This is a genomic window from Paraburkholderia kururiensis (assembly GCF_034424375.1).
GTDB classification, from domain to species: domain Bacteria; phylum Pseudomonadota; class Gammaproteobacteria; order Burkholderiales; family Burkholderiaceae; genus Paraburkholderia; species Paraburkholderia kururiensis_A.
The window spans coordinates 6,531,256-6,587,766 of the sequence record NZ_CP139965.1 but is presented as its reverse complement, the minus strand read 5'-3'; the positions used below and the strand labels follow the sequence as shown (position 1 = coordinate 6,587,766).

48 protein-coding genes (2 of these 48 cut by a window edge) are annotated in these 56,511 nt (G+C 65.9%); 22 read left to right on the top strand and 26 right to left on the bottom strand.

What is annotated here, in order from left to right; genetic code table 11:
• The 3 genes in view from U0042_RS29360 to U0042_RS29350 are tightly spaced (at most 41 nt apart) and all read right to left on the bottom strand, a layout consistent with a single transcriptional unit that may run on beyond the window.
• A protein-coding gene (locus U0042_RS29360) for a 4Fe-4S dicluster domain-containing protein (RefSeq protein ID WP_114811411.1) crosses the window boundary here: on the bottom strand, positions 1-238 show its 5' portion. Its footprint begins 17 nt before the window's first position; the window shows 238 of its 255 coding nt (coding positions 1-238); the start codon lies at positions 236-238; the stop codon falls past the left edge of the window.
• 41 nt (positions 239-279) lie between these two features.
• The gene (locus tag U0042_RS29355) at positions 280-2,019 is read right to left on the bottom strand and encodes a fumarate reductase/succinate dehydrogenase flavoprotein subunit (RefSeq protein ID WP_114811282.1); all 1,740 of its coding nucleotides are present in this window, start codon (positions 2,017-2,019) and stop codon (positions 280-282) included.
• Between the two features lie 33 nt (positions 2,020-2,052).
• On the bottom strand, positions 2,053-2,814 hold the full coding sequence (locus U0042_RS29350; protein ID WP_114811283.1) for a GntR family transcriptional regulator: 762 nt from the start codon (positions 2,812-2,814) through the stop codon (positions 2,053-2,055).
• 255 nt (positions 2,815-3,069) lie between these two features.
• On the opposite strand from U0042_RS29350, the gene U0042_RS29345 reads away from it, so the two are divergent.
• Entirely contained in the window at positions 3,070-4,119 is a 1,050-nt protein-coding gene (locus tag U0042_RS29345; protein WP_114811284.1) for a sulfonate ABC transporter substrate-binding protein, read from the top strand.
• A gap of 69 nt (positions 4,120-4,188) precedes the next feature.
• On the opposite strand, the gene U0042_RS29340 is transcribed toward U0042_RS29345, so the two are convergent.
• On the bottom strand, positions 4,189-5,229 hold the full coding sequence (locus U0042_RS29340; protein WP_114811285.1) for a cation diffusion facilitator family transporter: 1,041 nt from the start codon (positions 5,227-5,229) through the stop codon (positions 4,189-4,191).
• A gap of 83 nt (positions 5,230-5,312) precedes the next feature.
• Here U0042_RS29340 and U0042_RS29335 point away from each other — a divergent pair, with 83 nt between their 5' ends.
• Together U0042_RS29335 and U0042_RS29330 are read left to right on the top strand one after the other, a co-directional pair.
• On the top strand, positions 5,313-5,648 hold the full coding sequence (locus tag U0042_RS29335; protein WP_114811286.1) for an ArsR/SmtB family transcription factor: 336 nt from the start codon (positions 5,313-5,315) through the stop codon (positions 5,646-5,648).
• A 90-nt stretch (positions 5,649-5,738) separates the two neighbouring features.
• Entirely contained in the window at positions 5,739-6,275 is a 537-nt protein-coding gene (locus U0042_RS29330; RefSeq protein WP_114811287.1) for a cytochrome b, read from the top strand.
• Positions 6,276-6,366: 91 nt separating this feature from the next.
• Here U0042_RS29330 and U0042_RS29325 read toward each other — a convergent pair whose 3' ends face one another.
• On the bottom strand, positions 6,367-6,819 hold the full coding sequence (locus U0042_RS29325) for a DUF1810 domain-containing protein (protein ID WP_114811412.1): 453 nt from the start codon (positions 6,817-6,819) through the stop codon (positions 6,367-6,369).
• Between the two features lie 249 nt (positions 6,820-7,068).
• On the opposite strand from U0042_RS29325, the gene U0042_RS29320 reads away from it, so the two are divergent.
• Entirely contained in the window at positions 7,069-7,377 is a 309-nt protein-coding gene (locus U0042_RS29320; RefSeq protein WP_017777403.1) for a hypothetical protein, read from the top strand.
• Positions 7,378-7,417: 40 nt separating this feature from the next.
• Here the strand turns inward: U0042_RS29320 and U0042_RS29315 are convergent, their stop codons facing one another.
• Positions 7,418-8,869 (bottom strand): cytochrome-c peroxidase, encoded by a 1,452-nt coding sequence (locus U0042_RS29315; RefSeq protein WP_114811413.1) that lies wholly within the window; start codon positions 8,867-8,869, stop codon positions 7,418-7,420.
• Positions 8,870-9,014: 145 nt separating this feature from the next.
• Entirely contained in the window at positions 9,015-10,706 is a 1,692-nt protein-coding gene (locus tag U0042_RS29310) for a phospholipase C (RefSeq protein ID WP_114811288.1), read from the bottom strand.
• A 360-nt stretch (positions 10,707-11,066) separates the two neighbouring features.
• On the opposite strand from U0042_RS29310, the gene U0042_RS29305 reads away from it, so the two are divergent.
• From U0042_RS29305 to U0042_RS29295, 3 genes are all read left to right on the top strand, one after another.
• The gene (locus tag U0042_RS29305; RefSeq protein WP_198665319.1) at positions 11,067-12,251 is read left to right on the top strand and encodes an HPP family protein; all 1,185 of its coding nucleotides are present in this window, start codon (positions 11,067-11,069) and stop codon (positions 12,249-12,251) included.
• A gap of 76 nt (positions 12,252-12,327) precedes the next feature.
• Entirely contained in the window at positions 12,328-12,741 is a 414-nt protein-coding gene (locus tag U0042_RS29300; protein WP_114811289.1) for a MarR family winged helix-turn-helix transcriptional regulator, read from the top strand.
• Between the two features lie 19 nt (positions 12,742-12,760).
• Positions 12,761-14,578: a chloride channel protein gene (locus U0042_RS29295; protein WP_114811290.1), complete on the top strand. Its 1,818-nt coding sequence runs from the start codon at positions 12,761-12,763 to the stop codon at positions 14,576-14,578.
• Positions 14,579-14,642: 64 nt separating this feature from the next.
• On the opposite strand, the gene U0042_RS29290 is transcribed toward U0042_RS29295, so the two are convergent.
• The 4 genes from U0042_RS29290 to U0042_RS29275 all read right to left on the bottom strand — a co-directional run bounded on the left by U0042_RS29290 (position 14,643) and on the right by U0042_RS29275 (position 19,626).
• Complete coding sequence (locus U0042_RS29290; protein WP_114811291.1) at positions 14,643-16,115, bottom strand: MFS transporter; 1,473 nt, start codon at positions 16,113-16,115, stop codon at positions 14,643-14,645.
• Positions 16,116-16,250: 135 nt separating this feature from the next.
• On the bottom strand, positions 16,251-17,486 hold the full coding sequence (locus tag U0042_RS29285; RefSeq protein ID WP_232833394.1) for a CaiB/BaiF CoA transferase family protein: 1,236 nt from the start codon (positions 17,484-17,486) through the stop codon (positions 16,251-16,253).
• The gene (locus U0042_RS29280; RefSeq protein WP_114811293.1) at positions 17,483-18,433 is read right to left on the bottom strand and encodes a hydroxymethylglutaryl-CoA lyase; all 951 of its coding nucleotides are present in this window, start codon (positions 18,431-18,433) and stop codon (positions 17,483-17,485) included. The genes U0042_RS29285 and U0042_RS29280 overlap by 4 nt, the downstream gene beginning before the upstream one ends.
• A 248-nt stretch (positions 18,434-18,681) precedes the next feature.
• On the bottom strand, positions 18,682-19,626 hold the full coding sequence (locus tag U0042_RS29275; protein WP_114811294.1) for a LysR family transcriptional regulator: 945 nt from the start codon (positions 19,624-19,626) through the stop codon (positions 18,682-18,684).
• Positions 19,627-19,882: 256 nt separating this feature from the next.
• On the opposite strand from U0042_RS29275, the gene uvrA reads away from it, so the two are divergent.
• Positions 19,883-25,786, top strand: a complete 5,904-nt coding sequence (gene uvrA / locus U0042_RS29270) for an excinuclease ABC subunit UvrA (protein ID WP_114811295.1) — start codon at positions 19,883-19,885, stop codon at positions 25,784-25,786.
• A gap of 37 nt (positions 25,787-25,823) precedes the next feature.
• Here uvrA and U0042_RS29265 read toward each other — a convergent pair whose 3' ends face one another.
• Positions 25,824-26,474, bottom strand: coding sequence for a hypothetical protein (locus U0042_RS29265; protein ID WP_157977832.1), 651 nt, complete (start codon positions 26,472-26,474; stop codon positions 25,824-25,826).
• A 44-nt stretch (positions 26,475-26,518) separates the two neighbouring features.
• Between U0042_RS29265 and U0042_RS29260 the strand changes: the two genes are divergently transcribed.
• The 3 genes from U0042_RS29260 to U0042_RS29250 all read left to right on the top strand — a co-directional run bounded on the left by U0042_RS29260 (position 26,519) and on the right by U0042_RS29250 (position 30,298).
• Positions 26,519-28,720, top strand: coding sequence for a TonB-dependent siderophore receptor (locus U0042_RS29260; protein ID WP_232833395.1), 2,202 nt, complete (start codon positions 26,519-26,521; stop codon positions 28,718-28,720).
• Positions 28,721-29,029: 309 nt separating this feature from the next.
• Positions 29,030-29,299 (top strand): H-NS family nucleoid-associated regulatory protein, encoded by a 270-nt coding sequence (locus U0042_RS29255; protein WP_114811298.1) that lies wholly within the window; start codon positions 29,030-29,032, stop codon positions 29,297-29,299.
• Positions 29,300-29,491: 192 nt separating this feature from the next.
• Entirely contained in the window at positions 29,492-30,298 is an 807-nt protein-coding gene (locus tag U0042_RS29250; RefSeq protein WP_114811299.1) for a class II aldolase/adducin family protein, read from the top strand.
• Positions 30,299-30,414: 116 nt separating this feature from the next.
• Here the strand turns inward: U0042_RS29250 and U0042_RS29245 are convergent, their stop codons facing one another.
• The 4 genes from U0042_RS29245 to U0042_RS29230 form a co-directional block, all read right to left on the bottom strand.
• On the bottom strand, positions 30,415-30,828 hold the full coding sequence (locus U0042_RS29245; protein ID WP_114811300.1) for a 2-oxoglutarate dehydrogenase: 414 nt from the start codon (positions 30,826-30,828) through the stop codon (positions 30,415-30,417).
• A 73-nt stretch (positions 30,829-30,901) separates the two neighbouring features.
• Positions 30,902-32,752 (bottom strand): S10 family serine carboxypeptidase-like protein, encoded by a 1,851-nt coding sequence (locus U0042_RS29240; RefSeq protein WP_114811301.1) that lies wholly within the window; start codon positions 32,750-32,752, stop codon positions 30,902-30,904.
• A gap of 416 nt (positions 32,753-33,168) precedes the next feature.
• A complete protein-coding gene (locus tag U0042_RS29235) occupies positions 33,169-33,753 on the bottom strand; it encodes a GNAT family N-acetyltransferase (RefSeq protein WP_114811302.1) in 585 nt (194 codons plus the stop codon).
• Between the two features lie 12 nt (positions 33,754-33,765).
• On the bottom strand, positions 33,766-34,152 hold the full coding sequence (locus U0042_RS29230) for a hypothetical protein (RefSeq protein ID WP_114811303.1): 387 nt from the start codon (positions 34,150-34,152) through the stop codon (positions 33,766-33,768).
• Positions 34,153-34,355: 203 nt separating this feature from the next.
• Here U0042_RS29230 and U0042_RS29225 point away from each other — a divergent pair, with 203 nt between their 5' ends.
• Positions 34,356-34,934 carry an NnrU family protein gene (locus tag U0042_RS29225; protein WP_114811415.1) on the top strand — a complete coding sequence of 193 codons (579 nt, stop codon included), beginning with the start codon at positions 34,356-34,358 and terminating at the stop codon, positions 34,932-34,934.
• A 156-nt stretch (positions 34,935-35,090) separates the two neighbouring features.
• Here U0042_RS29225 and pcaG read toward each other — a convergent pair whose 3' ends face one another.
• Positions 35,091-35,678, bottom strand: coding sequence for a protocatechuate 3,4-dioxygenase subunit alpha (pcaG, locus tag U0042_RS29220; RefSeq protein ID WP_114811304.1), 588 nt, complete (start codon positions 35,676-35,678; stop codon positions 35,091-35,093).
• 3 nt (positions 35,679-35,681) lie between these two features.
• Positions 35,682-36,386, bottom strand: a complete 705-nt coding sequence (gene pcaH, locus U0042_RS29215) for a protocatechuate 3,4-dioxygenase subunit beta (RefSeq protein ID WP_114811305.1) — start codon at positions 36,384-36,386, stop codon at positions 35,682-35,684.
• A gap of 121 nt (positions 36,387-36,507) precedes the next feature.
• On the opposite strand from pcaH, the gene pcaQ reads away from it, so the two are divergent.
• Positions 36,508-37,569: a pca operon transcription factor PcaQ gene (pcaQ, locus tag U0042_RS29210; RefSeq protein WP_114811306.1), complete on the top strand. Its 1,062-nt coding sequence runs from the start codon at positions 36,508-36,510 to the stop codon at positions 37,567-37,569.
• A gap of 207 nt (positions 37,570-37,776) precedes the next feature.
• A complete protein-coding gene (locus tag U0042_RS29205; RefSeq protein WP_114811307.1) occupies positions 37,777-38,892 on the top strand; it encodes a 4-hydroxyphenylpyruvate dioxygenase family protein in 1,116 nt (371 codons plus the stop codon).
• 112 nt (positions 38,893-39,004) lie between these two features.
• Here the strand turns inward: U0042_RS29205 and U0042_RS29200 are convergent, their stop codons facing one another.
• On the bottom strand, positions 39,005-39,643 hold the full coding sequence (locus U0042_RS29200; RefSeq protein ID WP_114811308.1) for a helix-turn-helix domain-containing protein: 639 nt from the start codon (positions 39,641-39,643) through the stop codon (positions 39,005-39,007).
• Between the two features lie 293 nt (positions 39,644-39,936).
• Between U0042_RS29200 and U0042_RS29195 the strand changes: the two genes are divergently transcribed.
• Together U0042_RS29195 and U0042_RS29190 are read left to right on the top strand one after the other, a co-directional pair.
• Complete coding sequence (locus U0042_RS29195) at positions 39,937-41,436, top strand: aldehyde dehydrogenase family protein (RefSeq protein WP_114811309.1); 1,500 nt, start codon at positions 39,937-39,939, stop codon at positions 41,434-41,436.
• A gap of 53 nt (positions 41,437-41,489) precedes the next feature.
• Positions 41,490-42,662: an NAD(P)/FAD-dependent oxidoreductase gene (locus U0042_RS29190; RefSeq protein WP_114811310.1), complete on the top strand. Its 1,173-nt coding sequence runs from the start codon at positions 41,490-41,492 to the stop codon at positions 42,660-42,662.
• A 213-nt stretch (positions 42,663-42,875) separates the two neighbouring features.
• Here the strand turns inward: U0042_RS29190 and U0042_RS29185 are convergent, their stop codons facing one another.
• The 3 genes from U0042_RS29185 to U0042_RS29175 form a co-directional block, all read right to left on the bottom strand.
• A complete protein-coding gene (locus U0042_RS29185; protein WP_114811311.1) occupies positions 42,876-43,232 on the bottom strand; it encodes a sugar ABC transporter ATPase in 357 nt (118 codons plus the stop codon).
• A 446-nt stretch (positions 43,233-43,678) separates the two neighbouring features.
• Positions 43,679-44,833 (bottom strand): porin, encoded by a 1,155-nt coding sequence (locus U0042_RS29180; protein ID WP_114811312.1) that lies wholly within the window; start codon positions 44,831-44,833, stop codon positions 43,679-43,681.
• A gap of 656 nt (positions 44,834-45,489) precedes the next feature.
• Positions 45,490-45,912: a hypothetical protein gene (locus U0042_RS29175; RefSeq protein WP_114811313.1), complete on the bottom strand. Its 423-nt coding sequence runs from the start codon at positions 45,910-45,912 to the stop codon at positions 45,490-45,492.
• A gap of 289 nt (positions 45,913-46,201) precedes the next feature.
• On the opposite strand from U0042_RS29175, the gene U0042_RS29170 reads away from it, so the two are divergent.
• A complete protein-coding gene (locus tag U0042_RS29170) occupies positions 46,202-47,617 on the top strand; it encodes an MFS transporter (protein ID WP_114811416.1) in 1,416 nt (471 codons plus the stop codon).
• A 40-nt stretch (positions 47,618-47,657) separates the two neighbouring features.
• Here U0042_RS29170 and ehuA read toward each other — a convergent pair whose 3' ends face one another.
• From ehuA to ehuB, 4 genes are all read right to left on the bottom strand, one after another.
• Positions 47,658-48,482: an ectoine/hydroxyectoine ABC transporter ATP-binding protein EhuA gene (gene ehuA, locus U0042_RS29165; RefSeq protein ID WP_114811314.1), complete on the bottom strand. Its 825-nt coding sequence runs from the start codon at positions 48,480-48,482 to the stop codon at positions 47,658-47,660.
• 71 nt (positions 48,483-48,553) lie between these two features.
• Positions 48,554-49,213: an ectoine/hydroxyectoine ABC transporter permease subunit EhuD gene (gene ehuD, locus U0042_RS29160; RefSeq protein ID WP_114811315.1), complete on the bottom strand. Its 660-nt coding sequence runs from the start codon at positions 49,211-49,213 to the stop codon at positions 48,554-48,556.
• Positions 49,210-49,929, bottom strand: a complete 720-nt coding sequence (ehuC, locus tag U0042_RS29155; protein ID WP_114811316.1) for an ectoine/hydroxyectoine ABC transporter permease subunit EhuC — start codon at positions 49,927-49,929, stop codon at positions 49,210-49,212. The genes ehuD and ehuC overlap by 4 nt, the downstream gene beginning before the upstream one ends.
• 145 nt (positions 49,930-50,074) lie before the next feature.
• Positions 50,075-50,941 (bottom strand): ectoine/hydroxyectoine ABC transporter substrate-binding protein EhuB, encoded by an 867-nt coding sequence (ehuB, locus tag U0042_RS29150; protein ID WP_114811317.1) that lies wholly within the window; start codon positions 50,939-50,941, stop codon positions 50,075-50,077.
• Positions 50,942-51,163: 222 nt separating this feature from the next.
• Between ehuB and U0042_RS29145 the strand changes: the two genes are divergently transcribed.
• The 5 genes from U0042_RS29145 to doeB all read left to right on the top strand — a co-directional run.
• On the top strand, positions 51,164-52,573 hold the full coding sequence (locus tag U0042_RS29145; RefSeq protein ID WP_198665320.1) for a PLP-dependent aminotransferase family protein: 1,410 nt from the start codon (positions 51,164-51,166) through the stop codon (positions 52,571-52,573).
• Positions 52,574-52,679: 106 nt separating this feature from the next.
• Positions 52,680-53,657 (top strand): hydroxyectoine utilization dehydratase EutB, encoded by a 978-nt coding sequence (gene eutB, locus U0042_RS29140; RefSeq protein ID WP_114811318.1) that lies wholly within the window; start codon positions 52,680-52,682, stop codon positions 53,655-53,657.
• Positions 53,658-53,689: 32 nt separating this feature from the next.
• Positions 53,690-54,703 carry a cyclodeaminase gene (locus tag U0042_RS29135; protein WP_114811319.1) on the top strand — a complete coding sequence of 338 codons (1,014 nt, stop codon included), beginning with the start codon at positions 53,690-53,692 and terminating at the stop codon, positions 54,701-54,703.
• An 86-nt stretch (positions 54,704-54,789) separates the two neighbouring features.
• Positions 54,790-56,025, top strand: a complete 1,236-nt coding sequence (doeA, locus tag U0042_RS29130) for an ectoine hydrolase DoeA (protein ID WP_114811320.1) — start codon at positions 54,790-54,792, stop codon at positions 56,023-56,025.
• Positions 56,026-56,028: 3 nt separating this feature from the next.
• On the top strand, positions 56,029-56,511 hold the start of the coding sequence (gene doeB, locus U0042_RS29125) for a N(2)-acetyl-L-2,4-diaminobutanoate deacetylase DoeB (RefSeq protein ID WP_114811321.1). The gene runs 570 nt beyond the window's last position; only the first 483 of its 1,053 coding nucleotides appear in the window; its start codon is at positions 56,029-56,031; its stop codon lies off the right edge, out of view.

The following is a 56,511-nucleotide window of genomic DNA, read 5'->3' as shown; positions in this document are numbered from 1 at the left end:
GAATGTCCACCTTCACCGCGCCGGTCGGGCAGTCCTGCTCGCAGGGCATGCAGTACCAGCATTCGTCGAACTGCATGTAGGCCTTGCCTTTGCTGAGGTCGATGGCGAGCAGGTCGAGCGGGCAGACATCGACGCACACCGTGCAGCCCTTGTCGGCGATGCACTTGTCTTCGTCGATCGTGACGGGCGCGACACTGCGATGAAGAATGTCGCGCGGGGTGTGCGATGAAAGAGGCATGGCGTGCTCCATAACGTGGTGCGTGAAGTGCAAGGCGAGGGTCAGGCCGGCTGCGTCTCCGCAGACTTCGCGCCGATGCGCAGCTTCTGGTAGGCGTCGCGCTCGCTGTCGGCCAACGGCACCACGTAGGGTTCCACCGGGCGCTTCCTGCACGCCATCTCGCCGCGCGCGTTCCTGTACAACTCCGTGTGGCAGAACCAGTCGCGGTCGTCGCGTTGCGGAAACTCGACGCGATGGTGGTACAGGCCCCAGCGGCTTTCGGTGCGAAAAAGCGAGGCACGTGCGGCCATTTCCGCGCAATCGCGAATGGCGCGCACTTCGGCCGCACGCATCAGCTCGTGTGCGTTGTGGGCTTTCATGGCGTCGATGTCGTCGGCAATGGCCGCAAAGCGGGCGAGGCCGATTTCCATCTTGCGCGTCACCTTCGGCGGCTGAAGGTAATCGTTCACCATGCGGCGCAGTTTGTATTCGACCTGCGCGGGCGCGAGGCCGTTTTCGCGTTCGAGCGGCGCGTAGATACGCGTGCGTTCCGCGGCAAGCTGCGCCTCGTCGAGCTGGGCATGCGAGCGGCCCGCCACGTAGTCCGCCGCATGCTGGCCGGCGAACCAGCCGTAGGTGAACGCGCCGAGCATGTAGTTGTGCGGGACCGCGGCCATGTCGCCGGCCGCGTAGAGCCCCGGCACGGAGGTCTGCGCGTGTTCGTTCACGCGTACGCCCGAAGCGCTGTGGCCGCTGCAGAAGCCGATTTCGGAGATGTGCATTTCCACCATCTGCCGGCGGTAGTCGGTGCCGCGGCCGGTGTGGAAACGTCCGCGGCTGGGGCGTTCGTTGGTATGCAGAATCTGTTCGATGGTCTGGATCGTTTCTTCCGCAAGATGGTCGAGCTTCAGGAACACGGGACCGTTGCCGCTTTGCAGCTCCTGGTAGAACTCCCACATCATCTGGCCGCTCCAGTAGTCGCATTCGATGAAGCGTTCGCCCTTGCTGTTCGCGGTGAACCCGCCTAACGGGCCCGTGACGTAGGCACAGGCCGGCCCGTTGTAGTCCTTGATGAGCGGATTGATCTGGAAGCACTCCAGATTCGCGAGCGCGGCACCGGCGTGCCATGCCATCGCGTAACCGTCGCCGGCATTGGTGGGGTTTTCGTAGGTGCCCATCAGATAACCGGACGCGGGCAGGCCGAGGCGGCCGGCGGCGCCGCAACACAGAATGACGGCCTTTGCGCGCACCACGTAAAAGTCCGCAGTGCGGCAGTCGAAGCCGAGCACGCCGCACACGTTGCCATGCGAATCGGTGAGTAGCCGCGTGGCCACGATGCGGTTCGTGATCGCCACGCGGGCGCGCTTCAATTGCCGGTACAGCACCTTCTTGATGTCGTGACCTTCGGGCATGGGCAACACGTACGAGCCCATGTGATGCACTTTCTTCACGGCGTAGTCGCCCGTGGCGTCTTTTTCGAAACGTACGCCCCAGCGGTCGAGCTGCTCGATCGTGGCGAAGCTGTGCTTCGCGTAGGCATATACCGTGGACTGATCGACGATGCCGTCGTTCGCGATGGTGATCTCGCGCGTGTACTGCTCCGGCGTGGCATGGCCGGGAATTACCGCGTTGTTGAGGCCGTCCATGCCCATGGAGATGGCGCCGCTGCGCTTCACGTTGGCCTTTTCGAGCAGCAGCACGTTGAGCGTCGGGTCGCGTTCTTTCGCTTTGACGGCGGCCATCGGGCCGGCCGTGCCGCCGCCGACCACGACGATGTCGTATTCGAGTACGTGGGTGTTCATGACGCTTGCCTTGTGGATGAATGGACGCTTTCGTTATACGGCCCGTTCGCGGTCGATGCGCAGCCGGTACTGGAAGGCTTCGCCGCGGAAGTAGAGAAATTCGTAATCGACGGGAGCGCCGCTCGCATCGTGCGTGAGGCGCTCGATACGCAGCACGGCGCTCCCTTCATCGACATTCAGCGCGTTGGCCACTTCGGCGCTCGCGAGTGTGGCGTCGATGGCGACGTCGGCATGGCCCAACGGCACACCGCAATCGTTCTCGATGACGAGGAAGACGTCGCGCGTGGCGAGATCGGCCTTCGCGAGCCGCTTGCCGATTGCTTCGGGCACCCAGGTGATTTCGTAGGACACGGGCTCGCGGTCGAGCAGCCGCACGCGCCGGATCTCTACCACGGGGGCGCCTTCCGGAAGTGCGAGCCGCGCGGCAACGGCCTCGCTCGCGCCCGATGCGCGCACACCCTGCACGAGATTGACCACCTCGTGCCCGAGCGACGACATGGCTTCGGCGAACCCTTGCAGCGACGTCACGTTCTGGAACGCCTTGGGCCGCGAAACGAACGTGCCTTTGCCGTGCTGCTTGAAGAGCAACCCTTCCTTTTGCAGGTCGCCCAGCGCCTGCCGCACGGTGATGCGGCTCACGCCGAACGACGTGCAGAGTTCATGCTCCGAAGGCATGCGGTCGTGCGGCGCGTAGGTACCGTCCAGAATGCGCGCACGCAATACGTCCTTGATCTGCGCGTAGCGGGGCTGCGGCGGCAGCCTGGCGGGCGGAGGTGTTGCGGCAAGCGTGGACATGGTGCGAACTTGTTATGACAAGACGAGTTCGCAGTCTAGCCAGCGCAACGCGTGCTTCAAACGAAGCATTTCCGATATCGATCTGCGCTTTTGCGATGAACGTCTGCGATATGCGCGAACGCGAAATGGATAGCAGAAAAAACTGGAAGCGGTGCGTTGACCGTGCGCGTATGTGCCACGCATGATGGCGCTTCGAATGCGGGCATCACGCAATCCCAAATACCTGCCAACACGCTCATAGCAGACGATAGAACCATGACAGCGAATCACTCATCACACGACGACATCGAACCACGCGCAGATAACGCGCAACGGCGCGCGCTGCTGAAGCACGCGCTGACGGGCACGGCGACACTCGCCGCCGTGCGCGCGGCGGGCATGGCGAGCGGCCTCGCGGCGCTTGCGTCGAGCATCGATGCACGCGCTCAAGGCAACGGCAAGGTGCTGCGCGTGGGCTATCAGAAGTACGGCAACTTCATCGTGCTCAAGGCGAGCGGCGCGCTCGAAAAGCGCCTGGCGCCGCTCGGCGTCACGGTGCAATGGACCGAGTTCCCAGGTGGGCCGCAACTGCTCGAAGGGCTCAACGCGGGCGCGGTGGATGTGGGTACGGTGGGCGAGACGCCGCCCATCTTCGCGCAGGCGGGCGGCGTGGATTTCGTCTACATCGGCAGCGAACCGCCTGCGCCGAAGGCCGAGGCCATCGTGGTGCCGCACGATTCGCCCATTCGCTCCGTGGCCGATCTGCGCGGCAAGAAGGTGGCGCTCAATCGCGGCTCGAACGTGCATTACCTGCTCGTGAAGGCGCTGGAACAGGCGAAGGTGGGCTACCAGGAGATCGTGCCCGCGTATCTGCCTCCCGCGGACGCGCGCGCGGCGTTCACGCAGGGCAGCGTGGACGCATGGGTCATCTGGGATCCTTATCTTGCCGCTGTGCAGCGCCAGGCGAACGCGCGCGTGCTCGTGGACGGCGAGGGGCTCGTGCGCAACACGCAGTACTACCTGGCAGGCCGTAGATTCGCGAGTGCGCAGCCGCAACTCGTGCATGCGTTGCTGGAAGAAGTGAGCCGTATCGACACGTGGGCGCGCGACAACATCCCGGCTGTGGCGGCGCAGCTTTCGCCGCAGGTGGGGCTCGACACGGCCACGCTGGAACTCGCGCTGAAGCGCACCACGTATGGCGTGCAACGCGTGGATGCGGCCACCATTGCGTATCAGCAGCAGATTGCCGATACGTTCACGAATCTCAAGCTGATTCCGAAGAAGCTCGACGTGGCGCAGGCGCGCTGGGACGACGCAGCGTCGTAGGTTTTCAGCCGCTATTTCAGCCGCTGTGCGCGGGCGGATACCCGACGTTCCGCCCGCGCACTCCCATGACTAGCGGCAGTGCTTGCTGCCGGTGCCGCCGTGCTCGTGCGCGTGTTCGTCCATGCACGCGTCTTCTTCGATCTGCACGGTGACGTGGTCGATGTTGAAGCGCGTTGCCAGCCGGCGCTGCACGGCACTCACCACCTCGCGGTGAGGCGCACCTTCCACAGGATGCACGTGCAGCGTGACCATGTGCTGCTCGCCGGTAATGGACCACGCGTGAATGTGATGCGCGTTGCGCACCTGAGGCACGTTTTGTTCGAGGTCCGATTTGATCTCGGCGAGATCCGTTCCTTCGGGCGACCCTTCCAGCAGAATGTGCGCCGACGACCGCACGATGCCCCACGCGCTCTTGAGAATCACGACGGCGACGAAGATGGAGAGGATGGGGTCGATGGGCGTCCAGCCCGTCAGCAGAATCACGCCTGCGGCCACGATGGCCGCGACCGACCCGAGCATGTCGCCCAGCACATGCAGCCACGCGCCGCGCACGTTGAGGTTTTCGCGGTTGCCGCCGTGAAGAATCAGAAACGCCACCACGTTCGACGCGAGACCCGCAATCGCCACGATCATCATCGTCTTGCCCGCAACGGGCACGGGCGAGGCGAAGCGCTGCACGGCTTCGACCACGATCCATGCGGCAATGACGAAGAGCGCGCAGCCGTTCACGAAGGCGGCGAGAATTTCGAGCCGCTTGTAGCCGTACGAGAGTTGCGCGGTAGCGGGGCGCTTGCCGTAGTGAATGGCGACCCAGCTGAAGCCGAGTGCTGCGGCGTCGCTTACCATGTGCCCCGCGTCGGCGAGCAGTGCCAGCGAGCCGGACATCAGGCCGCCCACCACCTCCACCACCATGAACAACGCAATGACGACGAACGCCCAGCCGATGCGATGCTGGTCCGTGACGCCGTGCAGATGGTTGTGGCCGGCGTGGCTGTGATCGTGCGCGGCGTGATGCCCCGCATGGTCGTGATCGTGCTCATCGCCATGAGCATGGCCATGCGGATGGTCGTGGCCGCCGTGATGGTGGTCGTGCGAGTGTGGGTGTGCCATGGGACGCGTGCGTGGCTAAACTGGAGGTCTGGGCATTATATACACATATAAACATCTATTGATGTGATTTCAGAGGAACGTGAATGCGGCCTTTCGAGTTGAGCGACGACCAGGTGGTGGAACTGGCGGAAATGTTCCGGCTGATGGGCGACCCCAGCCGCCTGAAGATCATCGCGTCGTGCCTGAGCGCGCCGATGTGCGTTTCGGATATCGCCGCGAAGCACGGCCTCTCGCAGCCGCTCGTGAGCCATCATCTGCGGCTGCTGCGCGCGGCGCGCGTGCTGCGGGCCGAACGGCGCGGCAAGCAGATCTTCTACGAAGCCGCGGACGAACACGTGAAGCGCGTGATCGACGATATGACGGAACACGTCTGCGAGCATTTGTCTTCCGAGTTCGACGAGGGCCACAAAGACGTCTGAGCCTTGCATGCCGCGGGCATTATTTTCTTAAGCAACCGGTAAGAAACATCGGGCAAGATGCGTCCCTGTCAATTTGTCAGGGAGTGACTCATGACCAACATCCAACCCGACGCCGACCGGTACGATCCGGTGGCCCGTCTGCTTCACTGGCTCATCGTGGCATTGATCTGCGCCCAGTTCGTACTGGGCTGGACGATGCCCGAGGTGCATCGCGACACGCAGCCTGTCGGCCTCATTGCCTGGCACCTGGCCGTAGGCGCCGCCCTGGTCGCCGCCATGGTGCTGCGCATCGTCTGGCGCCTCACGCACCGTCCGCCGCCCGCCAGTCTTTCGCCGCTGCTCAATACGGTTTCGGGCGCCACGCACTTTCTGCTCTACGCCGCACTCGTGGCCGTGCCGCTGCTGGGCTGGGCCAATGCGTCGTCGCGGGGTTGGGCCGTGAACCTGCTCGGCGCAATACCGCTGCCCGCGCTGTCCGCAACGGGTTCGAGCGTAGGCCACGCGATGGGCGACATCCACAGCGCGCTCGCATGGGTGCTGCTCGTGTTGATCGGCATGCACGTGGGCGCCGCGCTGTTCCATCGCTTCGTGCTGAAGGACCGGGTGCTGCAACGCATGACCTGGTAACGCGTGCAGGATCGCGTACCCACGTAGATAGCCGATACGGCGAGGCACCGAAAGCGGTCCGTTTCCTTCGCGGGGAACGGACCGCTTTCTTTTATGCGCCGTGCTGGGCGAGCAGGGCGAGAGTGCGGGCATCCGGTTCGCCTTCGAAGTACTTGCGCAGCGCATCGAGAAACACGGCATTGTCGGTAGCGGCCTTCGCAAAGAGGCTCATCGACGAGCGGAATTTGAGGTAATCCGGGTAGCCGAAGATGTCTTCGATGGCCCGATTTTCCACTGCGTTCACCAACGCGGTGGTGTGCCGCAGCCGGGGGCCGAGCACGGGGTGGCGCAGATAGGCCTCGGCCTCGGGCAGCGACGAAATCGCGAAACGCTGCGCCATGGCGCTGTCGCCCAGGCCCTGGAACTGCGGAAATACGAACCACATCCAGTGGCTGCGTTTGCGGCCCGCCTGCAATTCCTCGCAGACGCGGGCATAGACGGGGTCCTGCGCATCGACGAAACGTTGCAGGTCGTAGGCGTCGTCGCGTTCTGTGTTGTCGTCCATCGTGATCTCCCTCTGCATGCCGGGCGGGCCGGCGCGCTGCATTGCCGTGTGTGGACGTGACAGTGCGATGCGGTTTTGTCCGCTTCCTACGTTACACACCTGGACGTGCGCCGTGTAGCCCCGCGCTTGAGGGACGGAACCCTAAAACACTGCCGCCATACCGCGAAAGTACGCATATCATGAGAGATGCTGCGCCTCGCTTTTGCGCGGGCGCATGACCGATTTCCTCATCAGAAAGCGGAGGTGGATATGGCTACGTTTGCTATCGACGGCATACGCATCAATCCCCATACGGACCGCGTGACCCACGTGCGCTGGGCCGCCATCGATCCGAAATCGCATGCGTCGCTTTCCTCAGCGCAGATCGTGGAAGTGGGCGACGTCGTCAACGCCATTCATGCCGGCAACATCGTGTGGTCGCTCTTCACGCTGGGCGGCACGCGCTACCTGGGGCCGAAAATCAAGACGGTCTCGCATACCGACGGGCACGACGGCATCGACACCGACGAGCCCAACGGTACGGTAGAAAAATCCATCGACGATCTGCCGCACGTCTGACCGCGCGGCCCGTCCGCGATTCGAGACACCACCCGCCGTTTTATTTCTGCGCCGTTTGCGGCGGATATCCGTCGTCGAGCGTTTTGAGAAACGCGATGATGTCTTTGATGTCCGCGTCGCTCATGGCAGGCTGCTCGCCGAAATGGCGGTCGAACGGCGCGTCCGTCACGTCGATGTTCGCGTGGAAGCGCTCCGGCAGATCGTCGTACTTCATGACCTTGCCGTCGGGGCCGCGCGGATAGATCTTGCCGGGGTCCGTGTCGCGCAGGTTGTAGAACTTCATCACGTCGTCGAGCGAGTGATACACGCCGTTGTGGAAAAACGCCTGGCGTGTGGAGGCATTGCGCAGCGACGGCGTGAGGAACATGCCGCAGTATTGCGTCTGGCTCGCGAGATCGGTTCGATGCGGACCGCACACGCCCATGTCGTGAAACGCGGGGTCGCGGTTCACGGCGAGCGCGCGGTTGCGCGGCACGCCGAGCGCTTCGTACTGGTAGTCCGTGAACATGGGCGGCAGCCCGTCTTTGCCGGGCGCGGCCAGATGGCAGCCCGCGCAGTTCGCGCGATTCTTGTCGGTGAAGAGGTGCAGGCCGCGTATTTCGGCGCGCGTGAGCCGCACCTTGCCTTCGAGCCAGTAGTCGTACTTGCTCGTGTACGGATGGAACGACGGGTCTTCCACCTGGTAGCGCGCAATCGCGAACATCGCTTCGGACACCACGCGCGCCGGATCGTTGAAGATGGCCGGTCCGAACAGCTGGCGCAACGTGGCGGCGTAGGGCGCCTCGGCGATTTTTGCCGCCACGGTCTTCACGTCCGTGTTCGCCATTTCCACAGGATTGAAGAGCGGGCCATAGGCCTGGGCCTGCAGCGTATCGGCGCGGCCGTCCCAGAACAGGCCGCCTTGCGGCACCATCGCCGGTGCCGCGGGCGCGGTGCCCGCCACCTTTTGCGCGCGCGGCGTGCTGGCCGCCTGAGCGGCCGTGTCGGCGAGGCTCGCGGTGGTTTCGGCTTCGCCGTCGTCGGGGCCGATGCTGAAGTTCGGCTGCCGATAGAGGTACGTGAGCAACGGCACGGCGCGGTCGCCTTGCAGCGACATGTGCGGGCCGCCGGGCTGCACGGGCAGTCCGTTGGGCGGCCCGTACGCGTGCTGCGGGCTATGACACGACGCACACGACTGCTGGCCCGAGGCCGAGAGCCGCGGATCGAAGAACATCTGCTTGCCGAGCAGCGCGACGGCACTGAGCGGCGCGGCGGCGGGGCGCATCAACGTGACGGGATGCGGATTCGCGCCCGTCAGCGTTTCGACGTACTCGCCGATCGCGGCCGGCATCTGCTGTGGAAACACGAGCGCCCAGATGGAGGCGAGCACGAGCGCAGCAAGCGCGTAGAGCACGATGCGTACGGCACCGCGGCGTACTGAGCCCTTCGACCGGGCGTTCGCGCTATTCGAAGAACCAGCGTTGGGTTGCGGCAGGGAAGGAGCGTTCACGATTCGATGCGGCAAATGACTCGGAGGGGTGGAACGCCGCGCGCGCAGCGCAGCGGCTGCAGTGGCGCAGGCGGAGATTCAAGCGACAAACCGGCCTCGCGGCCGGTTTGCGTTTCACTCATCGCTAGATGGCGACAGCCTCGGCAGATCAGCTTGCCGGCGGCGTGGCGACCACCGTGCCTTGCGTCGGGTCGATAAAGACCGGCGACGTCTTCGGCGTGCTCGTGAAGTCGAACATGTTCATCATGCTGCCCGCGCTCGCGTCCGCAGACCCGCCGCCCAGACGCTGACCGTTCAACCAGTTGTCTTCGATGAAGCGGACTACCGACGACTGGTTGATGAGCGTGTGGTCGACGAAGTTCGTCTTCGCCCACGGCGAGATGACGAGGAACGGAATGCGCGTGCCAGGGCCGCAGCGGCCGTTCACGGGCTTGCCGTTGACGCCGTTCGGCGCCGTGCCGCTGCCGCACACGCCCGCGCCGTTCAACTGGTCGGCGAGCGGGTGGAACGAGGCGAGCGTCGGCGACGTGTAGGCATGGTCATACCAGCCGTCCGAGTCGTCCCACGTCACGACCACAGCGGTGTTCTTCCAGTCGGGCTGCTGCTGCAGGAAGTTGACGACCTTCGCCGTGAACGCCTGTTCGTCGAGCGGATCCGAGTAGCCCGCGTGACCGTCCTGGAAGGCCGGCGCCTTCACGAAGCTCACGGACGGGAAATTGCCCGCCTTCACCGCGGCGAAGAAGTCGTCCGCGTCGTACTGGTGGTTCGCCGGCTCCGGCGTCTTGCCGTCCGTCTCGAGGCTCGAACCGATGGCGGCGGTGCTGCTCGGCCGCGTGTGCTGCGGGTTCGACGTGGACTTGTAGTACTGGAACCAGTTGTGGTGCGGAATGTAGTCGGCCGTGCTCGCGTTCACGACCGTCGAGAGCGTGCTGCGCTTGCAGCCCGTCGTGCCGTTCGAGTTCGTCTGCGACAGGTCGAAGCCGCCCATGAAGCCGCCCCACGTGATGTTCGCGCTGTTGAGCAGGTCGCCGATGTTCTTGCCCGTCATCATCGCGGCGTTGGTCGTGCTCGAGCACACGTCGAAGCCCGGATCGACGTCGTTGATCATCGTGAAGCCGCCCTGGCCGTCGTCCACGTAATACGACGACGTGGCTGTGGCCGAGACCGGCCCCGTATTCGCGACGACCACCTGCATGCCGTTGGTCTGGCCGGCGATCACGTTGAGCGCGCCCGGCGTGGACGGGCCGTAGCTCGTCGTGTAGGCGTTGTCGCTCATCGCGTAGTGCTGCGCGTAGTTCCAGAGGCCCGTCACGGTGTTGCCGTCGTAGTAGCCCATCACCTGGCCCGTGGTGCCGAACGCGCCGGCGCCGCCGCTCGTGCCCTTACCCGTGAACTTCGGGAAGAGGTCGGCGAGGCCGTTGTCGTAGGCTTCCTGTTCCGCGGTGTAGGCGTGGTTCTGGTCCGCCGTGGCCGCCTGCGTGCGGTCGAGACGGAACGGGTTCGACGCGCCCGCGCCGTTCGCCGTGTTCGTGAAGTTCGGGTTCGCCGTGAGCAGCGTGCCTGAGAGGCCGTTGATCGAAGGCGTGCCCGCGGCGGCCGTGAAGGCCGGTTCGCCGGTCGGGTTCGACGCGCTCGGGTAGGTCGCGAAGTAGTGATCGAACGACACGTTCTCGTTGAAGATCACGACGAGGTGCTTGATCGGCGTGGCCGTCGTCAGCGCGTCCTGGTTCGAGACGGTCTGGTTGACGTCGTTGCCGCTGCTGCTGCAGGCGGCAAGGGCGAGGGCCGTGGCCCCGGCGGCGGCTGCGGCGGTCAGAGCACAGGCCTGGCGAAAAGACATTCGATTCTCCCGAGTCGTGGTGGGTGGAGTTATGGGCTTTCTTGCAGAACCTTCCAGAATCGCGCCAGATTGAAACATGCGCCTGTGAAAGGCCCGGGGCACTGCACTTTCAGGCAGGTTTCATCCATCTGACGAAAGGGTCACGACGTTCGGAGGGGCGGGGGCGCCATAGCATGCGCGGGTGGGCGTGCGCAACGGACCGGTGCACGAAGATGGACACGGCGGCGCGACATAGCGACGCGATATATCACAACGAGATATAATTCGCGGCCCTGCCGGGTGGCGCGTGCGCCGTGTCTTTCGGACGCCCTTCCGGCTTCGTCGCTTCGTGCGCTCCGTTCGTTCTCACTGGTTCAAGCCGTGTCCCGTTCTGTCGTTGCCCGCTGGTTCGCCAGCTTCATGCCCGCCACTGTCGCCATTCGCTGGTCCGAACGTGTGCGCTCCGCCGTGGGCGCGCTCGTCGGCATTGCGCTCACCGGCACGGCGATGCGGCTGCTGTTGCCCGCCTCCGACGTCGACGTGCCGCTGCTCGTGGCGCCCATGGGCGCTTCCGCCGTGTTGCTGTTCGGCGTGCCGGCCAGTCCGCTTGCGCAGCCGTGGTCGATCATGGGCGGCAACCTCGTGTCGGCCGTGGTGGGCGTGACGTGTGCCAGCCTCATCGCCAATCCGGTGTACGCGGCGGCCACGGCGGTGGCGCTTGCCCTCTGCGCGATGTTCGCGTTGCGCTGCGTGCATCCGCCTTCGGGCGCGGTGGCGCTCACCGCGGTGCTGGGCGGCCCGGCCATTCATGCGCTGGGCTACGGCTTCGTGCTGGCGCCCATCGCGACGCAGTCGGCCGTACTGCTGGGCGCGGCGATCGTCTATCACAACCTCACGGGCCACCGTTATCCGCACGCGGCGCCGAAGCAGGACCAGCCCGTGCGCGCGCCCGGCGTGCCCGCGCCCGCGCAGACCTTCGCGCGCGCCGATCTGGAAGCCGTACTGCGCGGGCGCAGCGAACTGCTCGACATCGACACGGGCGACCTCGAAGCGTTGCTGCGCGACGTGCAATTGCAGGCATGGAGCCGCTCGTTCGACGAACTGACCTGCGCCGACGTGATGTCGCGCGACGTGGTGACGGTCTCGCCCGCAACGTCCGCATGGGCCGCGCTGAAGCGGCTCGAGCGATACAACATCAAGTCACTGCCGGTGATGGACGAACGCCGTCACGTGGCCGGCATCGTCACGCGTGCGGACCTGGCCCGCGCGAGGCCGCGCAAACCGGCGGGATGGTGGGACAGAGGCGTGGCGCTCGTGCCTGGTTTCGGTGGGCGCGCGCCGGCTGCGCAACGCGCCGTCACGGCCGGTTCGCTGATGAGCCGCAGCGTGCACACGGTGCATGTGTCCACGCCGATTGCGGACCTCGTGCCCGTGTTCGCCAACTACGGGCACCACCATATTCCCGTGCTGGACAACGAGCGCCGGCTGGCCGGCATCATCACGCAGGCGGACCTGATCGCCGGGCTGTATCGGCAGAGCTCGCGCGAGCAGCGTCTCGCCGCCTGAGTTTCCCCCTTCACGGGGCCGGGCCAATATATCAAGAAATGATATATTGGCCGTTTCGTCATGGAAGTCGCAGTCAATGAACAAGAAGCTTCCAGCGCTTGCGAAAGCCGATTTCGAGCAGCTCTCGGAATTCCGCTATCAGATGCGCCGGTTCGAACGTTTCTCCGAACAGGCCGCGCAGAGCGAAGGCATTACGCCGCTGCAGTACCTGCTGCTGTTGCACATCAAAGGGTTTCCGGGGCGCGAGTGGGCCACCATCGGCGAACTGGCCGAACGTTTGCAGACGCAGCATCACGGCATGGTGGCGCTCGTGTCGCGCTGCGAGGCGCTCGATCTGGTCGAGCGCAGAACGAGCGAAAGCGACCGGCGCCAGGTGGAAGTGCATCTGCGCAAGGCCGGCGAGCGCGTGCTCGCGAAGCTCGCGCAATTGCATCGCGCCGAACTGAAGTCGCTGGAAGGCCAGTTCCGCGTGCCGAACATCGATCTTTGAAACTTGCCTGTCCACGAGCATGAGCACCGCCCTGATCCACACCCACAAGCGCGACTTCTCCGCGAACGCGAGACTGCCGGTGATCTGCGCCATCGCCGCCTGCACCGGTGCGCTCGCTACGCTGGCCGCGTTCGTGCTGCTGAGTCTCATCCATCTGTTTACGAACCTGTTCTTCTTCGGCAGCCTTTCTTTTGCCGACCGCTCGCCCGCGCACAACACGCTGGGCCTGTGGGTGGTGCTCGTGCCCACGGCGGGCGGTCTCGTGGTGGGGCTCATGGCGCGCTTCGGGTCCGACAAGATTCGCGGCCACGGCATTCCCGAGGCCATCGAAGCCATCCTGTTCGGCAAGAGCCGCATGTCGCCGAAGGTGGCGGTATTGAAGCCGCTTTCGTCGGGCATCGTGATCGGCAGCGGCGGGCCGTTCGGCGCGGAAGGTCCGATCATCATGACGGGCGGCGCGCTGGGTTCGCTCATCGCGCAGTGCGTGAAGCTCACGGCTGCGGAGCGCAAGACGCTGCTCGTCGCGGGCGCCGCGGCGGGCATGACCGCGGTGTTCGGTACGCCGCTCGCGGCGGTGCTGCTCGCGGTCGAACTGCTGCTGTTCGAATGGCGGCCGCGCAGCTTCATTCCCGTGGCGCTTGCGTGTGCCGTAGCCGGCTTTGCGCGCGCGCTGTTCTTCGGCACCGGTCCGCTCTTCGCGTTGCAGACCGCGCCCGCCGACACCCAGGCGCTGCTCTGGTGCCTGCTTGCGGGACTGCTTTCCGGCGTGCTGGCCGCGGGCCTCTCGGCCGCGCTCTACAAGATCGAAGACCTGTTCGGCGAGTTGCCGCTGCACTGGATGTGGTGGCCGGCGATAGGGGGCCTCGTGGTGGGCATCGGCGGATTCTTCGAGCCGCGTGCGCTCGGCGTGGGCTACGACGTGATCGGCGACCTGCTTCATCAGCACATTGCGTTGCAGGCCGCTATCGCGATTCTCGTGGTGAAGGCCGTGATCTGGGTGATCGCGCTGGGCTCCGGCACGTCGGGCGGCGTGCTCGCGCCGCTCCTGATGCTGGGCGCCGGGCTCGGCGTCGTGCTGGGCCACGTGCTGCCCGGTCACGATGCCGCGCTGTGGCCGCTCGTCTGCATGGCCGCGACGTTGGGCGCCACGCTCGGCGCGCCGCTCACGGCCATCGTGTTCGCGTTCGGTCTGACGCACGATGCCAACGCGCTGCTGCCGCTGCTCGCGGCGACGCTCATCGCGCACGGCTTCGCAACCGTCGTCATGCGGCGCTCCATCATGACGGAGAAGATCGCGCGACGCGGCTATCACATCTACCGCGAATACAGCGTGGACCCGCTGGAACGTCATTACGTCGACGAAGTGATGACGCAGCAAGTCGAGACCATCGACGCGGACCTGACTGTGGCCGCCGCGCTCGCCTCGTACTTCGGGCCGATGCAGACGCACCGCGCGTATCCCGTGGTCGAGAAGGACGGCGTGTTCGTCGGCATGGTGGACCGTGCGCTGCTCGATACGTTCGCGGCTGACACGACGAAGTACGGCCCCGACGCGCCGTTGCACACCGCGTTGCGCGACCGGCAGCTCGTCACGGCCTTGCGCGAGGAAACGTGCCGGCTCGTCGCCACGCGGCTCGCCGTGCATGGTCTGGAGCGGCTCGCCGTGGTAACGGACCGTGAATCGCGCAAGCTGGTGGGCATCGTTTCGCGCAGCGACCTCGTCAAGCCTTCGCTTGCGCTCTTCGACGAGGAGCACAAGCGCGAGCGCTTCCGCCGCATCGCGCCGGTGGTGGCGCGCCGGCGGCTCGCGCCGCTCGGGCAGTCGCGGCGGCCTTGACGTAGCCGCAGGCCGGTGACGGCGAAGCCGGCCTGCGCAAGACGCTTGTCGACGAAGCCCGGCGCTAACCCGAAATGTCCTCGAGCGCCACGCCTTTCGTTCGGGGTCCGAAGACTCCGATGGCGCACATCACGACCACCATCGCGCCCGAGATGAAGACGAACACGCCGTTCACGCCGAAGTGTCTCAGGCACGCCGCGATCACGAACGCGGAAAACACGGCCGACACGCGGCTCCACGAATAGACGAAGCCCACCGCGCGGGCGCGCATGCTGGTGGGAAAGAGTTCCGCCTGGTACGCGTGATAGCTGTACGAAATGATGTTGCCCGCCAGCACGAGACACACGCCAAGGCTCACGAGCAGCACCGTCTCGCGCGCCTGGCTGAAGAGCAGCCCGCACACCACGTTCACGGCCGCCATGCAGACGATCACTGTCTTGCGTTCGAAGCGGTCCGCGATGACGAGACCCGCGAGCGGCCCGAGCGGCGCCGCGATCGCGATGATGCTCGCGTACATGAGGCTCGTGGTCACCGTGATGCCCTGCTTGACGAGCAGCGTCGGAATCCAGTTCGCGAAGCCGTAGTAACCCATCGTCTGGAACACGTGGAACACGATCAGCATGGCGACGCGTCCGCGGTAGGGCGCCGCGAGCAGATCGGCGAAGCGGCCGCTGGCCCGCACGGGCGCGGGCATGGCGGGCGCCGGCAACGGGCGTCCGTATTCTTTTTCGACGCGCGCTTCGATGCGCGCCATCACGTGCGCCGCTTCTTCGATACGGCCCTGTTGCGCGAGCCAACGCGGGCTTTCGGGCAGCCGCCTGCGAATCCACCACACGGCGATGGCGCTCGCGGCGCCGATCAGCACGACCCAGCGCCATCCCGCGACGCCGAACGGCGCGCGCGGCACCAGCTGGTAAGAGAGAAACGCGACCACGGGCACCGCGCAGAAGCCGACGGCCTGCGAGCACGCAGAGGCACGCCCGCGAACGTGGCGCGGCACGAGTTCGGAGATATACGTGCCGATGGTGACGATCTCCACGCCGATGCCGATGCCTGCAATGAAGCGCCACAGGTTCAGACCGAACGCCGTCTCCTGAAACGCCATCACGACGTTGGCCGCGGTGTACCAGAGCAGCGACCACGTGAAGATCGCGCGCCGGCCGAAGCGGTCCGCGAGAAAGCCGCACAGCGCCGTGCCGATGAAGAGCCCCGCGAACAGCGCCGCAATGAAGCTCGCCACGCCGCTCGTGCCGAAGAGGCCTGGCGTGGTGGCGCTCAGCATGCCGCTCTTCACGAGGCCCGGCGCGATGTAGCCCGAGAACATGAGGTCGTAGAGTTCGAAGAAGAGGCCGAGGCTCAGCAGCGCTACGAGGTTCCAGATGCTGCGCGTGGCGGGCAGCCGGTCGAGCCGTGCGGAAATGAGCGCGGCGTCGTGGGCGATGTCTGCGGGTGCGTCTGCGGCTTCGTCATGAGCGAGGGCGCCGCCGTCGCGCGTGATGGGTGGGGCCGCGAGCGCGGCATGGCTCGACGATTTCATCGTCTGTCTCCTTGATGTTGTTGTGGCGCCTCGGCATGCGGTGACGCCGGGGCCGCAGGCTGTGCGGTGGCGCGGTTGAGCCGTTGTGAGGACGTCAACCCCTCAACTGCACGCACACCGCTGGAATGGCGGGAATCACGACGCGTGCCGTGTCCCGTCCGTCCCATCCATCCCATTCGCTGCTTCGTTCGTTGCACCGCTTAGCGCATCGATCTGCTCGTCGCTGTAGCCGAGCCCGCGCAGCACGTCGTGCGTGTGCTCGCCGATCTTCGCGATGGGCAGGCGCGGCGGCAGGCGTTCGCCGTCGAGGGCAAGCGGCAGCAGCGGCATGCGCGTCTCGCTGCCGTCGTCGAGTTGCAGCGGCGCGAGGCCGCCGCTTTCGATCAGGTGCGGGTCGTCGAACAGTTCTTCCGGTTTCGTGATGGCCGCGAAGGGCACGTGGTGGCGCTCGAACAGCGGCGCCAGTTCCGCCGCTTCCCGCGTGGCGAGCGTGGTCGCGAGTTCGGCCAGCAGCCAGCTGCGCGCGCGAACGCGGTCGTTGTTGCCGGCCAGACGCGGGTCGGCCAGCAGATCGGGCCGGTCGAGCAGCGTGCACAGCGCGCGCCATTGGGCGTCGCCCGTGGCGGCAATGAACATCTGTTCGCCGCGCGCGAGCGTGAACACGTCGTACACCGCCCATGCGCTGATGCGTTCGGGCATGGGCGCCGGGGCCGCGCCCGTGGCCGCGTATTGCTGCATGTGCTGCGCGGAAAGCAGCACGCAGTTTTCGAAGAGCGCGCTCTGCACGTCCTTGCCGCGGCCCGTTGCGTGGCGCTCGTGCAGCGCGGCCAGCACGCCGATGGCGCCGAACATGCCGCCCATGATGTCGTTGACCGAACTGCCCGCGCGCAGCGGACGGCCCGCGGGGCCCGTCATGTAGGCGAGGCCCGCCATCATCTGCACGACTTCGTCGAGTGCGAGGCGATGCTCGTACGGGCCCGCGAGAAAGCCCTTGTGCGAGACGTAGATGAGCTTCGGATTGCGCGCCTTCAGCGCGGCGTAGTCGAGCCCGAGACTCGCCATGCGGCCCGGCTTGAAGTTCTCGACGAACACGTCGGCGGTGTCCGCGAGCTTGCGCAGCGCGTCGCGCCCGGCTTCGGTATCGAGATCGAGCGTCACGCTCTTCTTGTTGCGATTGAAGGTGCGAAAGAAGCCGGCGCCCGTGCCGATCAGGCGTCGCGTGCTGTCGCCGCGCGGCGGCTCGACCTTGATGACCTCGGCGCCCAGGTCGCCCAGAATCATGCCGCACGTGGGGCCCATCACCATGTGCGAAAGCTCGACGACACGGATGCCGGCGAGCGGCATGGGAGGCGATGCGGAAGCGGTAGTCATGGCGCGGTGTGCGTAAGAGACGAGGCGGCGCGTGGCGCGCCGAACGTGGCGGGCAGACCGGCACGCGCGAGGTAGCCGTAGAGCGGCTCGCCGGGCAGTGCGTCGGCCAGCACGCTGCGCGAAGCGAGCAGGGCGGGCAGATCGATGCCCGTGTCGTAGCCCATGCTTTCCAGCATGAACACGAGGTCTTCGGTATTCACGTTGCCCGTTGCGCCCGGCGCATGCGGACAGCCGCCCAGGCCCGCAAGCGACGCATCGAATTCGCGGATGCCGTGCTGAAGCCCGACGAGCGCGTTGGCGAGCGCGAGCCCGCGCGTGTCGTGCAGATGCAGCGCGCGCAACCTGCTGCCCGCGATGCCGCGCGCAAGGTCGATGATCTCGTCCACCTGGCGCGGCGTGGCCATGCCCGTGGTGTCGGCAAGGGAGATGACGTCGGCGCCCGCATCCAGCGCGAGCCGCACGATGCGCGCCACGTCTGCGCGCGGCACGTCGCCTTGCAGCGTGCAGCCGAATACCGTGGAAAGCCCGGCCACCAGTTCGGCGCGGCCTTCGCTGAGACGGCGCATGTCGGCGAAGGCCGCGATCATTTCGTCGGGCGTCTTGCGCACGTTCGCCTGGCTGTGCGCGGCGCTCACCGAAATGGGCACGACGATGCGATGCACGCCCGCTTCGAGCGCCCGTTCGGCGCCCTTCACGTTGGGCACGAGCGCGGTCACGACGAGGTCCGCGTAGCCGAGGGCGTGGGCCACCACGTCGGCGGCGTCGGCCAGTTGCGGCAGCAGCTTCGGCGGCACGAACGACGCCACTTCCATGTGCCGCACGCCCGCGGCGTAGGCGGCGTCGATCCAGCGCTTCTTGGCGTCGGTGGGCATGGTGCGCGCGATGCTTTGCAGGCCGTCGCGCAGGCCCACCTCCATGACGATGACACGCTCGGGGCGTGAATCCATCGGAATGCTCCGTGTCGTTGATAGGGTGCGTGAAAGCGTGCCGCGGGACGGGCGGCGCGACAAGACGCGGTTGGCGATGCCGGCCATCGTGGGCGGCGATGGCCGCGCGCGCCGCTGCGGCGGCGCTTGCAGGCGCGGCGGGAGAAACCCTTACGGAGTTTGCCTGGGGCGCGTGACGTGTGGCGCGCCTCGCGCAGCGCCGTCAGCGGAGGCGTGTGCGCGCGCCACCGCCTGAACGGCTCGACCGCTCAACGCGTCGCCAGCAGATGATCGACAAGACGCGCGGCCGCCAGCGTCAACGCGGCGCGCTCGCCCACGCAGATCACGAAGCGGCGCTCGGCCCAGGCGTCGTGCAGCGGAACGGCGACGATGCGCGAACGCGCCGCTTCGCCACGTTGGCCGCCTTCGCCGCCATCGCCTGACGCCGAGAGCGAACCGCCGCGCCGCGCGACGGCTTCGAGCGGCAGGATCGACACGGCGAGCCCGGCCTCGATGAACCGGCACGCCGCATCGAACGAAGACACGAAACTGCGGTAGTTCAGCTCATGTCCCTTTTCGGCGGCGATGCGCTGCATCAGCGCATTGAGCGACGCGTTCGAAGCGAGACCCAGATGGTCGTACGCGAGCGTTTCTTCGAAGCCGATTCCCGTGCGGTGCGCGAGCGGATGATCGCGCGGCACGACGAGCGCGAGATGGTCCGAGCGATACGGAATGACGTCGAGCCCGCCCGTGGCCACGAAGTCGCGGCAGATGCCGATGTCGGCCACGCCTTCGTCGACGCCGCGCACGATCTCGGCGCTCACGCGCTCTTCCACGTCCACGCGAATGCGCTCGTTGGCCTGGAGAAACGCCGAGAGCGCCTCGGGCAGGAACTCGACCAGCGACGACGCATTCGCGAGCACCCGCACGTGCCCGCGCGCGCCCGCGGCGTACTCGCCGAGTTCGGCTTGCAGCCGTTCGTGGCCGCGCATGATGAGCCGCGCGTGGCGCAGCAGCGCTTCGCCGGCCGGCGTGGGCCGCACGCCGCGCGGGCTGCGCGAGACGAGCGCCACGTCGCAGAGCGTTTCGAGGTCCGCGAGCCGCTTGCTCACCGCGGAGGGCGCGATGAATTCGCGCTCGGCCGCGCGCGCAATCGTGCCTTCTTCGCACACGGCGATGAAAAGGCGCAACGACGTCTGATCGATCTGCCACATGGCGCGAAACTCGAGGGCGGGGCGAGGGGAGCGCTGAATCTATCACGCGAACCGGCCTGCGCCCAGGCGGGATTTCACCGTCGCCGGCCGCCCGCAACCAAGCCTGGCGGGCCGCTGCATGTGCTGTATAAACATACAGTAGAATTTGACACTCACCCGCGGACGGCGCCCCGGTTCCGCGCATGGCGCACTCCAGCGCCCGTGCCCTCGCCGCCGTCCCGGTCCCACATTTTGATCAGCCGGAATATCTGCCCCAGTGAGCGATAACCGAACCATCCGCATTCGCGGCGCCCGTCAGCACAATCTCAAGAACCTCGACCTCGACCTGCGTACGGGCGAGATGACGGTGGTGACCGGTCCTTCGGGATCGGGCAAGTCGAGCCTCGTCTTCGACACGCTCTACGCCGAAGGCCAGCGCCGCTACGTCGAGACCTTCAGCGCCTACGCCCGCCAGTTTCTGGACCGCATGGACCGCCCGCAGGTGGACCGCGTGGACGGCGTGCCGCCCGCCATCGCCATCGACCAGACCAACCCGGTGCGCAGTTCGCGCTCCACGGTCGGCACGATGACGGAACTCAACGACCATCTGAAGCTGCTCTACGCGCGCGCCGCGAGCCTGTTCGACCGCGAGACCGCGCTGCCGGTGCGCCACGACACGCCCGAAACCATCTATGCGGAACTGCGCGCGCGCACCGCGGCGGACGACCCGCGCCTCGTCGTGACGTTCCCTGTCGAGCTGCCCGACTCGACCACCGAAGAGGAGGTCGCGCAGTGGCTCTCCGCGAGCGGCTACACGCGCGTGCAGGCGCAGCGCGAGGTGGAGACCGCGGCGGGCAAGCGCAAGATGCTCGACGTGGTGGCCGACCGCTTCCGTCTGCAGAACGTGGAGAAGAGCCGCGTGGTGGAGGCCATCGAGGCGTCGCTGAAGCGCGGCGCCGGTCGCGTGAACGTCTATGTGGTGCGCGAGGGCGACGCGGCTGCGACTGCGGGCGAGACGCAGCCGCCCGAAATCTGGCGCTTCTCCACGGGCCTGCATTGCCCCGAAAGCGACCTGCGTTACGCGGACCCGCAACCGGCGCTGTTCTCGTTCAACTCGGCTTACGGCGCCTGCGAGACGTGCCGCGGCTTTGGCCGCGTGATCGGCGTCGATTGGGGCCTCGTGATTCCCGACGAGCGCAAGACGCTGCGCGGCGGCGCCATCAAGCCGCTGCAAACGCCCGCCTGGAAGGAATGCCAGGACGACCTCATGCGCTACGCCGCGAAGGCCGGCATTCGCCGCGACGTGCCGTGGTCGCAGCTCACGCAGACCGAACGTGACTGGGTGATCGAAGGCTCGCCCGAGTGGACCGGCAAGTGGCAGACGCAGTGGTACGGCGTGAAGCGTTTCTTCGGCTACCTCGAGTCGAAGGCGTACAAGATGCACATCCGCGTGCTGCTCTCGAAGTACCGCAGCTACACGCCCTGTGAGGTGTGCGGCGGCGCGCGGCTCAAGACCGAATCGCTGCAATGGCGCCTTGGCAGCAAGCCGAACGCCGACGCCGTGCTGGACCCGCACGCGCGCTTTCTGCCGCATGGCGTGAAGTGGCAGCGCGCGCAGCTCGAAGCGCTGCCGGGCCTCACGGTGCACGACCTGATGCTCTTGCCGATCAAGCGTATCCGGCGTTTCTTCGACGACCTCACGCTGCCTTCGGCGCTGCTCGACGACGCGCTGAAGCTGCTGCTCGCCGAAGTGCGCACGCGGCTCAAGTATCTGTGCGACGTGGGGCTCGGCTACCTGACGCTGGACCGCCAGAGTCGCACGCTCTCGGGCGGCGAGGTGCAGCGCATCAACCTCACCACGGCGCTCGGCACGTCGCTTACGAAGACGCTGTTCGTCCTCGACGAGCCCAGCATCGGGCTGCATCCGCGCGACCTCAACCGCATCGTGGAAGCCATGCACCGGCTGCGCGACGCGGGCAACACGCTCGTGGTGGTGGAGCACGACCCCTCGGTCATGCTCGCGGCGGACCGCCTGATCGACATGGGACCGGGGCCGGGCGAGTGCGGCGGCACGATCATCTACGACGGCACGCCCGACGACATCCGCGGCTCGGGCACGCTCACGGGCGACTACCTGAGCGGCCGGCGGCACGTGGCCGACGCCTCGCGCTGGGCGCGCCGTCCGGTGGAAAGCAGCACGCCGCGCCTCGTGCTGGAAGGCGCGAGCGAGCACAACCTGCGCGACGTGACGGTGGAGCTGCCGTTGCAGCGCCTCGTGTGCGTGACGGGCGTGTCGGGCTCGGGCAAATCGACGCTCGTGCAGGATGTGCTGTACCCGGCGCTCGCGCGCCATCTCGGCAAGGCGACCGAATCGCCGGGCGCCTATCGCGCGCTGAAGGGCGTGGAAGCCATCAGCGATGCCGTGTTCGTCGACCAGTCGCCCATCGGCAAAACGGCGCGTTCGAATCCGGCCAGCTACGTGGGCGCGTTCGACGAAATCCGCAAGCTGTTCGCGAAGGCGCCGCTCGCGCTGGAGCGCGGCTACGGCGCGGGCATGTTCAGCTTCAACTCGGGCGAAGGCCGTTGCCCGACGTGCGGCGGCTCGGGCTTCGAGCACGTCGAGATGCAGTTCCTGAGCGACGTGTATCTGCGCTGCCCGGACTGCGACGGCAGCCGTTACCGCGCCGAGATTCTCGAAGTGAAGATCGCGCGCGGCGACCGCGCGCTTTCCATTGCGGACGTGCTCGACCTCACGGTGAGCGAGGCCACGCAGCTGTTCGCCGCCGACGCGGAAGTGCTGCGCGTGTTGCAGCCTATCGTCGACGTCGGCCTCGAATACGTGAAGCTCGGCCAGCCGGTGCCCACGCTCTCGGGCGGTGAGGCGCAGCGGCTCAAGCTCGCGGGCTTCCTCGCCGAAACGGCGCCCACGCGCGGCGGCCAGACGTCGAGCGAGAGCCGTCTCTTCATGTTCGACGAGCCCACCACGGGCCTGCACTTCGACGACATCGCGAAGCTCATGCAGGCCTTCGGCAAGCTGCTGGCGCGCGGGCATTCGCTCATCGTGATCGAGCACAACCTCGACGTGATCCGTGCGGCGGACTGGATCGTCGACCTCGGTCCCGAAGGCGGGGACGCGGGCGGCGAGCTGGTGTGCGCGGGCACGCCCGACGACGTGAAAGCCTGCGCGCGCTCGCATACGGGCCTCGCGCTGCTGCAATACGACGAGGCGCTCGGCACGCTGGAGGCGCGCGAGCAGGGCCTGCCGCTGCAGCAGTCGCTGAAGGCCGCGCGCGCACGCCGCGCCGTGGAAGGCGAAGACGTGGTGCGCATCGTCAACGCGCGCGAGCACAACCTGAAGTCGCTCGACGTGGACATTCCGCACGGCCGCTTCAACGTGATTACGGGCGTGTCGGGCTCCGGCAAATCGACGCTTGCGTTCGACATCCTCTTTCACGAAGGGCAGCGCCGTTACCTCGAATCGCTGAACGCATACGCGCGGTCCATCGTGCAGCCCGCGGGCCGCCCCGAAGTGGACGCGGTCTACGGCATTCCGCCCACGGTCGCCATCGAACAGCGGCTTTCGCGCGGCGGTCGCAAGAGCACGGTGGCCACCACCTCCGAGGTGTGGCACTTCCTGCGGCTGCTGTACGTGAAGCTGGGCGTGCAGCACTGCATCCACGACGGCACGCCGGTCACGGCGCAGAGCGTGGATTCGATTGCCGCGCAGTTGATGCGCGACCATCGCGGCCAGCACGTAGGGCTGCTCGCGCCGCTCGTGGTGAACCGCAAGGGTGTGTACACGGACCTCGCGAAGTGGGCGAAGGCGCGCGGCAACAGCCACCTGCGTGTGGACGGCGAGTTCGTGCCCGTGGACCCGTGGCCGAAGCTCGACCGCTTCCGCGAGCACACCATCGAACTGCCCGTCGCCGACCTCGTGATTGCGCCCGAACGCGAAGCGGAACTGCGCCGCGCGCTTGACGCGGCGCTGGAAGCGGGCAAGGGCGTCGTGCATCTGCTTGCGCCGCTCGACGGGCTGCACCGCGCGATGGGCAACGGCAAGCCGACGGCGCGCATCGGCACCGTGAAGGTGCTCTCCACGAAGCGCGCCTGCCCGGTGTGCGGCACGAGCTATCCCGAACTCGATCCGCGCATGTTCTCGTACAACAGCAAGCACGGCTGGTGCACGTCGTGCGTGGGCACGGGCCTTTCGCTCACGCGCGAGCAACGCGCGGCCTACGACGACACCATCACCGCCGACGACGGACGCGGCCGCGAACAGACGCTGCCCTCCGAGGAACTGGAGCCCGAAGGCATGGGCGAGGAGCCGTGCGCCGAGTGCGGCGGCACGCGCCTCAACGCCGTGGCGCGCGCGGTGACGTTCGATGAACACGCCATCGTGGACGTCGCGCAATGGACGGTGGCCGACACGCGTCGGTGGGTCGAGACGCTGGAACTCGCGGGGCGCGATGCGGAAATCGCGCGCGACGTGATCAGCGAAATCCGCAGCCGCCTGCAATTCCTGGAGGAAGTGGGGCTCGGCTATCTGAGCCTCGACCGCGCGGCGCCCAGCCTCTCGGGCGGCGAGGCGCAGCGCATCCGGCTCGCGGCGCAACTGGGCAGCAACCTGCAAGGCGTCTGCTACGTGCTCGACGAACCCACCATCGGGCTGCATCCGCGCGACAACCAGATTCTGCTCGACGCGCTGCGCAGCCTCGGCGAGAAGGGCAACACGCTCGTCGTCGTGGAGCACGACGAGGACACGATTCGCCGAGCGGATCACATCATCGACATTGGTCCCGGCGCGGGCAAACGCGGCGGACGCGTGATCGCGCAGGGCGGCGTGGCGGATCTCGCGGCGCATCCCGAGTCGCTGACGGGGCAGTTCCTCGCGCAGCCGATGGTGCATCCGTTGCAGGCGCGGCGGCCGGTGGCGGCGCCCGGCGCGAGGACGAAAGCGACGGCCGCCGACGCGCCGCCGTTGAACTGGCTCACCGTGCACGGCGCGAAGCTGCATAACCTGCGCGACGTGACGGTGCCCATTCCGCTGGCGCGGCTCGTGGCGATTACGGGCGTGAGCGGCTCGGGCAAATCGACGCTCGCGCGCGACGTGCTGATGGCCAACATGCTCGACGCCGTGGGGCGCTCGGTGCTCTCGTCGCCTGCACAACGGCGGGCGCGCAAGGCGGCGCAAGGTGGCAAACGCGACGGTGGTGAGAAGAACGCGATGGCCGCAAGGCGGTCCAGCGTGCTCGCGCGTTCGGCGGTTCGCCCGAAGGTGGACGTTGAGCACGCATGGCAAGGGTGCGATTCGATCACGGGGTGGGAAAGCATCGACCGCGTGCTCGAAGTGGACCAGACGCCGATCGGCAAGACGCCGCGTTCGTGTCCCGCGACCTATATCGGCGTATGGGACGCGATTCGCCGGCTGTTCGCGGAGACGCTCGAGGCGCGGGCGCGCGGCTACACGGCCTCGCGCTTCTCGTTCAACACGGGCGACGGGCGCTGTCCCGCGTGCGAAGGGCAGGGCGTGCGCACTATCGGCATGAGCTTCCTGCCCGACGTGAAGGTGCCCTGCGACGTGTGCCACGGCCAGCGCTTCAATCCCGAAACGCTCGCCGTGAGCTGGCGCGGACGCAACATCGGCGAAGTGCTCACGATGGAGATCGACGAGGCGGTCGAGTTCTTCTCGGCGGTCACGAACATCGCGCATCCGCTGCAACTGATGAAGGACGTGGGGCTCGGCTACCTCACGCTCGGCCAGCCGTCGCCGACGCTGTCGGGCGGGGAGGCGCAGCGCATCAAGCTCGTCACCGAACTCTCGAAGGTGCGCGACGACGTCACGCGGCGCGGGCAGAAGGCGCCGCACACGCTCTACGTGCTCGACGAACCCACGGTCGGGCTGCACATGGCCGACGTCGCGAAGCTGATCCGCGTGCTGCACCGGCTCGTGGACGGCGGGCATAGCGTCGTCGTGATCGAGCATGATCTGGACGTGATCGCGGAAGCCGACTGGATCATCGACCTCGGGCCCGAGGGCGGCGTGGGCGGCGGCGCGATTGTGGCCGCGGCGGACCCGGAAGGGCTCGCGCGCGTTGCCGGCAGCCATACGGGCGCGGCGCTGCGGCCGGTGCTGGCGCGCGGCGAGGGCGTGCGGGGGACCGCGGCGGGCGGCGAGGGTTGAGGCGGTGCTCCGCGTGACGCGGTGTCGCCATGCGCATTCAAGTCGGGCGGCTCGAATGCGCGGCATGGAGCGGAAACAAGGAAAAGGCGCAGAAATCGACAGCACGACGTAGCGCCGGAATCGGCGCTGCAATCCGCCGCAAGAAGGCCGGCGCGACGACTTCGAGGTTCATCGCATGACGCTTTTCAAACGCTATCTGCTGGCTTTTGCGCTCATTGCGCTTTTCACGGTTTCGCCGTTCATCCCGGTCGTGATCGCGGGAGTCGTCGCGACGGCGAACGGTTGCAGGCTCGACGAGGCAGGCTTTTACCCTTGCGTGATCCTGGGGCATGACTTCGGCGAGCTGCTCGGAACGATGGGCATGCTGGGCTGGCTGGGCCTCGTGACGTTTCCTGTCGGCAATGTCTTGATATGCGTGCTGGCCGCCGTGGCGCTCGTTCATTTCTTCCGGCATCGGCGCAAAGCCGCGTCGAAGCAGGCAGCAGGCGAGTGACGCGCCGTGCCGCGACGCGTGCTGCGCGCAGCGCGTTGAAGGCTTTCGTTCAACTCGTAGATGGTTTTTTGAAACCAAGGTATTGAGAATCATTCTCGACAACTGTAGTATCCCCGTTTTCCAGAAACTTACAAATGGATTCGGGGTATCGGATGAAAAGCAGCAAGCGGCGCGCGAGGCGTCGAGGATGGGCATGCGCAGCGTCGCTCCTGGTCGCGCAGGGCTGGGCCGCAGCGGTCGTGCGCGCAGACGCGGCGGAGGTCGAGACGGTGGTCGATACGGCCGCGGCCGGTGCGGCAGGCGGGAAAGCGGCCGAGGCTGGGGCCGAGACTGGCGCCGACACTGGAGCCAAGGGGCGGGCCGACGCCCAGGCAGAGGCGAAACCCGACACCACGCCGGCCTTACCCACCGTAAAAGTCCGCGCGTCGAAGCCGCTCGACGAAACCGGCTACCAGCCGCGCCGTGCCACAGTCGCCACGCGCACCGACTCACCGCTCATCGACGTGCCTCAAGCCGTCAACGTCGTGACCCAGCAGCAGATCGAAGACCGCGCGCCCGACAGTCTCGCCGACGCCCTCGCCGCCGTGCCCGGCGTGCGCATGGGCAATACGCTCGGCGGCACGCTCGATGCCATCGTGAAGCGCGGCTTCGGCGACAACCGCGACAACTCGATCCTGCGCGACGGCATGCAGTCCGTGCAGCCGCGCAACTTCACGCCCACCACCGAGCGCATCGAAGTGCTCAAAGGGCCGGCCTCGATGCTCTACGGCATTCAGGACCCGGGCGGCATGATCAACGTCGTCACGAAGAAGCCGCAACTGGAAGCGCAGAACTCGGTGTCGGGCTTCGCGAGTTCGTACGGCGGAGGCGGCGCGCAGATCGACCTGACCGGGCCCATCGGCACGTCGGGCCTCGCGTACCGGCTGATTGCGGATCATCAGCGCGTCGACTACTGGCGCAACTTCGGGCAGACGCGTCAGGAGACGATTGCGCCGTCGCTCGCCTGGTACGGGCGCGATACCACGGTGCTGCTGCAATACGAGCACATGAACTACTCCGTGCCGTTCGACCGCGGCACGCTGATCGACACGCGTACCGGCAACCCGGTGGCAATTCCCGCCGACGAACGGCTCGACGAGCGCTACAACGTTTCCACGGGCCGCTCCGATGCATTCAACCTGCGCGTCGATCACAAGCTAAGCCCGAACTGGACCGTGCATGCGGGCTACGGCTACAACCGCACCTACTACAACGACTGGCAAGCGCGCGTGCTCTCGGCGAATTTCAATACGGGCGTGCTGACGCGGCGCGTGGACAGCACGCAGAACGGCGTGCAGGACGTGCACAACCTCACGCTGAACCTGGAAGGCAAGGTGCAGCTGTTCGGGTTGCAGCACGACGTGCTCGCGGGCGTGGACTACATGCGCAACTATCGCGTGCTGGGCGACCTTTATCGCGGCAAGAACAATTCGAGCTTCAACCTGTACGCGCCGGTGTACGGCCTGCTTTCGCAGACCAGCACGCTTTCGAAGGCCGACAGCGATCAGACCGACAAGCTGATTTCGCGCGGCGCGTTCGTGCAGGACGCCGTGCACCTGGGCGAGCGGTGGATCGTGATGGGCGGTCTGCGTTACGAGTCGTTCGGCGAACTCACGGGCAAGGGGCGGCCCTTCGTGACCGGCGCCAACGTGCACGCCGACAAGGTGGTGCCGCGCGCGGGCGTGGTCTACAAGATCGACCCGGCGTGGTCGCTCTACGCGAGCTACAGCCAGTCGTTCCGGCCGAATACGTCGATTGCGCAGCCCATCGGCGACCTGCCGCCCGAGGAAGCGAACGCGTGGGAAGCGGGGTCGAAGCTGGTGACGGACCAGCTCACGGCCTCCGTGGCGCTGTTCGACATTCACAAGCGCAACATCCAGACCACGGAAACCATCAACGGCGTGAACTACACGCGCAACGCGGGGCGTGCGCGCTCGCGCGGCCTGGAGCTCGAGGCGAACGGCAAGCTCAGCAACACGTGGAGCGTGATCGGCAGCTACACCTACACCGAAGCGCGTTATGCCGACGACCCGAAGCTCGCCGGCAATCCGCTGCCCAATGCGCCCAAGCACGCGGGCGCGCTGTACCTCACGCACGATTTCGGCAACGTGGGCGCGGCGCCCGTGAGCGGACGCGTGCGGGCCGGTGTGGGCGGCCGCGTCTTCAGCAGCCTGCCGGTGGGCGATGGCACGGGCAAGGTGTACCACCTGCCGTGGGGACACGTGGTGGATGCGTTCGTGGCATGGGATTCCCGCATTTACGGCCGCTCCATTGCGTGGCAGTTGAACGCGAAAAACCTGTTCAACTCGACGTATTACACGTCGAGCTGCTGCACGGGGCTGCCGTTCGTCACCCTCGGCGAGAGCCGCGAGTTTCTGCTCTCCGCGCGGCTCGATTTCTGATGCCGCGAAAGCCTTGCCCGGCGGGGCTTGCGAACCGCCCCGCGCCCTCGCGGCAACCCCTTGATAAGCGGGCCTGGCGCGGGGTATGATGAGCGCCGTTTGCGGTATCTGGCACAGCGCAAGTAATTGATTTGCGGGCGGAGCGGCCCATCCAGTCCATCTCCGGAACGCACGCCGCGGGTTCGAATCGAACGCGGTCTCGCCCCCGCCCTCGTCAAGACAGACAGTAAGGCTTCGCTGGCATCAGCGAAGCCTTTGTCCTATTCAGTATTCAAAACCCTTTTGAGACGTGCATTTCCGACACGGAAAATGCGGCACGTCGTGACGAAGCGAGAGGACTTACGAATGTTCGACCTCGACGGAGAGGCGCGCGAACGGCTGATCGTGTGGATTCGACGCCGCATGGATGAATTCGGAATTACGCTGGAAGAGCTGGAAGCTTCCAGCGCGGCCGATGCGCAAAAGGCCCCCATGTATCGCGATGCTTACGGCAATACCTGGGACGGGCAGGGCGAGCGGCCCGAATGGCTTACCCGCGCGGTCAATGCGGGTCAGAACATGGAGCATTTCCGCTGCTGAGGCGGTGAATTCATTGCGGCGTTTTCGGGAAAAAAGGCGGTGGCTATTTCGCCTGCGGTTATTCCCGTATCAAAACCGCCCCTCAATTCAGCTGAATTCCGGCAATAAAAAGTATTTAGCGCGCGGATATTGGGCGGCCGGATTCTTCATCACGGGCACGCGCGCTGTTCAGTCCATTCAGGAGCGATCCGCATGACGGCCTCGACGCATTCCTCTGCATCCACGACGGCAGCCGGGCCGGCCTCGTCGCGTTACGACGACGAATGGGCGACCCGCTGCGATCTTGCCGCGCTCTATCGGCTCGTCGCACATTTCCGCATGACGGACCTCATCGACACGCACATCACGGCGCGCGTGCCGGGCCCCGAGCATCATTTCCTGATCAATCGCTACGGCGTGTTGTTTCACGAGATGCGCGCCTCCGATCTCGTGAAGATCGATGGCAACGGGCGCGTCGTCGAGCCCGCCGCATCCGGTGATCCCGCACGCTACCGCGTGAACGCCGCGGGCTTCACGATCCACTCCGCCGTGCATAGGGCGCGACCCGATCTGCGCTTCGTGGTGCACACGCACACGTCGGCGGGGTCCGCGGTGTCCGCACAAAAGCAGGGGCTGTTGCCGATCAGCCAGCACGCGCTGAAGTTCTACGGCAAGCTTGCCTACCACGACTACGAAGGCATTGCGCTCGATCCCGGCGAGCGCGAGCGGCTCATTGCCGACCTGGGATCATGCAACGCGATGATCCTGCGCAATCATGGTTTGCTGGCAGGGGGCGCGTCGGCGGCGGCGGCTTTTCAGGAAATCTACTTCCTCGAGCGCGCTTGCCAGATCCAGGTGCAGGCACTGGCGGGCGGCGTGGAACTCTCGATACCTTCCGAGGCCGTCTGCAAACTCACCGCGAGTCAGTTCCAGCAAGACGACGCCGCGGGCATCGTGCAACTCGCGTGGGAAGCCGCGCTGCGGCTGATCGACAACACGCTTTCCGACTATCGCAGCTAGCGTGCGCTGCATGACGACGCTTTGAACGACGCAGTCCGTTCAGCGGCCGCCTTCGACTTCGCGGCCGTTGAACGGAACCTCAGGAAATCCGGACCGTCGTCACGGTCCATACGACGTCACTGCTGCTTCTGCTGCAACTGTACCTGCTGCTGTTGCAGATACTGCCGGACATCGCTCATCGACACGCGCCCCGTGTGCGACGCATCGATCTGGTCGAAGTGCTTCGCGATGTAGCCGAGCCCGCTCGTTTGCGCCTGTTCTTTGGTGATGGACGCACCGTTGTTCAGCACCGTATTGGCGCCGAGGCGCGCCTCGATGCGTTGCTGGGCCTGCTGCTGGAGCTGCGTTCCCGTGGACGGAACCACCGGCACGGGACGGTTGGTCGGAAAGAACGGGCCGTCCACGCCGTGGCCGCCTTTGGGCAGCGTCACAGGCGCGACGGATTGAAGATCGGACGCCTGAACGTTGCCGACCACGGCGCCGAGCACGATTAGCGGCAGAACGCGCCGCAGCATATCGATTGGAGACATGATCACTCGCAATAGAAGGGCATGATGGGTAGGCGGGCGCCCGCGCGAACGGATGCCCGCGTTTCTCCTGAGCTTACTGCGCGGCCGCGGTTTGCGCTGCGGCTGCCGTGGGCGTGCCCGCCGGGCTCTCGTCAGGCCATGGCGCGGGCAGCGTCCACAACGAGAGCGCGAGCGGAATCGGCTGGCCGCGGTAATAGTCCGCGAGGTCGGTCTTCATCTGCGGACGGGCCACGTCGTCCAGATAGATCATGTGCCCGCCCTGGAAGAAGTTCACCTGCAGGTTCGGGTTCATGCCCGGCACCGTTTGCAACCGCGCAAGCTGCTTTTCCGTGCTGAAGAACGGCGTGGCGAGATCGTGATAGCCGTTTTCCGCGAGCACCTTCAACTGCGGGTTGAGCGTGAGCGCGCCGAGCAGATCGGGCAACGTGTCGGGCAGCGGCTGGCCGTCATGCGAGAAGTCCCACACCTGGATGATGGCGTCGTTGAGCGGCATGTACGTCGCGTTCGGCGCACGGTAGCCCAGGTAGTTCGGCATCTGCGTTTGCAGCGCGGTGGTGAACGGCTGCGAGATCAGGATGTCCGACGGGTCCGAATCGTTCTGCAGACGCGGGTCCGAATTGGGCAGCGACACGCGTCCGTCATAGCGGCCGATCGTCGTGCCGGGCAGCAGCGTCATATTGAACGGATTCACGTTGAAGTAGCCCTGCAGCGCCTGCATCGTGAGGCTGGACGGCCAGCGCCACGACTCGAGCGTGCGCGTGGAGGGGAACACGGGCGTGCCGAGCGCATCCGGAATGCCGAGCTGGCTCAGTACCCACGACTGCGCGTACTTCTTGAAGTGGTTGTACTGGCCGGTGGCGAATATTTCGGACTGCAACGCATAGAGGCCCATGTCGAGCGGTGGTGGCGACACCTGGTTGAAGTACGCCGCCACGGCTGCGTAGCCTGGGTAGTAGCCCGCGAGCGTATCGGTATCGAGCATCAGTCCTTCTGTGGATGCCGTGATCGCGGTGGCCTCGATGGCGTCGGCGAAGTAGTTGAGGATGGACGACTGCAGCACGATGCCTGTGAGGTGCACGCCGGCGGATTCGAGCGCGAGCGCGAGCATGTCGGTGCGCGGCGTGCCGTACGATTCGCCGTAGAGATAGAGGGGCGAGCTGCTGCGATTGTTCACCGTCAGATAGCGCGTGATGAAATCGCGCATCACGTTCACATCGGGATCGCAGCCCCAGAATTTCTGGTTCGTGTTCGGCAGGATCGCTTCGGAAAGGCCGGTGCCCGGCGGATCGATGAACACCATGTCGGTGGTGTCGATCAGGCTCTCGCTGTTGTTGACGAGCGGATAGTTGGGCCAGTTCGTGAGCAGCGGATCAGGCGTGGCGACGCGCGTGGGGGCGAACGAACCCAGACGCAGCCAGATCGACGACGAACCCGGACCGCCGTTATAGAAGAACGTCAGGGGCCGTGGCGAGCCGTCCGCATTCGGGGCCGTGTAGGCGACATACGACATGGTGGCTTCGGGGTTGCCGTTCGCATCCAGAGCCGTCAGGTGGCCTGTCGTCGTCGTGTAGTTGACGATGCTCTTGCCCGACGTCCACTGATAATGCATGACGGCCGCGCGTTCCTTCACTTGCGAAAGCGGCAGACCGTCGTTGGCGTTGAGCGAATAGGCCACCGGGTCGGTGTAGGGCTGGTTGGCCTGGCTGGCCGCGGGCGTCTGCGCGCCGGCCTGATTCGCCGCCACCTGGCGCATCGTGCTTGCCGCGGACGATGCCGAGCCGCTATCGCCGCCGCCACATGCTGCGAGGATCAATGTGCTGGCGAGCAATGCGCATGGCAGGGCGAGCCAGCGTCCGTGGCGCGCATGGCGGACGCGGGCAGGCGCGATGGCGCGGCTGCCGCTGGAACTACGGTCTGGTTTCATTTCTGTCCCTGTGACTGGTGAGATACCACTACACAAGACCGCGTTCGCCGGTTGGGCACATGAGAAACAGACAGCGCGTGCAGAACCCGCCGGCATCAGCGGCTGACGTTCGACTTTCACAACTGCCTTGAGCTTGAACTGACCGATATGAATAAGAGTACTAACGACATGCCATGAGGCATGGTCAGTAACTTGTACTGTTTTGAGGCTTTCGCCGTCTTGAGAAAGATTTGGTAAGGACGGGCGACAAGGGAAAAATAGGAGGGGTCACATTACCTTGTCAAGGCGCGCCCCTGTGCCCGCGGCCAGAATGCCGGGGCCGTAGTTCGGTTTCCTGTACGTGGCTTCGCGGGGCGTAGCGGACGTGTAACGGATGCGGAAATGAAAGCGATGTCGCGTATGCCGCAGCGCTCGCATCAAACCTGCGGGCCGGTGCGCGGAACGTGCGCCATGGATTGCGCCGGTATGCGATACACGACGGCGTGATACTTGGGCGCGATGCGCTGTTCCACCACGACGCCGCCGAGCCCTTCGGCAATCCGGCGGCTTGCGCGATTGTCTTCGGCCACGGGATACGTAAAGCCGCGTCGTATCCCGAAGGCGTGCGTGGCCCATTGCGCCACCAGACTCACGGCTTCACGGCCGAACCCTTCGCGGTGGCGATCTTCGCGAATCCAGATGCCCAGTTCCGGATAGTCGCTGTGCAGTTTGTGCAGCCCCGTCAATCCGAGAAACGCTGCGCTCTCGCGCTCGCGTATGGCGAAGACGAACTCGGTGCCCTGTGTGGCGGCCACCTGCCATTGCTGCCAGATACGATCGAAGGCTTCTTGCGTGGCGGGCGGATCCCACGCCATGAATTGGGTGAGAGTAGGCGTCATGCAGCCGAACGCAGCCTCTGCATCGTCGGCGGAAAACGGTTTGATGGAAAGCCGTGCCGATGCGATGTGCACTTCATCGGGCCGTGGCGTCGTTCCGTGCGGTGTGTTTTGCGTATCGTTCATGCGCTCTCGCAATCAAGGCGAGAGCGCCTTGCCGACGTGCGTGTCGAAGTGGTTTCTATACCAGTCGATCATGCCGCGCATGAAGGCCTCCGCGGGCGGCGACTTGCCCGCGCCCACCAGTTCCGCGCATGCCGCGGCGACGGCCACCAGAATGCGCGACGTCTCTGGCACATACGGCAGATCGAGGCCCTGATCGTGCCGCTCGCGAATGACTTCATAGCGGGCGTTTTCGGCCAGCGTCCAGGCGCTCACGAGAAAGTCCCGCACGTTGGCGCGTTGTCCGCCTACGTCGATCGTGATGCTTCGGTGGTGCTCGGCATAACCCGCCTGTTCGAGTTTCTCGCAGCTGTCGATAGCCGCATTGATGGCTTCGCGAATCAGATTCCAGTTCGTTTCCATGCACTGTGCTCCCGGGTATGCCGCGTGCATTTGCGAGGCATGTGGTGCGACATGCGATGGCGCGCGCGGCTGCGCAACAGTATCAGGAACAAAATCGCGCGACGATAGCCCGCATGACGCATGCATCGAAATCCGTTTGTCAGCCGGCTCGAATTCGGGCGACAATCGCGGCCATCTTCTGCAGCCTGCGCGAGGTGCTGGACATGTCGGTGCTGATTATCGGGTTGGTGATCTTTCTCGGTGCGCACTCGGTTCGCATCGTGGCCGAAGACTGGCGGCGCGCGCAGATTGCCCGCCTCGGCGAGAAAGGCTGGAAAAGCGCGTATTCCGTGGTGTCGTTGATCGGCCTGGTGCTGCTGGTGTGGGGCTACGGTCTGGCCCGGCGCGACCCCACGGTACTGTGGACGCCGCCGCCCTGGGCACCGCATCTCGCGGCGCCGCTCACGGCGCTCGCCTTCATTCTGTTCCCCGCGGCATACGTGCCCGAGAATCACTTCAAGTCGCTGTTCAAGCATCCGATGGTGACGGCCGTGATGCTCTGGGCCATCGCGCACCTCGCGGCCAACGGCACGCTCAATGCGCTCGTGCTGTTCGGCGCGTTCCTGGTGTGGTCCATCGTGGACCTGATGGCGGCGCGGCGTCGCGATGCGATAGCCAACGTCGTCTATCCGCCTGGCCGGTTCTCGAAAGACCTGATATGCGTGGTCGCCGGCCTCGTTGCGTGGGTGGTCTTCGCGCTATGGCTGCACGGCGTGCTGATCGGCGTGCGGCCGTTCGGTTGAAAGCGTCCGCATCAATCCACATAAAAAAAGTGCCCGCGCGAGGCGGGCACCGAATGTGTCTCGGAGTTTTGCGATCAGGTTATCGCGAACCGGATCGTAACGCCGATATGTGAAAGGCTCGTGAAAGCGGCGCATGCCGCCGCTTGTGCCGTGTCGTTACACGTCGAAGAACACGGTTTCCCGGTCGCCTTGCATGTGGATGTCGAAGCGGTAGATCACGCTGCCCGCGTGTTCTTCGCGCTTTGCGACGAGCGTTGCGCGGCGTTCGGCCGGCACGGCTGACAGCACTGCATCCTGCTCGTTCGCCGCGGCTTCGTCGTCGAAGTAGATGCGCGTGAAGGCGTGCAGCAGCACGCCGCGCATGGTCACCGTCACGTCGATGTGCGGCGCGCTATCGTCCGCTGCACGGCCTGGCTTCACCGTTTCCACAATGAAGCGCTGCTTCGCGTCCGTACCCGTGCCCACGCGGGCAAAACCGCGAAAGCCCGTTTCGTTCGCTTCGTTGCGCGAGCCGGGATAGCGGCCATTGCTATCCAGCTGCGTGAATTCGAGCATCGCGTCGGGAATCGGCGCGCCGTCGCCGTCGAACACGCGACCGATGATCGTGATGTGCTCACCGGGCGTTTCGGGCGCGACGAGTGCGGGCGTGAACAGGCTCTTGTGGTCGAAGTTGTATTGCTCGGGACACAGACCGTAGGCGAAGTACGGGCCGACCGTTTGCGAAGGCGTTTGCTTGAGAGTCATGGTTCAACGCTCCATCGGGGTTTCGTTGCGGCCGCGCAGCACGATGTCGAATTCGTAGCCCAGCGAGAAGCCTTCTTCGGTGGTGTCGAGCGAGAAGCGCGAAATCAGCCGCTCGCGCGCGCCTTCCGGCACGCCTTGGTAGATCGGGTCGAACGCGAGCAGCGGGTCGCCGGGGAAGTACATCTGCGTGACGAGCCGCTGGCCGAAGTAGTCGCCGAACAGCGAGAAATGGATGTGATTCGGACGCCACGCGTTCGGATGATTGCCCCACGGGTAAGCGCCGGGCTTGATGGTGAGGAAGCGATAGCGGCCTTCGTTGTCCGTGAGGCAGCGGCCCGCGCCGAGGAAGTTGGGATCGAGCGGCGCGTCGTGCTGGTCCTGCTTGTGCACATAGCGGCCCGCGGCGTTCGCCTGCCAGACTTCCACGAGCGTGTTGCGCACCGGCTTGCCGCCTTCGTCCAGCACCTGGCCCGTCACGATGATGCGCTCGCCGAGCGGCGCGCCGTTCTTCACGGCGTTGCGCGTGAGGTCGTTGTCGAGCGGGCCCAGGTCTTCGGCGCCGTAGACGGGCACGCGCTGGTCACGCAGACGTTCCTTGAGCGGAATGAGCGGACGCGTGGGACCGCGCTTCACCGACGACCGATAGCCGGGATCGATGTAGGCCGGATGAGAAGGGAAGTCGCGCGCGGACAAAATCGGGTCGTCCATCGGGTGTCTCCTTGAAATCGTTGTTGAGTGGGGGGTGAGGTGCAGCGGGATGATGCGACTTTATCGAACCCGGAAAGTTATGCAAAATGACGTTTTTTCGCGTTTCGTATAACGGACGGTTATGCAACGACGACGTCTCGCCGACAGCCGGGTCAAGTTCCGTCATCTGCAGTGCTTTCTTGCCGTGGCGCAGTTCGGCAGCGTGCAGAAGGCGGCGGAGAGCCTGTCCATCACGCAGCCGGCCGTGTCGAAGACCGTCGCCGAACTGGAGGCGGTGCTGGGCGTGAAGCTGTTCGAGCGGGGCCGGCGCGGCGCCGTTCCCACGCGCGAGGGGCTGCTGTTCATGCCGCATGCCAGTGCCTGCGTGAGCGCGTTGCGTCAGGGCGTGGACCTGCTCGCGCGCGACGGCAACACGACCACGGCCACGGTGGATATCGGCGTGCTGCCCACGGTCGCGCCTTCGCTGGTGCCCGCCGCGCTGCGCGTGTTCGCTGCGCACTGGCCGCATGTGATCGTGCGGCTGGCCACGGCGGCGAATGCGGAGTTGCTGGAGCGTTTGAAGTCGGGCGCCATTGCGTTCGCGGTGGGGCGCCTCGCGGACCCCGAGCGCATGGTGGGCTTGAGCTTCGAGCAGCTTTACAGCGAGCCGCTGCTCGCCGTGGTGCGCGCGGGCCATCCGCTCGTACAGCGCGCCGACCTGCACGCCGCGCTCGATCGCTTCACGATCGTGCTGCCGCCGTATGGCACGCTCATCCGCCAGGCCGCGGACAATCTGCTCAAGACGTGGGGTGTTCCGCCGTTGTCGTCGTTCGTGGAGATGCTGTCGGTTTCCGTCGCGCGGCTGCTTGCGTTGCAGAACGACGCGGTCTGGTTCGCGCCGGCGGGCGCGGTGGAGTACGACCTGGAGCAAGGCACGCTCGTGCGTCTGCCGATGCCGCACGCAGGCAGCGAGGAACCCGTGGGCCTTATTCAGCGTACGGATGCCGAGCCTTCGCCTGTCGCTCGCGCGCTGATCGATGCCGTGCGCCATGTGGCGCGCGAGCGTGCCGCATCGTTGAGTACGCGCGCGGCCCGATCCACACCCGGACGGACAGCCAAACCGGCACGCAAAACCGCGTCGCGCCGCAACCCGGCGAAGGCTGCTGCAACGGGGGAAACAGGGCGTGCGCGCACCCGCCGCTGAAGGGCCGCGGCGGTGAACCATACAGTACAAATTGCAGTTGCGGCAGACTGCGAAGCCGGTGTAAAAACACGGTTCGAAATACGGTTCAAATCAGGCATGCAGCATGCCGGTGGAACGCAGCGGGCGCGCGGCGCCGCGCGGCACGATCCGGCGAGGCGAGCGGCATTGCCATCTTTGATGTATCGACTGCCTCGACAAGGAGAAACCATGCCCCGCGACCTGCCCGATCCCGCCGCTGCCCTGCGCGCCGCCGCGGACCGCGAGCACAATCCGCTCGGCACCGCGGGCCTCGAGTTCGTCGAATTCGCCGCACGCGATCCGCAGGCGCTCGATCAGACCTTCACGCGCCTCGGCTTCAAGCCCATTGCCCGCCACATCAGCAAGAGCGTCACGCTGTACCGCCAGGGGGAGATGAACTTCCTCATCAACGCAGAGCCGGATTCGTTCGCGGCCCGTTACGCAGAGGAGTACGGCACGGGCATCTGCGCGATCGGCATTCGTGTGAACGATGCCCAGCGCGCCTTCGAGCGCGCCGTGGAGCTGGGCGCCTGGGAGTTCGAGGGCGAGAAGATCGGCAAGGGCGAGCTTTATATCCCGGCCATTCAGGGCATCGGCAACTCGCACATCTATTTCGTGGACCGCTGGCGCGGCCGTGGCGGTCAGCGCGGCGGCGTGGGCGACATCTCGATCTTCGACATCGACTTTCGTCCCATCCATATCGACACCGCGCACGCCGACCTCAGTCACGCGGGCAGCGGGCTCGTCGCCGTGGATCACTTCACGCAGACGGTAGGCGTGGGCCGCATGCAGGAGTGGGTGGATTTTTATCGCGACCTGCTCAATTTCCGCGAGATTCACGAGTTGCACGCGAACTGGCACGTTTCGGCCGAATCGCGCGTGATGGTGTCGCCGTGCGGCGCGATCCGCATTCCGCTCTACGAAGAGGGCACGCCGCGCACGAGCCTCATGCACGAGTATCTGCCCGATCATCCGGGCGAAGGCGTGCAGCACATCGCGCTGGCTACCGACGACATCTTCGCCTGCGTCGACGCGCTCACGGCCAACGGCGTGTGCTTCGTGGAGCCGCCGCCGCGCTACTACGAGGGCATCGACGCGCGGCTGCCGGGGCATGGGCTCGACATCGAACGCCTGCGGCGCGCGCACGTTCTGGTGGACGGCGAGACGGGCAAGGGCGCGCCGCAACTGTTCTTCCAGACCTTCGTGCGGCGCAATCCCGGCGAGATCTTCTTCGAGATCGTGCAGCGCAAGGGACATCACGGGTTCGGCGAGGGCAATCTCGCGGCGCTGGCGGCGGCGCGTTGAAAAGGGCGGGCTGAACGCCGGCGGGAGCGGTTGTCTGGAAGCTGCGACCTGAAGTACCGCGCGAAGGCGCCTGATTGAAGCTGAAGCGCCTGCCCGAAACCGAAAGGGCCGCTCAGCGCTTCGATCCCGCCGTCGGCGCCGCCTGCGCAGACTGCGGGACATCGGCGCCTGTCGCGAGCCACAGCACCTCGGCGTCTTCCTCGCTCGTGGAGATCGCCGCGTGCCCCGTGCGGCTATCGAAGTAGATGCTGTCGCCCGCTTCCAGTTGCGTGGGCGCATACAGCTCCGAATACAGGCACACGCTGCCGCTGATCACATACAGAAACTCCTCGCCTTCGTGGCGGCCCCAGTCGTCGAAGGCGTCCAGCGTGTGCGCCGTGATGCGGATGCGAAACGGCAGCATGGCCTTGTGGGCAAGGTCCGTGGCCAGCACCTCCATCTGATAGCCGCGATACGCGTGGCGCTGGCCCGCGTTCTTGCGCGTGATGGCGCGCCGGCCGCTCGCGTTGAGCTTCGGCGTGGAGCCGAACAGCTCGGCCAGATCGATCTTCAGCCCCAGCACGATTTTTTGCAGCACGTCGAACGTGGGCGACATGAGGCCGTTTTCCACTTTCGAGAGCGTGGAGCGCGATACGCCGCACAGGCGGCTCGCCACTTCGAGCGTGAGGTCTTGCGCCACGCGCGCGGCGCGCACGCGGCGGCCCAGGTCCGTGGTGGACGATTCGGCCGGTTTGGTCAGGTTGGTGTCCATAAGAAGCAATCGATGCAGGCGCCCCTTAGGCGCGCGGTGTGGGCGATCATAACATCCGGTTTCGTTCCTATAGGAAACGCGAGGTGTGGGCTGGAATTCGGGCCGCGGCCTCCGCTCCCGAGGTGGCGCCACGGTTGCGCCGGATTGCCCGACCGGCGCCAACGCCCGTGCTGGCAAGGCGTTCGCCCAACGCCTATGATGGACGCCGTGCGACGCCGGCATTGCCGCCGCCCGGCACGGCGTGTATAGTCGCCGGACGCAGATTTGTTTCGTATCGGAAATAAGGAAACGCCATGAACGCTTCGACCATCCTCGCCGATCTCGGCATTGCGCACGCTGTCCAGTCCGGCGACATCGAGGTCCATTCGCCGATCTCGGGTGAACTGATCGGCCGCGTCGCGAGCCACACGGTGGCCGACGTCGACGCCGTGCTGGCGCGCGCCCAGGACGCCTTCGGCCGCTGGCGCAGCGTGCCCGCGCCCCGCCGCGGCGAACTGGTGCGCCTGCTCGGCGACCGTCTGCGCGAGAAGAAGCAGGCGCTGGGCAGCCTCGTGTCGCTCGAAGCCGGCAAGATCCTTCAGGAGGGTCTGGGCGAAGTGCAGGAAATGATCGACATCTGCGATTTCGCCGTGGGTCTCTCGCGCCAGCTGTACGGCCTCACGATTGCCTCGGAGCGTCCCGGTCACCGCATGGGCGAGACGTGGCACCCCATGGGCGTGTGCGCGATCATCTCGGCGTTCAATTTCCCGGTGGCGGTGTGGTCGTGGAACGCGGCGCTCGCGCTCGTCTGCGGCAACGCCGTGGTGTGGAAGCCCTCGGAAAAGACGCCGCTCACGGCGCTCGCCGTGCAGCAGATCATGACCGACATGCTCGCCGAATTCGGCGATGCGCCCGAAGGGCTGGTCGCCCTGATCCACGGCGGCCGCGAAGTGGGCGCGAAGCTCGTTGCGGACCCGCGCGCCGCCATCGTCAGCGCCACGGGCAGCACAGAAATGGGCCGCGCCGTGGGCGTGGAAGTGGCGAAACGCTTCGGCCGCTCCATTCTCGAACTGGGCGGCAACAACGCCGGCATCGTGACACCGAGCGCGGACCGCGACCTCGCGCTGCGCGCCATCCTGTTCTCCGCAGTCGGCACGGCGGGCCAGCGTTGCACTTCGCTGCGGCGGCTCTTCGTGCACGAGAGCGTCTACGACGCAACCGTGGATCGCCTCAAGCAGCTTTACGGCAAGGTGCCGATCGGCAATCCGCTCGAAAAGGGCACGCTGATGGGACCGCTGATCGACCGCCAGTCGTTTGCGCGCATGCAGGAAGCGCTGCAGCAGGCGCAGGCCGAAGGGGGCAAGGTGCATGGCGGCGAGCGCGTCGAGGTGAAGGGCCTGGAAGGCGGCTATTACGTGCGGCCGGCGCTCGTCGAAATGCCGGCGCAAAGCGCCATCGTGCTCAAGGAAACCTTCGCGCCGATCCTCTACGTCATGCGCTATCGCGACTTCGACGAAGCCATTGCGGCCAACAACGCGGCGTCGCACGGTTTGTCGTCGTGCGTGTTCACCACCGACCTGCGCGAGGCCGAACGCTTCCTCTCGGCCACGGGCAGCGATTGCGGCATCGCCAACGTCAACATCGGACCGAGCGGCGCGGAAATCGGCGGCGCGTTCGGCGGCGAGAAGGAAACGGGCGGCGGCCGCGAGTCGGGCTCGGACGCGTGGAAGGGCTACATGCGCCGCGCCACGAACACGGTCAACTACTCGTCCGCGCTGCCGCTTGCACAGGGCATCGACTTCAATATCGGCTGAAGGCCGCGGCGTTGTCCGCAGCGTGATCAGAGCGTTCTCTTACGGAGTGACAGGTGAGTGCGAAAGTCGTCATCGTCGGCGGTGGGGTGATCGGCAGTTCGGTTGCGTATTTTCTGCGGGCCACGGACCCGACCGTGAGCGTGACCGTCATCGAGCGCGATCCGACGTATGCGCGCTCGTCGTCGGCGTTGTCGGCCGCGTCCATCCGGCAGCAGTTTTCGACGCCGCTTTCCATCCAGATGTCGCTGTTCGGCATCGAGTTCCTGCGCTCGATCGGCGAGCGGCTCGAAGTGGACGGCGTGCGGCCGTCCATCGATCTGCATGAGGGCGGCTATCTGTTTCTCGCCACGCCTGCGGGCCTCGATACGCTGCGCGAGAACCACGCGCTGCAACGGAAGCTGGGGGCCGACATCAGCCTGCTCGATCGCGCGCAACTGGACGCGCGCTTCGCGTGGCTCAACACGGAAGACCTCGTGGCCGGCGCGTTCGGCGAAAGCGGCGAGGGCTGGTTCGACGGCTACGGTCTCGTGCAGGCGCTGCGCAAGAAGGCTCAGGCACTCGGTGCGCATTACGTGCCGAGCGACGTGACGGGGCTCGTGCGCGACGGCCGGCGCGTCACGCACGTCGAGGATGCGAACGGCGAGTCGTATGCCTGCGACGTCGTGGTGAACGCGGCGGGCGCATGGTGCCGTCGTATCGCGGCCATGCTCGGCATCGAGATTCCGGTGTTCGCGCGCCGTCGCAGCATTTTCAACGTGAGTTCGCCGGCGCAGCTGGAACGCTGTCCGCTGCTGGTCGACCCGACAGGCGTGTACTTCCGGCCCGAAGGACGCACCTACATCTGCGGCACGTCGCCGTCGCCCGACAACGACCCGGACGACCTGCCGCTCGACGAAGTGGACCACGCGCTCTTCGACGACGTGATCTGGCCCACGCTCGCGCACCGTGTGCCGCAGTTCGAGGCGCTGCGCGTGGAGAATTGCTGGTCGGGGTACTACGAGTACAACGTGTTCGACCACAACGCGATCATCGGCGCGCATCCCGACGTCGATAACTGCCTCTTCGCCAACGGCTTCAGCGGGCACGGCCTGCAGCAGGGGCCGGCGACAGGGCGCGGCGTGAGCGAGCTGATCCTGCACGGCCGCTATACGACGCTCGATCTTTCGGCGCTCGGCTTCGCGCGTGTGCTGGAGAACCGGCCGTTCGTGGAAAAGAACGTGGTGTAACGCGGGCGGGCCTCGCGCTCGCTTTGCCGTGCAGCGCGCCGATTCGTTGGCGCGTCAGTGACTTGCGTGCGGCTTGCCCAGGATATCCACAGGCTTGCGCACATTTTCTGTTGATAACTACATCCAGATGAGGACAGGCGGACGCCCTCGCGTTTCTGCCGGGCCGCGCTGAGCCTCAGGCAAAGCCGCAGACCCAGTCCTCAAATCCAGGCCTCAAACCGCGCAGCGCGCCACGTGAAAGCGCATTTCTTCTTCGGGCGGATCGTTGGGCGCGTTGTCCGGATGCACGACGCGAACCACGGACCCGTTCGCCGACGGCGTGAGCGTGACGAAGTACGACGCGTTGGAACGGGAGCCCACTTCGAGTTCCGTGGCGCCGTTCGCGCGAGATTCGTGCACGCTGCCGAGCCGGCTTTCGAGGCAACGGGAGATGGACGCGGGCGCGTGCATCGACGACACGTAGATCATCGGCGTGGCGCCGTTCGCGACGGCGGCGTTCTGCTGCGGGCCGCTGGGCGAACCGCAGGCGGCGAGTAGCAGGCTCGGGGCGAGAAGGAGCGATTTCTTCATGGCGGGCGTGACCTGGGCGTTCGGGGTATCGGTCCGCAACCGGCGTGGCGCCGATGCGTGGCATGGCGTGCGCCGTGGCAGCGGCGACGCGGTGCGCAGCAGTATACGCACGACATCGCGCGTGAGTGCGTAAGAAGATGCAACAGGAAGGGGCGCGAGACGAACGAAGCGAATCTGCCGGCCGCGCGGTGCGCAAACCGGCGCGGCAGCACTCTCGGCAATAACTCGCGTCAGATAACTCGCCGCAATACTCAGGGCCGTGCCGGGCGCACTGCCGACAGCAACAAGCGGACGCCCAATGGCAATGCGCGCGCATGGCCTGAACCACGCGCGCGCATTGCGCAGCATTTTGCACGGGGATTTCAGGCAGGCCGTGGTGCGTCAGGCGCAGCAAACACGCTGCAGGCTCCCGACGCGGCCCACGACCTGCCGGACTTCATCGAGACTTAGAACCGGTGACGCAGGCCCACTGCCACGGCCGTCTGATTCTGCGTCGACGACGGCGACAGCGTGTTGATGGCCGCCACGTTCGCGCCCAGGTTGCCGAACTCGCCCGATGCATGCTGGTACACGCCTTCCAGGTACACGTCGGTACGCTTGCTCAGCGAGTAATCGCCTTGCAGCGACACGGTGTGCCACTTCGGATCACCCGTACCGTTCGAGCCCGTCACGCGACCATCGGTGAACGTGTACGCGGCGGCGAGGCTCAATGCCGGCGTCAGCGCGTAGCGACCGTTGATCTCGTAGTTGTCGAGGTGCAGGTTCGTGCCCGACAGGCCGCCCACGAACGTGCCGCCCACGTTCGTGCTCTGCATGTTGTCGAACTGCGTGTGCGTGTACACGAAGCCGACCGTGGCCGGGCCGTACGTGTAGTTCACGCCTGCACCATACGTGCGTTGCAGGGCGGCTGCCACCTGGGCGCTACCGTCACCCGACGACACCGCGCCGCCCGTATTGTTGCTGCCCGAGTTGTTGAGCTGCAAGTAGGCGGCCGCGACGTTCAGCGGACCGTTCGCATACGACGCGCCCACGCTCCATGCGCGGTTGTTCGAGAACTGTCCCGCCGCGTTGCTGAAGCCATACAGGCCGCCGAACTGCACGCCGGCAAAATTCGGGCTGGCGTACTTCACGGAGTTCTTGATGGAGAACGAGTTGTCGAGGTTGTCGTTGTCGAACGGGTGACCGGCCAGGTTGTTGCCGTAGCCGTAGCCCGCCGCCGAGATCGGCGCGAGGTAGTCCACCACGGAGTCATACTGGCGGCCCAGCGTCACCGTACCGAACTGGTTGCTTTGCAGGCCCACGTACGCCTGGCGGTTGAACAGCGTGTTGCTTTCGCGGAACTGACCGTTGTTCAGGTTGAAGCCGTTCTCCAACTTGAAGATGGCATGCAGGCCGCCGCCCAGGTCTTCACTGCCGCGCAGGCCGAAATACGTGTCCGAGACCGAACCGCTGCCCTGTTGCCAGTTGCTGTGGCCGAGCTGGTTGTTCGAGTAGACGAGACCTGCATCCAGCGTGCCGTACAGGGTCACACTGCTTTGCGCATGAGCCGAGGCGGCTGCGAAGGCACCTACGACGCCCGCGACAAAAAGGGTTTTTTTCATGATTTATAACTCTCCGAGACAATCCAGAAGAATCGCATCAGCGTATTCACCGCGAGAGGCGAGTGGTCTGACGATTCGGGACAAAGTGTATTCGGCTGGCCGCGCTCTTTAATTCCATATCGCACAACAGTGCTTTCCGGAATCTGTAATGCTGGAAATTCGGCACGTAAGTGCATGCGAATAAAAGATTATTTCGGTTTGTTTCGAGCGGCGAGCGCACCGGGTTCATTCCCGCTATGTTGCTTATGCGCGACGGCCCACGCCGGCGCGGCGCTCATGCCCGCGGGCAGGGCGCCTGATTCGTCCTGTTTCGAGCAACGCACTATTCCCGGTTATTGCCTCATTCAAAGGGGACGAAAGTCCTAAAATCCGTCTTGCCCCTTGACCAAGGGCAGTCTTTTTCATCTTTTTCAGCGGCCTTCGGGCCGCTTTTTTTATGCGGCGTTATTTCGATCCGAATTAAGTTCCCTGAAATAGCAGAAAAACTTTATTGCGGAAATAGAAAAATGCGACGGGAAAAGCGGGAAAAGGCGGGGAATGGCTATCGTGCGCGCACACGACCGCGCGATGAAAGACGCCGGCGAGCGGCGGCGTGCCGTCGCGCTCGCGCACGGAACGCGGGCTCGAAGAATGGCCGGCGTGGCCGGCCCCGCATCTCAACTGCGCGGACAGAAGATCGCCGTCATTAACGGTCCCACGTGCCGCACGATGGCGGGACTCCCCGCCGCCGTCACGGCCGCCTGCACCTTGCTGTCACTGCCGATCACGACTGCACCGTAGGCCGACTTGCCCACGGGTTCGCCGGTGCCGGTGCGGAAGATCGGGTCGTCCTTCTCGTAGCCCACGATGGCGAACACGCGAAAGCCAAATGCGGTGACGTCGGCGTCGCGCGTCGGCCAGAACGCGTTGATGGAATTGCTTTCCACACGCATGGCGTGCGGCTGGATCAGGTTCTGATCGATCAGGCCGGAGACGAATTGATGCGCGGACACATTGCACGCGAGCGGTGCGTCCAGCACGGCCGCCTGGCAAAACAAGGGCGTTGCCGCGAACAAAAGGGCAAAAAGACGACGTTTCATCGGATCGGTGGAATGTTCAGCGGCCTGTACTGGTTTTAGAGGACGCTTTATTCAGGGCCGCAACAAAAGGCTTGCCGCGCTATTCGAATGGACATGCGACAGGTTTCGCACTTTACCCGGCTTTCACCGGTTGTGCTCGCGACGTTGCGTGCCGGTCACAGCCTTACGGGGCGCGGCTTTGCGGGATGCCGACGCGTAGCCGCGAATGTGGCACATACAACATGAGCCGCGCCGCGATGCCATAATGGCGGCTTTACGCGGATTCGCGCACCGCCGCGCCGCTGTCTCCATGCCCCTTGCCCTCGGCCCCTTCATCGTTCCACTCATCGTCGCGTGCGCGATGTTCATGGAAAACGTGGACGCCACGGTCATCGTGACGTCGCTTCCGGCCCTCGCACGCGACCTCGGACACGACCCCATCTCGCTGAAACTCGCCATCACGAGCTACGTGATCGGCCTCGGCGTGTTCATTCCCATCTGCGGATGGGTGGCGGACCGGTTCGGCTCGCGCACCGTGTTTCGCGTAGCCATCGGCATCTTCATGACGGGCTCGCTGCTGTGCGCCGCGGCTACGTCGTTGTCCGCGCTCGTGGCGGCGCGCTTCGTGCAGGGCATTGGCGGCGCGATGATGGTGCCGGTGGGGCGCATCATCATCTTCCGCTCGGTGCCGAAGTCCGAGTTCATTCGCGCCGTCAATTACCTGACGGTGCCCGCGCTGCTGGGGCCCGTGGTGGGGCCGCCGCTGGGCGGTTTCATCACCACCTATCTGCACTGGCGCCTCATCTTCTTCGTCAACATTCCCATCGGTCTCTTCGGCATCTGGCTCGCGAATCGCCATATCGCCAACATGCACGAGGAGCATCCCGGTCCGCTGGACTGGATCGGCTTCGTGCTTTCTGCTGCGGGCGCGTCGCTCTTCATGCTGGGGCTGTCGCTCGTGGGCGGCGAACTGGCGTCGGGCAACGTGGCGTTCGTGATGACCGTGACGGGTGCGTTGTTGCTCGTGCTCTACTGGTTCTACGCGCAGCGTGCCGAGCGGCCGGTGCTCGATCTGCGGTTTCTGCGCATTCCGAGCTTTCATGCGAGCGTGGTGGGCGGGTCGCTGTTTCGCATCGGGCTGGGCGCCGTGCCGTTCCTGCTGCCGCTCGCGCTCCAGGAAGGTCTTGGCCTGACGGCGTTCGTGTCGGGCTCCATCACGTGCGCATCGGCGTTCGGCTCCATCTTCATGAAGACCATCGCGACACGCGTGCTCGCGAAGTTCGGCTTCCGCAAGGTGTTGATGGTGAACGCCGCGCTCGCGGGCGCGGCGATTGCCGCATACGGATTCTTCTTTCCCGGCACGCCGCATTGGCTGATCTGGTGCGTGGTGCTGGTGGGCGGCGTGTTCCCTTCGCTGCAATTCACGAGCCTCAATTCGCTTGCCTATGCGGACATCGCGGGCCGCGACATCGGCCGCGCCACGAGTGTGGCGAGCGTGATCCAGCAGATTTCGCTGGGCCTCGGCGTGACCATCGCGGGCATCGTGCTGCAGATTTCGCGCGACCTGCAAGGCCACGCCCACGTGGTCTGGTCGGACTTCTGGCCCGCGTTTTTCGCGGTCGCGCTGTTTTCGGTGGCGTCCATTCCCGTCACCGCGAAGCTGCCGCACGGCACCGGCGACGAGATTGCGCGCGGCGTCAGAGGGAAGGTCGGCAAGGCGGCGTAGCGGGTCACACGCCGCGGGATAGTGGCCCGCGCCCGTTCCCCTACATCGCTTCCTTCACCGCGCGCAGGAACTGCTTCGTGCGTTCGTGCTCGGGCGCCGAGAAGAACTGCTGCGGCGGTCCCTGCTCGATGATCTTGCCCTGCGAGAAAAAGCACACGCGGTCCGCGAACTCTTTGGCGAAGCCCATCTGGTGCGTGACCATCAGCATCGTGAGGTTGTGCTCGCTGCCAAGACGGCGGATCACGTTGAGCACTTCGCCGCACAGTTCCGGATCGAGCGCGGACGTCACCTCGTCGAACAGCATCACCTTGGGCCGCATGGCGAGCGCACGCGCAATCGCCACACGCTGCTGCTGGCCGCCTGACAGCTGCGACGGGTAATGATTGCACTTGTCTTCGAGGCCCACGAGGCAGAGCAGCTCGTGCGCACGCTCCGTGGCTTCCTTGCGCGAGAGACCGAGCACCTGCATGGGCGCTTCGATCGTATTGGCGAGCGCCGTCATGTGCGGAAAGAGGTTAAAGCTCTGAAACACCATGCCGATCTTGCTGCGCACGCGGCGCAGGTGGCGCAGCGAAGCGGGCACGAGCGCGCCGTTCTTCACCATGTGCGTGAGCGGCTCGCCGTCCACTTCGATCATGCCGTCCGTGAGCGGGTCGAGCGTCATCAGCACGCGCAAGAGCGTCGATTTGCCGGAGCCGCTCGGCCCGATGATCGCGACTTTTTCGTTGCGGCCCACTTCGAGGTCCAGTCCGTCGAGCACCGTCAGCGCGCCATAGCGCTTCGTCACGTTGCGAAAGCGCACCATGGGTGTGTCGCCGTTGCGGTCGACGGCGGGCGTGTACGCGGCGGCGGGGTCACGTTTCATTGCTTGCTCCATAACGGGTGTTCCGGAAGTGGGCGCGCGGGGCGCGCCGTCGCGCATGGCGGTGGGCAGGTTCATGGCAACCTCAGGCTGAATTCGAGCCGCCGCACGAGGTGGGCGAACGTCACGCTGATCACGAGGAAGAACAGCCCCGCGAGCGTGATGGGCTCCAGATAGCGGAACGTTTCGGAGCCGATGTTCTTCGCCTGCTGCATCAGTTCCACGACGGTGATGGCCGAGAGCATGGGCGTGTCCTTGAACATGGCGACCAGATAGTTGCCGAGCGCGGGCACCACGGGACGAATGGCTTGCGGCAGGATCACGCCGAGGTACGTGCGTCGCGGCGAAAGCGACAGCGCGCAACACGCCTCCCACTGGCCGCGCGCCACGCCGTTCAGTCCCGCGCGATAGACCTCCGACGTATAGCACGCGTAGTGCAGCGCGATGCCCACGGTACCCGCCATGAGCGCGCTCATCGTGATGCCGTAGACGGGCAGCACGTAAAAGAGCACGTAAATCTGGATCAGGAGCGGCGTGCTGCGAATGAACTCGACGACGAAGCCCACCGTGAGCGCGACCGGCCGGACAGCGCTGCGCCTCAGAATCGCGAACACGAGGCCCAGCACGAGCGCAACGGCAAAACCGACCAGCGTGATGAGGATCGTGTAGAGCGAGGCATGCAGCAGGGCCGGCAGAATCTGCGCGGCGTAGTGCAGGTCGAAGAAGCTGTTCATCGGGCGACTCTTTGCAGAAAGCGGCTCATGACGGTGCCGTTGTCGAGGCGGGCGGCGGACCGGGGACGGCTGTTCGCGATGCCGTGATTCACGCGTCGTTCGAAGTAGCGCATCAACGTCGCGATGCACTGGGCCAGCACGAAGTAGATGACGAGCGTGAGCCCGAAAATCTCCGCGGTCTTGAACGTGGCTTCATCGAGCTGGCGCGCGCGAAACGTGAGGTCGGAGAGCGTGATCAACGACACGAGCGACGTGCCCTTGAGCAATTCGATCATGAGGTTCGTGGCGGGCGGCAGCGCATTGATCATGGCTTGCGGCAGCACGATGCGGCGCATGCGCGTCAAGGGCGAGAGGTTCAGAGCGAGTGCCGCTTCGAACTGGCCGCCGGACACGGAGCGCAGCGCGCCGCGCAGAATTTCCGAGCCGTAGGCGCCGTAGTGCAATCCGAGCCCCACGATGGCCACGGTGAGCGGCGTGAGTTCGATACGAAACGGCGGCAGCGGCAACACGAAGAAGAACCAGAAGAGCTGCACGAGCAGCGACGTGCCGCGAAACACTTCGACATACACGTTGCCCGCCCATCGCAGCGGCGCCCACGGCGCGAGTTTGGCGGCGGTGCCCACGAACGCCATGACGATGGCGAGCAACGTCGCGCCGATCGTAATGCCGATGGTCACCAGAGTGCCCTGCATGAGCAGGGGGAACAATTCACGCATGGCGGTCCTCGCTTGCATGATGGCATTCAATCCGTCGCGTGATGCGCGGACTGCAACGGGGTGTGTGCGCTTGCCGGCTTCATACGTGCCGACGGGGCCGGCCGAAGCCGGCCCACGAAGCGAACCGTGCCACGTCTCTCGCGATCTACTTGCCGCTGCAGATTTCGGCGGCGGTCTTCGTCGTGAGGTTCGACTTGTCGAAGCCGAACGGCGCGACGGTTTGCAGATGGTCCGGCGTGCCGAGCCATGCATGCAGCTGCTTGTTCACGGCGTCGCGCAGATCCGTGTCTTCGGGCCGGAAGGCGAGCGCGCCATAACCGGTGTGCTTCGGATCATCGGTGAAGTCGGAGACGGTTTCCACCTGGGCCGCGTCTTTCGAGGCGAGGCCCTTCATCGTGAGCGCGGTGCCTGCGGCTGCATCGGCGCGGCGCGCACGCACGGCCTGCAATTGCGCCGTGGTGTCCGGTACCTGGAGCAACTGAGCATCTTTCACGCCAGCATCGCGCGAGTTGCCCAGTTCCACGGCGCCCGCCATCACCGCGAGCTTCACGTCAGACTGCTTTGCCACGTCGGCGTAGCTGTGCAGTTTCTTCGGATTGCCTTTCAGCACGAGCAGCGTGTCCTGAATCTGGTATTGCGGATCGGCGAACGCAACCTGCTTGCAGCGCTCCGGCGTGATGTACATGCCGGCGGCAATCACGTCGAAGCGGCCCGCACGCAGACCCGGAATGAGCGAGCCCCATTCGGTCAGCACGCCATCCACTTTTTTCACGCCGAGCTTCGCGAAGATCTTGCGCGCGATTTCGGGCGACTCGCCCGTCACCTTGCCGTCGGGCGTCGTGTAGGCAAACGGTGCTTCGTTCGCGTAGCCGATGCGTACCTCGCCGGTGCGCTGAATGCGCTGTAGCGTGGTTTCGGCCGCCGCGTGCTGCACGTGCATGAGCAGGCCGGCCGCCGCGATACACGCGATGCTGAAAGCCTGGGGCAGTCTGGAATGGCGCTTCGGGTTCATGTCGGTCCCATTGCGTGGCGTAAGGGTGGCGCGGTGCGTCATGCGCCGCGAAGTCAGGCGGGGCGTCCGTGAAAACCCCATGTGGTGTCGTGGTACACCGCCATTGGAGCCCAGCATACAAAGCCATATTTTTGTTTCTGATTGCTCTAGGACAATAATTTTCCCGTGGGTTTTGGCCGCACTATCGAAAGACCCGGGAAAGACCCGACGCAGATACGAGCCATGGAGAAGACGGTGAGAGAGCAGTGGCGCGAAGCGGTGCGCGCGGCGCACGGCGCCGAATCGAAATACAAGCGGCTGGTGAAGGCCATTGCGGGCGACATCGAAAGCACCGTGCTGCGCGCGGGCGAGCGCCTGCCGCCGCAGCGCGACGTGGCGGCGGAGCTGGAAATCAGCGTGCAGACGGTGACCAACGCCTACAAGGAACTGGAGCGCCAGGGCCTGATCCGCTGCGAAGTGGGGCGCGGCAGTTTCGTCTCGGGGCGCGTCACGGAGACCATGTCGAATTACATGCTCGATACGGCCGAGCGCTCCGTGGTGGACTTCTCGATTGCACGCATCATCCACACCGCCGAGCACGACGCGATGTGGCGCAAGGTCTGCGCGACGCTGGCGGGCCTCGACGATCAGCCGTGGATTCGCGCGTTCCGGCCCATCGCCGGCTTCGAGCATCATCGCCAGGCCGCGGCGGCGTGGCTCGCCACGCTCGGCATGCCGGCCGCGGCGGACACGCTGCTCGTCACGAACGGCGCCGCGCACGGCATCTTTCTCGCGCTGGCGTCGCTGGTGGGGCCGGGCGACACCGTGCTCTGCGAGAGTCTCACGGACCACGGCGTGATCGGCAGCGCAAGCGTGCTGGGGTTTACGCTGAAGGGCCTCGAAATAGACGAGTACGGCATTCACCCCGAGCACTTCGAAGAGATGTGCGATAGCGAGCGCATTTCGGCGCTCGTCTGCACGCCCACCTTGAACAACCCCACGGTTTCGCTGATGCCGGAGTCGCGCCGCCGCGCGATTGCGCGCATTGCGCAGCGCTACGGCGTCTACGTGATCGAAGACGACGTGTACGGTCCGCTGCTGCCCAAGCCCGTGCCGCCCATTTCGAGCCTGATTCCCGAGCTGTCGTTTTACTGCACGAGCCTCACGAAGTCGGTGCTGACCGGCTTGCGCATCGGGTATCTCACGACGCCGCGCCGCCTCGCGCTGCGTGCCGAAAGCGTGCTGCGCGTGAACAGCTGGATGGCGACGCCGCCCATGGCCGAGGTCGCCACGCGCTGGCTCGTCGACGGCACCGCGGCGCGCCTGCTCGAAGTGCAGCGCGAATGTCTCTCGCGTCGCCAGGCACTCGTGCAGCAGATTCTGGGCAGCTATGTGCTGGGCTCGCATCCGCACGCACTTTCGGTGTGGCTGCGCGTGCCCTCGCACTGGCAGACCGATCGCCTCGTGCGCGAACTGCGCAACCGCAACATCGCCGTCACGTCGCCGGACCCGTTTCTCGTGCGTGGCGGCGAGCGGCCCGATGCGGTGCGCCTGTGCGTGGGCGCGGAAGTGGGCGAAGACACGTTCCGCGCGGCGCTCGAAACGATGCGCGAAGTTTTCGAGCAATACCCGCAGGTGCACGACTTCGCGTAAATGTACCAGGACAATCGAAAACAATTTTTAGAACATTAGACTGGGCCGCATTGAAGAACGCAGCGCCGCCCGGCGCGGCGCCGAACCCCTCACTGCGGCCTGCCCCATGTCTGTCGTTTGTCCTGCCGATGTCTACCGCGCGCGCCAGAGAATCGCGGCGCGCGTGCGGCGCACGCCGCTCGTCGAGTCGCCTTCGCTGTCGGCCCTCGCTGGCACGCGCGTGCTGCTGAAACTCGAAACGGTTCAACCCACGGGCAGTTTCAAGGTGCGCGGCGCGACCCATGCGCTCGCGGTGCTTGCGGAGCAGGGCTGCACGCGTGTGGTCACGGCCTCCACGGGCAATCACGGACGCGCCGTCGCCTACGCGGCGCAGGCGCTCGGCATGCAGGCCACCGTATGCATGTCGTCGCTCGTGCCGGCCAACAAGGTGCAAGCCGTGCGGCAACTGGGCGCGCAGGTGTGCATTACCGGCACGAGTCAGGACGACGCGCAGCAGGAAGCCAGGCGGCTCGCGCACGAAGAGGGCTTCGTGTTCGTGCCGCCGTTCGACGATCCGCACGTCATTGCCGGGCAGGGCACCATCGGGCTCGAAATCGTCGAGGACGTGCCCGACGTCGCGAACATCGTCGTGCCGCTTTCGGGCGGCGGGCTCTTTGCCGGCGTCGCGCTGATGGCGAAAGCCGCGAACCCCGCCATTCGCATGACAGGCGTCACGATGGCGCACGGCGCCGCGATGCACGCGAGCCTCGCGGCGGGGCAACCCGTGGCCGTCGAAGAAGTCGAGTCGCTTGCGGATTCGCTGGGCGGCGGAATCGGTCTCGACAACCGCTACACGTTCCTCCTCACGCGCGAATGGATCGACGAGGCGTTGCTGCTCGACGAGGCGTCTATTGCACGCGGCATCGCTCATGCGTACCGCGAGGAAAGGCTCGTGGTGGAAGGGGCCGGCGCAGTGGGCATGGCGGCGTTGCTCGATGGCGCGCTCGACGCCGCGCAGTTGCGGCGCGGTCCCGTGGTGCTCGTGGTGGGCGGGTCGAACATCGACATGGACCTGCATCGCCGTGTGACGGCAGGCTGCGCGTAAGGCCGCGCGCCACTCTGAACAGGACACTCGATATGTCATCCATCACGTTGCTGGGCGAAAGCGAACTGCGCGAACTCGTGCCGCTCGATCTGGCCGCCATCGATCAGGTGGAGTCCGCGTTCGTCGCGCTTGCGACCGAAGCGGTGGCGATGCCCCCTATTCTGCGGCTCGATCTGCCCGAGTATCGCGGCGAGGTGGATGTGAAGACCGCGTATCTGCCGCGCTTCGAGAGCTTCGCGATCAAGGTGAGCCCAGGCTTCTTCAACAATCCGCAACTCGGGCTGCCCAGCCTCAACGGACTCATGCTCGTGCTTTCCGCGCGCATGGGTCTGACCGAAGCCGTGCTGCTCGACAACGGGTATCTCACCGCCGTGCGCACCGCGGCTGCGGGCGCGGTGGCGGCGCGCTGGCTGGCGCGCGAAAACGCGCGCCACGTGGCCGTGATCGGCGCGGGCGAGCAGGCGCGGCTTCAGCTGCGTGCGCTCGCGCACGTGCGGCGCGTCGAGCGTGTCTCCGTTTGGGCGCGCGACCGCGAACGCGCCGCGCAGTTTGCCCGCGAGATGGGCGAGCGGCTCGCGGTCGAAGCCCGCGTTGCGCAAGACGTGCACGACGCGCTGCGCGAAGCCGACATCGCCATCACCACCACGCCGAGCGAGACACCGCTCGTGCAGGCGCGTGACCTGCATCCGGGTCTTCACATCACGGCGATGGGATCCGACGCCGAACACAAGAACGAGATCGCGCCCGCAGCACTCGCAGCCGCACGTTACGTGTGCGACCGGTTACAGCAGGTGCGCGGGCTGGGCGAATTGCATCACGCCATCGAAGCCCGCGTTGTGGCTGCGGACGCACGCTTTGCCGAGCTAGGCGAAGTGATTGCGGGCCGCGAGCCAGGACGCACGCACTTCGACGACATCACGATCTGCGACCTCACCGGCACGGGCGCACAGGACACGGCGATTGCCGCGCTCGCGCTGGCCCGCGCACGCGCGGCGGGCGCGGGCACGACGTTTCGCAACGATGTGCCGAAACCCGCGAGCAAGTAAGAGACCGCTCGCGGCAAGACAGAGCGCAGAGAACACACGAAGGGCAACAGACCAAGGGACAAGGAAGGGTCACCATGCCAGAAGCTATGCAACACCAACCGCCCACGACGACCACGACGGGCGGCGCGGTACAGGCCGCACCGGCCGTGCGCCTGCCGTTCGAGCGCGAGGAGTACGCCGCGCGCATCGCCCGCACGCGGCGTGCCATGCAGCAAGCCAACATCGATCTGCTGATCGTGACGGACCCCACCAACATGGCGTGGCTCACGGGCTACGACGGCTGGTCGTTCTACGTGCACCAGTGCGTGCTGCTCGCCATGGAAGGCGAACCCGTCTGGTTCGGCCGCGGCCAGGACGCCAACGGCGCGCGCCGCACCGTGTTCATGGCGCATGACCAGATCGTTGGGTATCCCGATCATTACGTGCAGTCCACCGAGCGGCATCCCATGGATTACCTCTCGCGCGAAGTGATCGAAGCGCGCGGCTGGGGCCAGCGTCGCATCGGCGTAGAACTGGACAACTACTACTTCAGCGCCGCTGCATGGGAAGCGCTTAAGCGCAATCTGCCGCACGCGCAGTGGCATGACGCGACCGCGCTCGTGAACTGGCAGCGCGCCGTGAAGTCGCCGCGCGAGATCGAGTACATGCGCATTGCGGCGCGCATCGTCGAAAAGATGCACGCGCGCATCGTGGAGCGCATCGAGCCCGGCATGCGCAAGAACGACCTCGTCGCGGACATTTACGCCGCGGGCATCACGGGCGTGGAGGGCTACGGCGGCGACTATCCCGCCATCGTACCGTTGCTGCCCACGGGCGCCGACGCGGCTGCCCCGCACCTCACCTGGGACGACACGCCGTTCGCGCGTGGCGCGGGCACGTTCTTCGAAATCGCGGGGTGCTTTCGCCGCTATCACTGTCCGCAGTCGCGCACGGTTTATCTCGGCAAACCGCCGAAGCATTTCATCGACGCCGAACGCGCCGTGGTGGAAGGCATCGAAGCGGGTCTTGCCGCCGCGAAACCCGGCAACACCTGCGAGGACATTGCGAACGCGTTCTTCGCCGTGCTGCGCAAATCGGGTATCGAAAAGAACAGCCGCTGCGGCTACCCCATCGGCGCCAGCTATCCGCCCGACTGGGGCGAGCGCACCATGAGCCTGCGGCCCGGCGACCGCACGGTGCTGCAACCGGGCATGACGTTCCACTTCATGCCGGGCCTGTGGCTCGACGACTGGGGTCTCGAAATTACGGAAAGCATCCTGATTACCGGGACCGGCGTCGAGACCTTCTGCAACACGCCGCGCAAACTGTTCGTGAAGGAGTAGGGCATGCGCGCATCGCCGATTACGCCGACGGTCGACTTCGACGGGCAAGGGGTTCAGCACGGTTTCCTGAAGCTGCCGCACTCGCACGACGGCTCCGCATGGGGCGCGGTGATGATCCCCATCACCGTCGTGCAGCGCGGTCACGGGCCCACGGTGCTGCTGACGGGCGGCAACCACGGCGACGAGTACGAAGGGCCTATCGTGCTCTCGCGGCTCGCCTCCACGCTGAAGGCGGACGACGTGGCGGGCCGCGTCGTCATCGTGCCGTTCATGAACTACCCGGCGTTTCTGGCGGGCAGCCGCACGTCGCCCATCGACCGCGGCAACCTGAATCGCAGCTTTCCTGGCCGGCCCGGCGGCACCGTCACGGAAAAGATCGCGGATTACTTCCAGCGCTATCTGCTGCCGCTTGCCGATTACGTGCTGGACCTGCACGCGGGCGGACGCACGCTCGACTTCGTGCCGTTCGCCGCCATCCACGTGCTG

What these genes read in the sequence shown, in the direction of transcription:
- U0042_RS29355 (WP_114811282.1), bottom strand. Translation starts at nt 2,019, where the DNA reads ATGAACACCCACGTACTCGAATACGACATCGTCGTGGTCGGCGGCGGC.
- U0042_RS29350 (WP_114811283.1), bottom strand. Translation starts at nt 2,814, where the DNA reads ATGTCCACGCTTGCCGCAACACCTCCGCCCGCCAGGCTGCCGCCGCAG.
- U0042_RS29345 (WP_114811284.1), top strand. Translation starts at nt 3,070, where the DNA reads ATGACAGCGAATCACTCATCACACGACGACATCGAACCACGCGCAGAT.
- U0042_RS29340 (WP_114811285.1), bottom strand. Translation starts at nt 5,229, where the DNA reads ATGGCACACCCACACTCGCACGACCACCATCACGGCGGCCACGACCAT.
- U0042_RS29335 (WP_114811286.1), top strand. Translation starts at nt 5,313, where the DNA reads ATGCGGCCTTTCGAGTTGAGCGACGACCAGGTGGTGGAACTGGCGGAA.
- U0042_RS29330 (WP_114811287.1), top strand. Translation starts at nt 5,739, where the DNA reads ATGACCAACATCCAACCCGACGCCGACCGGTACGATCCGGTGGCCCGT.
- U0042_RS29325 (WP_114811412.1), bottom strand. Translation starts at nt 6,819, where the DNA reads ATGGACGACAACACAGAACGCGACGACGCCTACGACCTGCAACGTTTC.
- U0042_RS29320 (WP_017777403.1), top strand. Translation starts at nt 7,069, where the DNA reads ATGGCTACGTTTGCTATCGACGGCATACGCATCAATCCCCATACGGAC.
- U0042_RS29310 (WP_114811288.1), bottom strand. Translation starts at nt 10,706, where the DNA reads ATGTCTTTTCGCCAGGCCTGTGCTCTGACCGCCGCAGCCGCCGCCGGG.
- U0042_RS29300 (WP_114811289.1), top strand. Translation starts at nt 12,328, where the DNA reads ATGAACAAGAAGCTTCCAGCGCTTGCGAAAGCCGATTTCGAGCAGCTC.
- U0042_RS29295 (WP_114811290.1), top strand. Translation starts at nt 12,761, where the DNA reads ATGAGCACCGCCCTGATCCACACCCACAAGCGCGACTTCTCCGCGAAC.
- U0042_RS29290 (WP_114811291.1), bottom strand. Translation starts at nt 16,115, where the DNA reads ATGAAATCGTCGAGCCATGCCGCGCTCGCGGCCCCACCCATCACGCGC.
- U0042_RS29285 (WP_232833394.1), bottom strand. Translation starts at nt 17,486, where the DNA reads ATGACTACCGCTTCCGCATCGCCTCCCATGCCGCTCGCCGGCATCCGT.
- U0042_RS29280 (WP_114811293.1), bottom strand. Translation starts at nt 18,433, where the DNA reads ATGGATTCACGCCCCGAGCGTGTCATCGTCATGGAGGTGGGCCTGCGC.
- U0042_RS29275 (WP_114811294.1), bottom strand. Translation starts at nt 19,626, where the DNA reads ATGTGGCAGATCGATCAGACGTCGTTGCGCCTTTTCATCGCCGTGTGC.
- U0042_RS29265 (WP_157977832.1), bottom strand. Translation starts at nt 26,474, where the DNA reads ATGCCCATCCTCGACGCCTCGCGCGCCGCTTGCTGCTTTTCATCCGAT.
- U0042_RS29255 (WP_114811298.1), top strand. Translation starts at nt 29,030, where the DNA reads ATGCGGCACGTCGTGACGAAGCGAGAGGACTTACGAATGTTCGACCTC.
- U0042_RS29250 (WP_114811299.1), top strand. Translation starts at nt 29,492, where the DNA reads ATGACGGCCTCGACGCATTCCTCTGCATCCACGACGGCAGCCGGGCCG.
- U0042_RS29245 (WP_114811300.1), bottom strand. Translation starts at nt 30,828, where the DNA reads ATGTCTCCAATCGATATGCTGCGGCGCGTTCTGCCGCTAATCGTGCTC.
- U0042_RS29240 (WP_114811301.1), bottom strand. Translation starts at nt 32,752, where the DNA reads ATGAAACCAGACCGTAGTTCCAGCGGCAGCCGCGCCATCGCGCCTGCC.
- U0042_RS29235 (WP_114811302.1), bottom strand. Translation starts at nt 33,753, where the DNA reads ATGAACGATACGCAAAACACACCGCACGGAACGACGCCACGGCCCGAT.
- U0042_RS29230 (WP_114811303.1), bottom strand. Translation starts at nt 34,152, where the DNA reads ATGGAAACGAACTGGAATCTGATTCGCGAAGCCATCAATGCGGCTATC.
- U0042_RS29225 (WP_114811415.1), top strand. Translation starts at nt 34,356, where the DNA reads ATGTCGGTGCTGATTATCGGGTTGGTGATCTTTCTCGGTGCGCACTCG.
- pcaG (WP_114811304.1), bottom strand. Translation starts at nt 35,678, where the DNA reads ATGACTCTCAAGCAAACGCCTTCGCAAACGGTCGGCCCGTACTTCGCC.
- pcaH (WP_114811305.1), bottom strand. Translation starts at nt 36,386, where the DNA reads ATGGACGACCCGATTTTGTCCGCGCGCGACTTCCCTTCTCATCCGGCC.
- pcaQ (WP_114811306.1), top strand. Translation starts at nt 36,508, where the DNA reads ATGCAACGACGACGTCTCGCCGACAGCCGGGTCAAGTTCCGTCATCTG.
- U0042_RS29205 (WP_114811307.1), top strand. Translation starts at nt 37,777, where the DNA reads ATGCCCCGCGACCTGCCCGATCCCGCCGCTGCCCTGCGCGCCGCCGCG.
- U0042_RS29200 (WP_114811308.1), bottom strand. Translation starts at nt 39,643, where the DNA reads ATGGACACCAACCTGACCAAACCGGCCGAATCGTCCACCACGGACCTG.
- U0042_RS29195 (WP_114811309.1), top strand. Translation starts at nt 39,937, where the DNA reads ATGAACGCTTCGACCATCCTCGCCGATCTCGGCATTGCGCACGCTGTC.
- U0042_RS29185 (WP_114811311.1), bottom strand. Translation starts at nt 43,232, where the DNA reads ATGAAGAAATCGCTCCTTCTCGCCCCGAGCCTGCTACTCGCCGCCTGC.
- U0042_RS29180 (WP_114811312.1), bottom strand. Translation starts at nt 44,833, where the DNA reads ATGAAAAAAACCCTTTTTGTCGCGGGCGTCGTAGGTGCCTTCGCAGCC.
- U0042_RS29175 (WP_114811313.1), bottom strand. Translation starts at nt 45,912, where the DNA reads ATGAAACGTCGTCTTTTTGCCCTTTTGTTCGCGGCAACGCCCTTGTTT.
- U0042_RS29170 (WP_114811416.1), top strand. Translation starts at nt 46,202, where the DNA reads ATGCCCCTTGCCCTCGGCCCCTTCATCGTTCCACTCATCGTCGCGTGC.
- ehuA (WP_114811314.1), bottom strand. Translation starts at nt 48,482, where the DNA reads ATGAAACGTGACCCCGCCGCCGCGTACACGCCCGCCGTCGACCGCAAC.
- ehuD (WP_114811315.1), bottom strand. Translation starts at nt 49,213, where the DNA reads ATGAACAGCTTCTTCGACCTGCACTACGCCGCGCAGATTCTGCCGGCC.
- ehuC (WP_114811316.1), bottom strand. Translation starts at nt 49,929, where the DNA reads ATGCGTGAATTGTTCCCCCTGCTCATGCAGGGCACTCTGGTGACCATC.
- ehuB (WP_114811317.1), bottom strand. Translation starts at nt 50,941, where the DNA reads ATGAACCCGAAGCGCCATTCCAGACTGCCCCAGGCTTTCAGCATCGCG.
- U0042_RS29145 (WP_198665320.1), top strand. Translation starts at nt 51,164, where the DNA reads ATGGAGAAGACGGTGAGAGAGCAGTGGCGCGAAGCGGTGCGCGCGGCG.
- eutB (WP_114811318.1), top strand. Translation starts at nt 52,680, where the DNA reads ATGTCTGTCGTTTGTCCTGCCGATGTCTACCGCGCGCGCCAGAGAATC.
- U0042_RS29135 (WP_114811319.1), top strand. Translation starts at nt 53,690, where the DNA reads ATGTCATCCATCACGTTGCTGGGCGAAAGCGAACTGCGCGAACTCGTG.
- doeA (WP_114811320.1), top strand. Translation starts at nt 54,790, where the DNA reads ATGCAACACCAACCGCCCACGACGACCACGACGGGCGGCGCGGTACAG.